The organism is Pseudomonas thivervalensis (genome assembly GCF_001269655.1).
GTDB lineage: Bacteria > Pseudomonadota > Gammaproteobacteria > Pseudomonadales > Pseudomonadaceae > Aquipseudomonas > Aquipseudomonas thivervalensis.
Genome location: NZ_LHVE01000016.1, coordinates 56,572 through 114,242, shown reverse-complemented (window position 1 = coordinate 114,242; position 57,671 = coordinate 56,572). Strand labels below are relative to the sequence as shown.

At 60.9% G+C, this 57,671-nt stretch carries 50 protein-coding genes (1 of these 50 running past the window's edge); 28 read left to right on the top strand and 22 right to left on the bottom strand.

What is annotated here, in order from left to right; all coding sequences use genetic code 11:
• Positions 1–233: 233 nt before the first annotated feature.
• On the top strand, positions 234–1,202 hold the full coding sequence (yjiA, locus tag AD659_RS23100) for a GTPase (RefSeq protein ID WP_053125412.1): 969 nt from the start codon (positions 234–236) through the stop codon (positions 1,200–1,202).
• 146 nt (positions 1,203–1,348) lie between these two features.
• On the opposite strand, the gene AD659_RS23095 is transcribed toward yjiA, so the two are convergent.
• The 6 genes from AD659_RS23095 to AD659_RS23070 all read right to left on the bottom strand — a co-directional run bounded on the left by AD659_RS23095 (position 1,349) and on the right by AD659_RS23070 (position 10,503).
• Entirely contained in the window at positions 1,349–2,041 is a 693-nt protein-coding gene (locus AD659_RS23095; RefSeq protein WP_053125410.1) for a GntR family transcriptional regulator, read from the bottom strand.
• A 22-nt stretch (positions 2,042–2,063) separates the two neighbouring features.
• Complete coding sequence (locus AD659_RS23090; RefSeq protein ID WP_053125409.1) at positions 2,064–2,768, bottom strand: FadR/GntR family transcriptional regulator; 705 nt, start codon at positions 2,766–2,768, stop codon at positions 2,064–2,066.
• A 59-nt stretch (positions 2,769–2,827) separates the two neighbouring features.
• Entirely contained in the window at positions 2,828–4,141 is a 1,314-nt protein-coding gene (locus AD659_RS23085) for a C4-dicarboxylate transporter DctA (RefSeq protein WP_053125406.1), read from the bottom strand.
• A 296-nt stretch (positions 4,142–4,437) separates the two neighbouring features.
• Positions 4,438–4,968, bottom strand: a complete 531-nt coding sequence (locus tag AD659_RS23080) for a hypothetical protein (protein WP_053125405.1) — start codon at positions 4,966–4,968, stop codon at positions 4,438–4,440.
• 207 nt (positions 4,969–5,175) lie between these two features.
• Positions 5,176–6,429, bottom strand: a complete 1,254-nt coding sequence (gene glyA, locus AD659_RS23075; RefSeq protein ID WP_053125404.1) for a serine hydroxymethyltransferase — start codon at positions 6,427–6,429, stop codon at positions 5,176–5,178.
• A gap of 225 nt (positions 6,430–6,654) precedes the next feature.
• Positions 6,655–10,503 (bottom strand): sensor domain-containing protein, encoded by a 3,849-nt coding sequence (locus tag AD659_RS23070; RefSeq protein ID WP_053125403.1) that lies wholly within the window; start codon positions 10,501–10,503, stop codon positions 6,655–6,657.
• Between the two features lie 271 nt (positions 10,504–10,774).
• On the opposite strand from AD659_RS23070, the gene ettA reads away from it, so the two are divergent.
• The gene (gene ettA, locus AD659_RS23065; RefSeq protein WP_018601028.1) at positions 10,775–12,439 is read left to right on the top strand and encodes an energy-dependent translational throttle protein EttA; all 1,665 of its coding nucleotides are present in this window, start codon (positions 10,775–10,777) and stop codon (positions 12,437–12,439) included.
• 198 nt (positions 12,440–12,637) lie between these two features.
• Here the strand turns inward: ettA and lanM are convergent, their stop codons facing one another.
• From lanM to AD659_RS23040, 7 genes are all read right to left on the bottom strand, one after another.
• The gene (gene lanM, locus AD659_RS23060) at positions 12,638–15,703 is read right to left on the bottom strand and encodes a type 2 lanthipeptide synthetase LanM (protein ID WP_053125402.1); all 3,066 of its coding nucleotides are present in this window, start codon (positions 15,701–15,703) and stop codon (positions 12,638–12,640) included.
• A gap of 84 nt (positions 15,704–15,787) precedes the next feature.
• The gene (locus AD659_RS30040) at positions 15,788–15,946 is read right to left on the bottom strand and encodes a hypothetical protein (protein WP_167352846.1); all 159 of its coding nucleotides are present in this window, start codon (positions 15,944–15,946) and stop codon (positions 15,788–15,790) included.
• Between the two features lie 161 nt (positions 15,947–16,107).
• Positions 16,108–16,251: a hypothetical protein gene (locus AD659_RS30035; RefSeq protein ID WP_167352845.1), complete on the bottom strand. Its 144-nt coding sequence runs from the start codon at positions 16,249–16,251 to the stop codon at positions 16,108–16,110.
• A gap of 187 nt (positions 16,252–16,438) precedes the next feature.
• Positions 16,439–16,930 (bottom strand): GreA/GreB family elongation factor, encoded by a 492-nt coding sequence (locus tag AD659_RS23055; RefSeq protein ID WP_053125401.1) that lies wholly within the window; start codon positions 16,928–16,930, stop codon positions 16,439–16,441.
• A gap of 72 nt (positions 16,931–17,002) precedes the next feature.
• On the bottom strand, positions 17,003–17,359 hold the full coding sequence (locus tag AD659_RS23050; protein WP_053125399.1) for a putative periplasmic lipoprotein: 357 nt from the start codon (positions 17,357–17,359) through the stop codon (positions 17,003–17,005).
• Between the two features lie 104 nt (positions 17,360–17,463).
• Complete coding sequence (locus AD659_RS23045; protein WP_053125397.1) at positions 17,464–19,317, bottom strand: Lnb N-terminal periplasmic domain-containing protein; 1,854 nt, start codon at positions 19,315–19,317, stop codon at positions 17,464–17,466.
• Positions 19,318–19,405: 88 nt separating this feature from the next.
• On the bottom strand, positions 19,406–19,894 hold the full coding sequence (locus tag AD659_RS23040; protein WP_030140293.1) for a DUF3015 domain-containing protein: 489 nt from the start codon (positions 19,892–19,894) through the stop codon (positions 19,406–19,408).
• 274 nt (positions 19,895–20,168) lie between these two features.
• Here AD659_RS23040 and AD659_RS23035 point away from each other — a divergent pair, with 274 nt between their 5' ends.
• From AD659_RS23035 to bamJ, 4 genes are all read left to right on the top strand, one after another.
• Positions 20,169–22,607, top strand: a complete 2,439-nt coding sequence (locus AD659_RS23035; RefSeq protein ID WP_053125395.1) for a Lon protease family protein — start codon at positions 20,169–20,171, stop codon at positions 22,605–22,607.
• A gap of 308 nt (positions 22,608–22,915) precedes the next feature.
• Positions 22,916–23,257, top strand: a complete 342-nt coding sequence (locus AD659_RS23030) for a PA4575 family protein (RefSeq protein WP_013694243.1) — start codon at positions 22,916–22,918, stop codon at positions 23,255–23,257.
• Between the two features lie 132 nt (positions 23,258–23,389).
• Positions 23,390–23,878 carry a TIGR00645 family protein gene (locus tag AD659_RS23025; protein WP_053125393.1) on the top strand — a complete coding sequence of 163 codons (489 nt, stop codon included), beginning with the start codon at positions 23,390–23,392 and terminating at the stop codon, positions 23,876–23,878.
• A 194-nt stretch (positions 23,879–24,072) separates the two neighbouring features.
• Positions 24,073–24,690, top strand: a complete 618-nt coding sequence (gene bamJ / locus AD659_RS23020; RefSeq protein ID WP_003205746.1) for a BamJ family beta-barrel-assembly machinery protein — start codon at positions 24,073–24,075, stop codon at positions 24,688–24,690.
• A 125-nt stretch (positions 24,691–24,815) separates the two neighbouring features.
• On the opposite strand, the gene AD659_RS23015 is transcribed toward bamJ, so the two are convergent.
• The 3 genes from AD659_RS23015 to AD659_RS23005 all read right to left on the bottom strand — a co-directional run bounded on the left by AD659_RS23015 (position 24,816) and on the right by AD659_RS23005 (position 26,724).
• Positions 24,816–25,073 carry a PA4570 family protein gene (locus tag AD659_RS23015; protein WP_053125388.1) on the bottom strand — a complete coding sequence of 86 codons (258 nt, stop codon included), beginning with the start codon at positions 25,071–25,073 and terminating at the stop codon, positions 24,816–24,818.
• Positions 25,074–25,280: 207 nt separating this feature from the next.
• Complete coding sequence (locus AD659_RS23010) at positions 25,281–25,622, bottom strand: zinc ribbon domain-containing protein YjdM (RefSeq protein ID WP_053125386.1); 342 nt, start codon at positions 25,620–25,622, stop codon at positions 25,281–25,283.
• A 133-nt stretch (positions 25,623–25,755) separates the two neighbouring features.
• Positions 25,756–26,724 (bottom strand): polyprenyl synthetase family protein, encoded by a 969-nt coding sequence (locus AD659_RS23005; RefSeq protein ID WP_053125384.1) that lies wholly within the window; start codon positions 26,722–26,724, stop codon positions 25,756–25,758.
• Positions 26,725–26,963: 239 nt separating this feature from the next.
• On the opposite strand from AD659_RS23005, the gene rplU reads away from it, so the two are divergent.
• From rplU to AD659_RS22975, 6 genes are all read left to right on the top strand, one after another.
• Positions 26,964–27,278: a 50S ribosomal protein L21 gene (gene rplU / locus AD659_RS23000; RefSeq protein ID WP_003176051.1), complete on the top strand. Its 315-nt coding sequence runs from the start codon at positions 26,964–26,966 to the stop codon at positions 27,276–27,278.
• A 35-nt stretch (positions 27,279–27,313) separates the two neighbouring features.
• Entirely contained in the window at positions 27,314–27,571 is a 258-nt protein-coding gene (gene rpmA, locus AD659_RS22995) for a 50S ribosomal protein L27 (RefSeq protein ID WP_003205738.1), read from the top strand.
• A gap of 190 nt (positions 27,572–27,761) precedes the next feature.
• Positions 27,762–28,985: an Obg family GTPase CgtA gene (gene cgtA / locus AD659_RS22990; protein WP_030140288.1), complete on the top strand. Its 1,224-nt coding sequence runs from the start codon at positions 27,762–27,764 to the stop codon at positions 28,983–28,985.
• Between the two features lie 308 nt (positions 28,986–29,293).
• Entirely contained in the window at positions 29,294–30,412 is a 1,119-nt protein-coding gene (gene proB / locus AD659_RS22985) for a glutamate 5-kinase (protein WP_030140287.1), read from the top strand.
• Positions 30,413–30,421: 9 nt separating this feature from the next.
• Complete coding sequence (locus AD659_RS22980) at positions 30,422–30,877, top strand: CreA family protein (RefSeq protein ID WP_053125382.1); 456 nt, start codon at positions 30,422–30,424, stop codon at positions 30,875–30,877.
• Positions 30,878–30,958: 81 nt separating this feature from the next.
• Positions 30,959–32,995: a toxin-antitoxin system YwqK family antitoxin gene (locus AD659_RS22975; RefSeq protein WP_053125380.1), complete on the top strand. Its 2,037-nt coding sequence runs from the start codon at positions 30,959–30,961 to the stop codon at positions 32,993–32,995.
• Between the two features lie 206 nt (positions 32,996–33,201).
• On the opposite strand, the gene rpsT is transcribed toward AD659_RS22975, so the two are convergent.
• Positions 33,202–33,480 carry a 30S ribosomal protein S20 gene (gene rpsT / locus AD659_RS22970; RefSeq protein ID WP_003185593.1) on the bottom strand — a complete coding sequence of 93 codons (279 nt, stop codon included), beginning with the start codon at positions 33,478–33,480 and terminating at the stop codon, positions 33,202–33,204.
• Positions 33,481–33,734: 254 nt separating this feature from the next.
• Between rpsT and murJ the strand changes: the two genes are divergently transcribed.
• The 6 genes from murJ (at position 33,735) to ispH (ending at position 41,251) form a co-directional block, all read left to right on the top strand.
• Positions 33,735–35,273, top strand: a complete 1,539-nt coding sequence (gene murJ, locus AD659_RS22965; RefSeq protein WP_053125378.1) for a murein biosynthesis integral membrane protein MurJ — start codon at positions 33,735–33,737, stop codon at positions 35,271–35,273.
• A 129-nt stretch (positions 35,274–35,402) separates the two neighbouring features.
• Positions 35,403–36,341, top strand: a complete 939-nt coding sequence (gene ribF, locus AD659_RS22960) for a bifunctional riboflavin kinase/FAD synthetase (protein WP_053125376.1) — start codon at positions 35,403–35,405, stop codon at positions 36,339–36,341.
• A 13-nt stretch (positions 36,342–36,354) separates the two neighbouring features.
• Complete coding sequence (gene ileS / locus AD659_RS22955; protein ID WP_053125374.1) at positions 36,355–39,186, top strand: isoleucine--tRNA ligase; 2,832 nt, start codon at positions 36,355–36,357, stop codon at positions 39,184–39,186.
• Positions 39,179–39,691: a signal peptidase II gene (gene lspA / locus AD659_RS22950; RefSeq protein ID WP_014340279.1), complete on the top strand. Its 513-nt coding sequence runs from the start codon at positions 39,179–39,181 to the stop codon at positions 39,689–39,691. Before ileS ends, lspA begins: the two co-directional genes overlap by 8 nt.
• Positions 39,684–40,121: an FKBP-type peptidyl-prolyl cis-trans isomerase gene (locus AD659_RS22945; RefSeq protein WP_053125371.1), complete on the top strand. Its 438-nt coding sequence runs from the start codon at positions 39,684–39,686 to the stop codon at positions 40,119–40,121. The genes lspA and AD659_RS22945 overlap by 8 nt, the downstream gene beginning before the upstream one ends.
• Before the next feature lie 182 nt (positions 40,122–40,303).
• A complete protein-coding gene (ispH, locus tag AD659_RS22940; RefSeq protein ID WP_053125369.1) occupies positions 40,304–41,251 on the top strand; it encodes a 4-hydroxy-3-methylbut-2-enyl diphosphate reductase in 948 nt (315 codons plus the stop codon).
• Here the strand turns inward: ispH and AD659_RS22935 are convergent.
• Positions 41,205–41,744 carry a GspH/FimT family pseudopilin gene (locus tag AD659_RS22935; protein WP_053125367.1) on the bottom strand — a complete coding sequence of 180 codons (540 nt, stop codon included), beginning with the start codon at positions 41,742–41,744 and terminating at the stop codon, positions 41,205–41,207. The genes ispH and AD659_RS22935 overlap by 47 nt on opposite strands.
• A gap of 235 nt (positions 41,745–41,979) precedes the next feature.
• Here AD659_RS22935 and AD659_RS22930 point away from each other — a divergent pair, with 235 nt between their 5' ends.
• From AD659_RS22930 to thiO, 7 genes are read left to right on the top strand one after another with little or no spacing between them, the layout of a single operon-like run.
• Positions 41,980–42,453, top strand: coding sequence for a GspH/FimT family pseudopilin (locus AD659_RS22930; RefSeq protein WP_053125365.1), 474 nt, complete (start codon positions 41,980–41,982; stop codon positions 42,451–42,453).
• Positions 42,450–42,911, top strand: a complete 462-nt coding sequence (gene pilV / locus AD659_RS22925) for a type IV pilus modification protein PilV (protein ID WP_053125364.1) — start codon at positions 42,450–42,452, stop codon at positions 42,909–42,911. Before AD659_RS22930 ends, pilV begins: the two co-directional genes overlap by 4 nt.
• Positions 42,908–43,624 (top strand): PilW family protein, encoded by a 717-nt coding sequence (locus AD659_RS22920; protein WP_053125363.1) that lies wholly within the window; start codon positions 42,908–42,910, stop codon positions 43,622–43,624. Before pilV ends, AD659_RS22920 begins: the two co-directional genes overlap by 4 nt.
• 5 nt (positions 43,625–43,629) lie before the next feature.
• Positions 43,630–44,109: a pilus assembly PilX family protein gene (locus AD659_RS22915; protein WP_408003328.1), complete on the top strand. Its 480-nt coding sequence runs from the start codon at positions 43,630–43,632 to the stop codon at positions 44,107–44,109.
• Positions 44,096–47,203, top strand: a complete 3,108-nt coding sequence (locus tag AD659_RS22910; RefSeq protein ID WP_053125362.1) for a pilus assembly protein — start codon at positions 44,096–44,098, stop codon at positions 47,201–47,203. Before AD659_RS22915 ends, AD659_RS22910 begins: the two co-directional genes overlap by 14 nt.
• 11 nt (positions 47,204–47,214) lie before the next feature.
• The gene (locus AD659_RS22905; RefSeq protein WP_053125360.1) at positions 47,215–47,616 is read left to right on the top strand and encodes a type IV pilin protein; all 402 of its coding nucleotides are present in this window, start codon (positions 47,215–47,217) and stop codon (positions 47,614–47,616) included.
• Between the two features lie 57 nt (positions 47,617–47,673).
• On the top strand, positions 47,674–48,774 hold the full coding sequence (gene thiO / locus AD659_RS22900) for a glycine oxidase ThiO (protein ID WP_053125359.1): 1,101 nt from the start codon (positions 47,674–47,676) through the stop codon (positions 48,772–48,774).
• Positions 48,775–50,152: 1,378 nt separating this feature from the next.
• Here the strand turns inward: thiO and AD659_RS22895 are convergent.
• The 4 genes from AD659_RS22895 to AD659_RS22880 form a co-directional block, all read right to left on the bottom strand.
• Positions 50,153–51,499 (bottom strand): sigma-54-dependent transcriptional regulator, encoded by a 1,347-nt coding sequence (locus AD659_RS22895; protein ID WP_053125358.1) that lies wholly within the window; start codon positions 51,497–51,499, stop codon positions 50,153–50,155.
• Positions 51,496–53,085, bottom strand: a complete 1,590-nt coding sequence (locus tag AD659_RS22890) for a two-component system sensor histidine kinase NtrB (protein ID WP_053125356.1) — start codon at positions 53,083–53,085, stop codon at positions 51,496–51,498. The genes AD659_RS22895 and AD659_RS22890 overlap by 4 nt, the downstream gene beginning before the upstream one ends.
• The gene (locus tag AD659_RS22885; RefSeq protein WP_053125354.1) at positions 53,075–53,308 is read right to left on the bottom strand and encodes a PP0621 family protein; all 234 of its coding nucleotides are present in this window, start codon (positions 53,306–53,308) and stop codon (positions 53,075–53,077) included. Before AD659_RS22885 ends, AD659_RS22890 begins: the two co-directional genes overlap by 11 nt.
• 124 nt (positions 53,309–53,432) lie before the next feature.
• The gene (locus tag AD659_RS22880; RefSeq protein WP_053125352.1) at positions 53,433–54,449 is read right to left on the bottom strand and encodes an outer membrane protein assembly factor BamD; all 1,017 of its coding nucleotides are present in this window, start codon (positions 54,447–54,449) and stop codon (positions 53,433–53,435) included.
• A gap of 150 nt (positions 54,450–54,599) precedes the next feature.
• On the opposite strand from AD659_RS22880, the gene rluD reads away from it, so the two are divergent.
• From rluD to clpB, 3 genes are all read left to right on the top strand, one after another.
• Positions 54,600–55,562 (top strand): 23S rRNA pseudouridine(1911/1915/1917) synthase RluD, encoded by a 963-nt coding sequence (gene rluD, locus AD659_RS22875; protein WP_003205696.1) that lies wholly within the window; start codon positions 54,600–54,602, stop codon positions 55,560–55,562.
• On the top strand, positions 55,559–56,284 hold the full coding sequence (pgeF, locus tag AD659_RS22870) for a peptidoglycan editing factor PgeF (protein ID WP_053125350.1): 726 nt from the start codon (positions 55,559–55,561) through the stop codon (positions 56,282–56,284). Before rluD ends, pgeF begins: the two co-directional genes overlap by 4 nt.
• Positions 56,285–56,414: 130 nt before the next feature.
• Positions 56,415–57,671, top strand: partial view of an ATP-dependent chaperone ClpB gene (clpB, locus tag AD659_RS22865; protein ID WP_053125348.1) — the beginning only. 1,308 nt of this gene lie beyond the right edge of the window; only the first 1,257 of its 2,565 coding nucleotides appear in the window; its start codon is at positions 56,415–56,417; the stop codon falls past the right edge of the window.

The following is a 57,671-nucleotide window of genomic DNA, read 5'->3' as shown; positions in this document are numbered from 1 at the left end:
GTCGGGTCAGTCACCATAGATGTGGCTGACACACCGCCTTCGCGAGCAAGCTCGCTCCCACAGTTGTTTTGGGGTCTTCTCAAGATGTGCATACGCCACAAATCCCTTGTGGGAGCGAGCTTGCTCGCGATATCGGAGTGTCAGTTAATGATAATGTCAACTGATCCACCGCCATCGCGAGCAAGCTCGCTCCCACGAAACCGCTTCCCTTTCAGGCATCAAGGAGATTCAGTTTGTCCTCTCCCATCCCGGTCACCATCCTCAGCGGCTTCCTCGGCGCCGGCAAGACCACGCTGTTGCGCCATCTGCTCAAGGCCGAACACGGCTTGAAAATCGCTGTGATCGAGAACGAATTCAGCGATGCCGGTATCGACACCCAACTGCTGGGCGACGAGCCGGTGCAAGTCATGACCCTGGCCAACGGTTGCGTGTGTTGCACCATTCACACCGACCTGACCAAGGCCCTGTACCTGTTGCTCGAGCGGCTGGACAGCGGCGAGATCGCCTTCGATCGCCTGGTGATCGAATGCACCGGCCTGGCTGATCCAGCCCCGGTGGCGCAGACTTTTTTCATCGACGAGGACCTGCGCGAGCGTTATATCCTCGACGGCATCCTGACGTTGGTGGATGCCGCTCACGCCGACATCCACCTGACCCAGGCCATCGCCCAGGCCCAAGTCGGGTTCGCCGATCGCCTGCTGCTGAGCAAGACCGACCTGGTGGACGTAGCCCAGGTCCAGGCCCTTGGCGAACGCCTGACGCGCATCAACCGGCGGGCGCCGATCAGGGTGGTCGAACACGGCCAGATCGACCTGGCCGAGTTGCTCGACATTCGCGGCTTCAATCTCAATGCGGACCTGGGTGCAGGGTTCAGCCTGCGACCGGTGGGCAAGGCCACCCCGGGCGATCGCATCAGCAGCCTGGTGCTGCGTACCGACAAGGCGCTGGATATCGACAAGCTCAGCGAGTTCATGAACCAGTTGCTGGAAGAGCACGGCAAGCAATTGCTGCGCTACAAAGGCGTGCTGAACATCGCGGGCGAACCCCGTCGACTGGTGTTCCAAGGCGTGCTCAAGCTGTACGGTTTCGATTGGGACACCGAATGGGCACCCGGCGAAGCCCGGGAAAGCGTGATCGTGTTCATCGCCGACGAACTGCCCGAAGAGAAGATCCGCGCCGGCTTCGACGCCGCGCTACGTTGACGACGCTTTGCCTGCGACCATCAAAAGTGTGCAGCTAAAAAGCTTCTCGTGGCGAGGGAGCTTGCTCCCGCTGGGGGGCGTAGCCGCCCTCGCTTTTTGGCGGTTGCTGCGTAACCGAGCGGGAGCAAGCTCCCTCGCCACAACAGCTATTTGATCAGCAGTTTTTGTTCCAGATGGTCCAGGTGCTCATCCATCAGCCGCACGGCTTCGTTGACGTTGCGACCTTCCACGGCGTCGACGATCGCCAGGTGTTCCTGCCAGGCGCAATGTCGGCGCGACTTGACCTCGTGTCGTGCCAAGGCCAACGAGGTCAACGGCACCAGGCTGCCGAGGAATTGCATCAACGGCGCGTTGCCGGCCATGGCGGCCAGTTGCAGATGAAACTCGCCGGACAGGCGTATCGCCGGGCCACGCTCGCCGCGGTCCAGGCAGTGCTGCTCCTGTTCCACCAGACTCCGAAGACGTCGTAGATCCTGCGGTTGCGGTGCCTTGCAAGCCAGGCGCACCAGGGTCTGCTCGGCCAGGCGGCGAGCATGGAGGATCTGCCGGGTCTGTTCCAGATCCGGTGCGGCGACTTGTGGTCGGTGGTTGGGCCGCAATATCACCACTTGCTGGTGCGACAGGCGCGCCAGGACGCGACGAATGATGCTGCGGCTGACACCGAACACGTCCCCCAGGCTTTCCTCGGTGAAGCGGCTGGCCGGGGCAATGCGTTGTTCGAGGATGGCGTCGAAGATCCGCGGGTAGATATCGTCCACCGACGGTTTGCCGATCCGGCCGGGCAGGGGCAGGGCGGCGAGCACATTGCGGTTATGTTGATGGGAAACGAGAGTGTTCATGGCGGTCTCCGCAGGCCTAGGCTCAAGTGCCGAGGTTGTCGTCCGGAATATTCAATTCGATGCCCATGCGCTGGCCTTCCCGGAGAATGTGCCGGCGCATTTCGGCGCTGGCCTGGGCACTGTTCTTGCCACGGATGGCACGGACCACGGCTTCGTTTTCTTCCAGGCGTTCGGCCAGGTGCTCAGGCGAGTTGCGCAACACATCGGCGCTTTGCTTGAGGGCGTTGCTGGTCTGCTGGACCACGTTCTGGAAGATCGGGTTGGACGTCAGGGCAAACAACTCTTCATGGAAGGCGATGTAGGCGTTGGCGCAGGCGTCGCTGTCGTTGGCTTCCAGGGCTTCGCGCATGTCCATGAGGGTCAGGCGCAACTGGCCGACTTCCTTGCTGCTGATGGACTGGGCCACGAGGCCGACGATGAAGGGTTCCAGGGTGTAGCGCAGTTGCAGCAGGTCTTCCAGGCTGGCGCCGGCCATGGCGCTGCCTTCACTGGCGGCATCGCCGGGATTGGCCTCCAGCACCACGACGCCTTTGCCGGGCATCGAGCGCACCAGGCCCAGGGTCTCCAGGACGATCACCGCTTCACGCAGGCTGGGCCGGCTGATGCCCAGTTGCTCGGCCAGTTCACGCTGGCCGGGCAGCATGTCGCCCGAGCGCCACTGGCCCCGGGCGAGGGCGGCACGGAGTTTCTCCACCACGGAATTGACGACGGTCGATGAGCTGATCACATGTGACTCCTTGGAAATCAATCAGGCGATGCCGGTTCGCGGGCCGGCATCGCCGTCTTTCAAAATTGCTGGTGATGGGCGCTGCCCACCGGTTTTCTGGGTTGGAAGGTATAGCCTTGTTGGCCGGACAGCACCTTGCGCGCCCGAGGGACATCAATGTCTTTCTCCCAGCGGGCAATCGCCACGGTGGCCACGCAGTTGCCAATCAGGTTGGTCAGGGCCCGGCCAATGCCCATGAACCAGTCCACGGCCAACACCAGCACCAGGCCCACCACTGGGATCGCCGGGATCGCGGTCAGCGTCGCCGCCAGGATCACCAGCGCTGAGCCGGGAATCCCGTGGGCGCCCTTGGAGGTGATCAGCGACACCAGCAGGATGGTCAACAGATCGCTCAGGGCCAGGGGCGTACCGGTGGCATTGGCGATGAAGACAATCGCCAGGGTCAGGTAGATCGAAAAACCATCCAGGTTGAACGAGTAGCCGGTTGGAATGACCAGGCCCACGGTGGAGCTGCCGATCCCCAGGTGTTCGAGCTTGCGCATGATCTGCGGCAGCACGGCATCGGACGAAGCGGTGCCGAGGACGATCAGCAACTCTTCGCGCAGGTATTTGAGAAATGGCAGCATCGGCAGGCCCGATGCACGCATCACCAGACCGAGGATCACGGTGACAAAAGCGATGCACGTCAGGTAGAACAGGCCGACGAGGCTACCCAGGTGCTGCAGCGAGTCCAGGCCGTATTTGCTGGTGGTGAAGGCTATGGCGCCGAACACACCGATGGGGGCCAGGCGCACGATCATGCCCATGATGCGGAAGATCACGTGGCTGAGTTCGTTGATCAGCCGGGAAATGCCGGAAGCGGCGTCACCGACGAGGTTCAACGCACTGCCAAACAGCACGGCGAACAACAGCACCTGCAGGATGTTGTTTTCCGCGAACGCCCCGATCACCGACGTCGGGATCAGGTTCATCAAAAACTGGGTGGTGGTGACCAGATGCTGGCCGCGCTGGGCGATATCGTTCACGTCCGTGCTGGAGAGCTGCTCCAGGTGGATGTTCGCGCCGCTGCCAATGCCGGTGCTGAAAGCTAGGACCAGGCCGATGACCAGGGCGATGGTGGTGAGCACTTCGAAGTAGATGACCGACTTGAGGCCGATGCGCCCGACCTTCTTGAGATCACCGGCGCCGGAGATGCCGCTGACCACCACGCAGAACACGATCAGGCCGATGAGCATCTTGATCAGCTTGATAAAGCCGTCGCCGAGGGGTTTGAGCTGTGCAGAGTATTCGGGAAGGGTAAGCCCACAGACGATGCCGAGCACCAATCCGAGGACAACTTGAAGGAAGATCGACCGCGAGCACCATTTGAGCATGGGAGGGATTCCTGGTTCGGTGTCCTTGTTCGCCAAGCGTGCTGGCGTCAGGACTTCATTATTGTGGTCTTACCGGTTTGTCCAGTGCAGGCGCAGTCTAGGCGCTGTTTTCGCGGGTATGCAAGCCCGATGGTGATGATTTGGCTTGACCGGTCTTACCAGTTGCGATGAAAGCCCTGTGCTTGAGCCATTTCCAGGTTGGAAAAATTTTGCCGCCAGATGCCTAAGCGAATAACGAGGCGATACACAAGACTGTGGCAAGGGAGCAAGCTCCCTCGCCACAGGGGGATAATGAGTCAGAGGATACTCAGAATGAACGTCGCTTTTGACTGTTCTTCCGTCTCGGCAAGATAGAGATAAGGCGAGCCGCGCAGTCTTAATCCTCCTACATGTTTTTTATTGGCGGTCATGAGCGAAATACGAGTGTGACCGGGCTTGATGTTTTTCGGCGTGATGACATTCTGTTTAAAGTCAAGAAGGGTAAAAAGTGTCGGTTTTTTAGTATTGACATCCTTTGCGCCAAGTATTTCAAACCAGCTTTTGCTGATTAACTTGTTGTAGTAATCGCCGGTGTTTTTTATGGTCAGTAGATAACCGCCCGCTGTATGCCGGAAGTGCAGCCGCAAGGGCTCACCGCGCGTCCTCGGCTCTTCGGCACGCATGCCAAGCAGGTGAGAGTGATCCTGAGTCTGGGGTTTGCCGGTGTAAAAACCACCGCTGAAAGCACTGACGGTCGCCAGCGCGGGTTTGCCGTGCAGCCTGTCCAGTAGATTGACGTGAGCGCTGAACATATCAAGGGTTGCATGAAAGGAATGTTCACTGTCCATGTGAATATTGACTCCTGAAGTGAGTGATAAAGTTAAAAGTGGAACGAGCCGGATCTTATTGATTTATTAATCGCTTGGGGGATTGCCTGTATTTCAGGACGTTAAAGGTAGCCTGGCGTTAGTTGTTTGATCGTGTCTTTTATACGCCAACAAAAAAGGCCCGCATCTTTCGATGCGGGCCTTTTTGGCTACGCGTTGTCGAGCTGATTAAGCGCCGTATACCGGCAGCTTCTTGCAGATAGCCTTGACCTTTTCACGCACGGCGTCGATGACCGCTTCGTTGTTCAGGTCCGCCAGGATGTCGCAGATCCAGCCGGCCAGTTCCTTGCACTCGGCTTCCTTGAAGCCACGGGTGGTCACGGCCGGGGTGCCGAAGCGCAGGCCCGAAGTGACGAACGGCGAGCGTGGGTCGTTGGGCACCGAGTTCTTGTTGACGGTGATGAACGCCTTGCCCAGCGCCGCGTCGGCGTCTTTGCCGGAGATCTCCTGCTTGATCAGCGAGAGCAGGAACAGGTGGTTTTCAGTGCCGCCGGACACTACGTCGAAACCGCGCTCGATGAACACGCCGGCCATGGCCTTGGCGTTCTTCACCACTTGTTGCTGGTAAGCCTTGAACTCAGGCTGCAGGGCTTCCTTGAAGCAGATCGCCTTGGCAGCGATCACATGCTCCAGCGGGCCACCCTGGGCGCCCGGGAAGACCGCGGAGTTCAGCTTCTTCTCGATGTCGGCATTGGCGCGTGCCAGGATCAGGCCGCCACGTGGACCGCGCAGGGTCTTGTGGGTGGTGGTGGTGACGACGTCGGCGAACGGCACCGGGTTCGGGTAGACGCCTGCGGCAACCAGGCCGGCAACGTGGGCCATGTCGACGAACAGGTAGGCACCGACCTTGTCGGCGATTGCGCGGAAACGCGGGAAATCGAGGACTTGGGAGTAGGCGGAGAAACCGGCCACGATCATTTTCGGCTTGTGCTCGAGGGCCAGGCGCTCGACTTCGTCGTAATCGATCAGGCCGTTGCCGTCGATGCCGTACTGGACGGCGTTGTACAGCTTGCCGGAGGAGGAAACGCTGGCGCCGTGGGTCAGGTGACCGCCGTGGGCCAGGCTCATGCCCAGGATGGTGTCACCGGCCGACAGCAGCGCCAGGTACACGGCGGCGTTGGCTTGGGAACCTGCGTGTGGCTGGACGTTGGCGTAATCGGCGCCGAACAGTTGCTTGGCGCGGTCGATGGCCAGTTGCTCGACCACGTCGACGTACTCGCAACCACCGTAGTAGCGCTTGCCCGGGTAACCTTCGGCGTACTTGTTGGTCAGTACCGAGCCTTGAGCTTCCATCACCGCGGGGCTGGTGTAGTTTTCCGAAGCGATCAGCTCAATGTGCTCTTCCTGGCGCTGAGCTTCTTGCTCCATGGCGGCAAAGAGATCGGCGTCGTACTTGGCAATAGTCAAATCACGGCTGAACATGGCGGTCCTCAAGGATCGGGGCAGAAAAGGGGGGCATTCTACCTCAACCGGTTTTGGAAGGCATATGAAAGGGCGTCATGTCTTGGACGAATGGGTTTCATGGACAATTCTGTGTCGACCTGACTGGCCCCATCGCAAGCAAGCTCGCTCCCACAGGTTTTGTGTACGCAGGTCAGTGTGGGAGCGAGCTTGCTCGCGATGGGGCCAGTCCAGGCAGCAGAGATTTCAGTCGAGCATGAACAACGCATCATTGCTGAACTGCGCTTCGAACCGATTGGCCGGCATCGGCCGGCCGAACAGGTAACCCTGGACTTCGTCGCAGCCGTGTTCGCGCAGGAAGTCCAGCTGCTCGTGGGTTTCAACACCTTCAGCGATCACCGCCAGGTTGAGGCTGTGAGCCATGGCGATGATCGCCCGGGCGATTTGCGCATCCTGCTCGCCGGACGGCAGGCCGTCGACGAAGGTGCGGTCGATCTTCAGCACGTCGATGGGGAATTGCTTGAGGTAATTGAGCGATGAATAACCGGTGCCGAAGTCATCGACGGCAATGCTCAGGCCCAGGTTCTTCAATCCGGCGAGGATCTGCATCGCCTCGCTGACTTCGCGCATCAGGATACTTTCCGTCAGTTCCAGCTCCAGGCAGGCCGGCGGCAGGCCGGTACTGCGCAGGATGTTGGCGATGCGTGTGCCCAACTGGCCGTCGGAGAACTGCCGGGCGGAAATGTTGACCGAGACCTTCGGCACCCGGACCTTGGCCTGGTGCCAGGTCCTGAGTTGCCGGCAGGCTTCGGTAATGACCCAGTCGCCGACGTCCACCACCAGCCCGAGTTCTTCAAGGACCGGAATGAAGTCCCCCGGCGGTACCAACCCGCGTCGCGGATGGCGCCATCGCAGCAGGGCCTCGGCGCCGGTCAGGCGTTTGCCGTCGCCGCTGAACTGCGGTTGGTAATACAGCACGAACTCGTTCTGCTCCAAGGCATGGCGCAGGTCGCTTTCCAGTTCCAGACGTTCCAGGGCGCTGGCGTTCATGTCGGCCTGATAGAACTGGAAGTTGTTCTTGCCACGCTCCTTGGCGTGATACATGGCCGTGTCGGCGTTCTTCATCAACTGGCTCAGTTCATTGCCGTCCTGGGGGCTCAGGGCGATACCGATACTGGCGGTGACGAAGAACTCGCGACCTTCGAGCACGAATGGCCGGACCAGGCTGGCGAGGATCTGCTCGGCCACGGCGATGGCCCGGTTCAGTGCCATTTCACGGCTGGCGCGCGGTTGCAGCAACAGGGTGAATTCGTCGCCGCCCATGCGCGCCACGGTGTCGTCATCAGCGACACAGCCGAGCAGGCGCGTGGCCATTTCCTTGAGCATCCGGTCGCCGGCGGCATGGCCGAGGGAGTCATTGATCGGCTTGAAGCGGTCGAGGTCGAGGAACATCAGCACGACCCAGGTCTTCTGCCGCTCGGCCGATTGCAGCGCGGTGTGCAGGCGATCCTGGAACAGCGTGCGGTTGGGCAGGTGGGTCAGGGCGTCGTAATAGGCCAGGCGATGGATGCGCTGCTCACTGGCCTTGCGCTCGCTGATGTCGCTGAAGAAGCACACATAGCTGGCCAGGTCGCCCTCGTCGTCCAGCACCGCGGTGATGCCGACCCAGGCCGGATAGTGTTCGCCATTGCGGCGCTTGAGCCAGACTTCGCCTTCCCAGGTGCTGTGCTGTTGCAACTGCTTGAGCACGTAGCGCAGGTGCGCCTCCTGCTGGTCGTCCACGGTCAGCATGTTGGGCAACTGGTCCAGTACCTGCGACACGGCATAACCGCTGACGCGACTGAACGCTTCGTTGGCCTGGACAATGTAGCCGGCTGGGTCGGTGATCAGGATCGCCGAGGTCGAATGCTCGAAGACCGTGGCGGCCATGCGCAGGTCTTTTTCGGCGCGACGTTGCTGGCTGATGTCGCGGCCCACACCCAGCACGCCTTCGAACGCGCCGTGTTCATCCCACACCAGCACCAGCCGCAGCTCGATGGGAATCTTGCGCCCGTCGGCACGCAGGCAGTCGAACAGGAACAGTTGGGTCTGCATCTGGTTGCGCAGCTCGGCCAGTTGTCCGGGCTTGTCGAGGGCTTTGCTGACGCGGTCCATCAGGCTGTAGATGCCGGTCAGTTGTTGCGGATTGGCGATGATCGATTGCCAGCCGTTCTGGAAAATCCAGTCGGCGGTGTAGCCCAGCACCGCTTGCACCGACGGGCTGACATAGTTGAGCGAAAGCTTGCTGTCGGTGGAGAAAATCACGTCGCTGATGCTTTCGGCGAGCATCCGGTAGCGTTGCTCGCTGTCGCGAAGGGATTCGCTGGCCTCGATCTGTTCGGTGACGTCCTTGGCCACGCCGATGATCCGGGTCACCTGGTTATGCCGATCCCGGGCCAGGGCCTGTTCGCGGATGTCGAAGCAGCGCCACTTGCCATTGCGGTGACGAAAGCGCAGTTGGCATTGCAACAGCTGCGTATAGCCGCCCCGTCGTTGTTCCTGGCGCAGGTTGTGGTAATGATCGGCGTCGTCGCTGTGCAGCAGGATTTCCCAGAAGTACTCGCCCATCTGGTGCAGTTCGGTACGGTCGTAGCCCAGGGTCTGGCCCAGGTGATGGTTGCTGAAGATCATCCGCTGGCTGATGACGTCCTGCACATAGAGATGGTCCGGCACGGTACGCACCACGTCGGACCAGAACCCTTCGCGTTCGAGCAGCGAGAGCTCGATCAGCTTGCGGCTGGTGATGTCGCTGATGCTCAGGATGACGGCGTTACAGTCGTGCTGTTTTTCCGGCAGGCGCAGCACCAGCCATAGATGCTGATCGCGGCCATGGGCGTCCTGGAGCTTGATCTCCAGTTCCAGTTGCTTGTGTTGGTCGAGCAGCGCTTCGAGCAGCTTCGAGCCGACGGGATTGTTGTCCTGCGCCCCCTTGCCGACCAGCAACTGCCAAGCCTGATCGCAGGAGTCGACGTTGAGCAGTTTCAACGCCATCTGGTTGACTTCGGTGACGTGGACTTCCTGGCGCAATTGTTCGAGTTGGTGAGTGGTTTGCAGCCAGGTGCGCAGTTGATCGCCAGTGTGCAGGCCGGCTCGCTCGAAAAAGGCCTTGAGCCCCGATAGGTCAAGCACGCACAGGGCCACGCCGGTGCCTTCGAAAATATCCTGGTAACGTCGCCGCCCCTCGTGCAACTGCCGCTGGCGCCGACGCATGTTCAACAGCGCGATCACGGGCAACAAGGAAAATGCCAAGCCCAGCAGGCATTTGCCGATGAAGGCCGGCAGCAGTTGCTCGATCACCTGGCGACGGTCGAACAACCCCCGCAGTTGCCAGTCGCTGCTGCTCAGGGGGACGGTCAGTACGGTGTTTTCCAGGTCATCCGGCGATAGATGGGCGGGGCTGATCGAGGGCAGGCTCTCGTCGCGGCTGATGATTTGCTGGTTGAGACGGTTCTCCACCAGCCACAGCGGGCGCAGCCCCACATCGGCCTGCTTGGTCAGGGTGGCGAAAAAGTTCGGAGTCAGGCGCAGGGCCCAATAGCCACGGCCGCTACCGCTGGCCTGGTGCAGCAATAGATGCACCACGGAGCCGTCTTCGGCATTGCTGAAATAGTGCGCCTGGGCCCGGCTGCGTCGAACCAGTTCGCCCAGGTAGTCGGCGTCGTGGCTGTTGGCATCACTGTCACTGAGCACCCGGCCGGAAGGGCTCAGCAGTGCCAGGCTGCGCAGTTCGGGGAGCGATTGCTGGAGTTTGCGAACCAGGGCCTGCTGCTCGTCGGCCGTTTGCGGTTGTTCGACGATCGGTAGCAGGTTGAGGGCGATTTGCGCGTTCAGGGCCATGTTCAGGCTGACCTGCGCGGCGAGATCGGCGGTGTAATCGATGGTGTATTGGCGCTGTTGCTGTTGGGTTTCGCGCAGTTGGTCGAGCAGTTGCCAGAACAGCAAGCCGAGCAATAGCAGCACCAGCGTGGCCAGCGCGCCCTTCAATGTCCCGCGCAGGGGCGAGCCGGGCACGACAGCGGGTGCACGATTGGACAGGGGCGAAGTGGCGTTGGACAAGCTGTAATCCTGCGTTTTGCTGGACTGGCGCGACGTGCACTATAAGCCGGACGCCCGAAGGGCGGCTAGCATGCCTTGACTTGTGGCAAAGTGCCAGCCCCTGGCGGCTGGACCTTGACCGACGGTTGAGGTAGCTTTGCCGGTCAAACAAGAGCGTTCCAGCTCCAGATTCCCAGGCTCTATCGGCCCGCAGGCATTGATAAACATCAACTGCCCGCGCCGCGCATGGCCTGGCTCGTTCTTTTCACCTGTCACTGACGCTAGGTTCACCATGGCTCAATACGTCTTCACCATGCATCGGCTGAGCAAAGTTGTTCCGCCGAAGCGGGAAATCCTGAAAAACATTTCGCTGTCCTTCTTCCCTGGCGCCAAGATCGGCGTACTGGGCCTCAACGGTTCGGGTAAGTCCACGCTGCTGAAAATCATGGCCGGCGTCGATAACGAATTCGACGGCGAAGCCCGTCCAATGCCGGACCTGAACATCGGCTACCTGCCGCAAGAGCCACAGCTGGACCCGAGCAAGACCGTCCGTGAAGTGGTCGAGGAAGCGGTCAGCGTGATCAAGGACGCCCAGGCGCGCCTGGACGAGGTCTACGCCGCCTACGCCGACCCGGATGCCGACTTCGACAAGCTGGCTGCCGAACAGGCCAAGCTCGAGGCGATCCTGCAGGCCAGCGACGGCCACAACCTCGACCGCCAGCTGGAAGTCGCCGCCGATGCGCTGCGCCTGCCGGCCTGGGACGCGAAGGTCGAACACCTCTCTGGTGGTGAGAAGCGCCGCGTGGCCTTGTGCCGCCTGCTGCTGTCGGCCCCGGACATGCTGCTGCTCGACGAACCGACCAACCACCTGGACGCCGATTCCGTTGCCTGGCTCGAGCATTTCCTGCACGACTTCCCTGGCACCGTGGTAGCGATCACGCACGACCGTTACTTCCTGGACAACGTCGCCGGCTGGATCCTGGAACTCGACCGCGGCGCGGGCATTCCGTACGAGGGCAACTATTCGGGATGGCTGGAAGCCAAGTCCGATCGTCTGGCCCAGGAATCCAAGCAGCAGTCGGCCCATGAAAAAGCCATGAAGGAAGAACTGGAGTGGGTGCGCAAAGGCGCCAAGGCCCGCCAGTCCAAATCCAAGGCACGTCTGCAACGCTTCGAGGAAATGCAATCCCAGGAATTCCAGAAGCGCAGCGAAACCAACGAGATCTACATCCCGGCCGGTCCGCGCCTGGGTGACAAGGTCATCGAGTTCAAGAACGTCACCAAGGGTTATGGCGACCGCGTGCTGATCGACAACCTGTCGTTCTCCATGCCAAAAGGCGCCATTGTTGGTGTGATCGGTGGTAACGGTGCCGGTAAGTCCACGCTGTTCCGCATGCTGATGGGCAAGGAAACCCCGGATTCGGGCAGCATCGAAATCGGTGAGACCGTGCAACTGGCTTGCGTCGACCAGAGCCGCGAAGACCTGGACGGCAGCAAGACCGTGTTCCAGCAGATTTCCGACGGTTCCGACCAGATCCGCATCGGCAACTATGAAATCCCGTCGCGCACTTATGTCGGTCGCTTCAACTTCAAGGGCGGCGACCAGCAAAAGTTCGTCAAGGACTTGTCCGGTGGTGAGCGCGGTCGCTTGCACCTGGCGTTGACCTTGAAGGAGGGCGGCAACGTCCTGCTGCTCGACGAACCGTCCAACGACCTCGACGTTGAAACCCTGCGTTCCCTGGAAGAAGCCTTGCTGGACTTCCCGGGCGCCGCCATTGTGATCTCCCACGATCGGTGGTTCCTTGACCGTGTGGCGACCCACATACTGGCGTACGAAGACGACTCGCAAGCGGTGTTCTTCGAAGGTAACTACACCGAGTACGAAGCCGATCGCAAGAAGCGCCTCGGCGAAGCCGCTGCCCAGCCGCATCGCGTACGGCACAAAAAGCTGGCCTGATTCGGTCGGTTGCACAAAAAAACGGAGCCTTCGAAGGCTCCGTTTTTTTATGGACACAATTCCCGTTGTGGGAGCGAGCTTGCTCGCGATGGCGGTGGATCAGCTAGCAGAGATGTTGAATGTGAAGCCGTCATCGCGAGCAAGCTCGCTCCCACCCCCACAGGGTATTGCCTTCATCACAGGTATTGTTAGCTTGCTTTAGGCGGGCACTGCGAAATCGAGCGTGAGTATGTTGGGGATCGTTGGATCGATCTCATACAGCAAGGCGTAGCCTGCGCCCGTAATACCCGTCAGCAGGCTGACGTCGGGAACCCGATCGCTGTCGAGAAAGGGCCCATCGAAAAACTTCCGGGCGACTTCGCCAAGCGCCTGTTTGACCCTGTCGATCCCCTCGGGATTATTCGAGTGTCGATACCAGTCATACAGACAGATCAGGTTGCCGAAATCGCCATGGCACAGGTTATAGCCATCGCCCAAGCCGTGCCGCCAGAGATTGTGCTCACAGCGCTGTATATCGTCGAGCACCGTCTGCCGGGTCGTTTCGTCCAAGGCATCGCCCATCGACTTCATGAGTTGTTGCCTGGCGATGAGGATGCCGCCGTCGCCGTGGCACCACTTGGTAGCATGGTCCACCGGGCCCAGGTCCCTAAGGTCGAGCCAGAAACCTTCCCGGCTCAAGCGGTTTTCACCTTTCAGGATCTGCGTGGCCAAGGGCACCAACGCCCCATCACGGGTCACGTCATAGGCTTTGCACAAGGCATGGATGACGCCGGAGAGACCATGGGACAGGCCCGTCAAAATGACGGAGCGGTCGTCGCGGCGCAGAAGCTGGCTGTCTTCAACCAGGACTTGGTCTTTTATGTAGTCGACCATGCGCCGAATGGCCGGCAGCACATCCGCTTGTCCAGTTAACGCATGGATATTGGCCAACAGCGTCACCGCCCCACAACAACCGCCCAGGAAGTCGAAGTCATAGTTTTCAGGCGGTACTTCAATCAGTTGGCTCAGCAGACTGGCAATTTTCTTATCGTGCTTCGGATCGCCTGTGATCTGGCGGCGGTTGATCAGCAGATAAAGATAAGCCCCCAGGCCATGATAGGCACTGACGGTCAGGTCGGCTCTGAAGAAACCGAAATGTTGCTCCAGTGAGTCCAGAACCTGGTCCACGAGCGACAGCACGTGCGGTTTGCCGCTTACCTTGAACAGGCTCAGATAAAACAACCCAATCCCGGCGATACCGGAGTAAAGCCCGTGGTCCATCGGCGAAGGGTATTTTCGGTGAGTCGTGGGGTGCGTATGAAAAGCCAGCCAACTGACGTCCGTTGCCGTTCCGGTGAGCGCAAGCGCTTCGAGGCGGGAACTGATGCTCAGAATTCCATCGAGTCGATTTGCTGGGGCGGCTGTTTCAGGCGTGGCACGTGATAATGGCTGTCCATTGGGTTCTGGATACAAGCACATTTCCAGCAGCGTCAGTTGTAATGCCCTGTCGGCTTTGGACAGGTTGGCTATTTTTTTTAGACAGCTTTTTATGGGAGGTTGGATCTGCGTCATTTCGATGGTTTCACCTTGGGCGCTCATCAACTGATTGGCGCTGAGCGACAGGGTGAAACACGGAATACTGGCTCTTTGCAGATCGGCTATTTCATAACGCGGGATGCCCTTTTCCCGATAGGGTGCCTGCAAGTCCTGCCACAACGTTGCCAGCAGTAGTTCCCGGTCCAGCATGTTTTTCATGAAGCGTGGGTGACGGCTCAACCCGATAAAGTCAGCATAACGCTGAGAGTTTTTGAACAGTAAGCGAGTTGACAGTTCGCCGGCGGATTGCTCAAGCATCTGCATCATCGTTTGCCGATGGGTCATCAACGTGTCATAGGCGTATTCAAAGCCGTGGAACAATTCTGCTTTATAAGCCTCAGGTCCCTTGTGTTCGCCGTGCAAGAGCGGCAAATGCTTCTGCTCCGGAGCGTGTTCGAATTTGGTTTTGCGTAAGTGGTAAAAGCCCTCTTCGACAACCAGGGCATGACGGGTGGAGATAAACAGCTCCTGCCGAGTCAATCCGCTCTGGTCGTTATTGGCTTGTTGTGAGAAGGGCACAAAGCCGCTGGAACACACCGACTGCTGGACCCACTTGAAGGCATTGGACAGCGCACAATCGACAGGTAAGTCGAGTAGCAAGTCACTGGTGGATGCGGTGAACAAGCATTCGAGGTCAATCATGACCGGGCTGCTGCCACACGCGATGATATTTTCGTAATGAAAGTCGATACCGTTGAGTGCATGAATGACGGCGATCTGCGCGCCCATTTTTTTATAGAACAGCGCTACATCCGCTGCGCTGTCACAGGGCGTGTTGTCGATCTTTTCTACCCAGCTATGCCGCTCGCGGCTGAGAATTCCTGGCGCCTGAATGGCAAAACAATCCGCGCCTGTCCACTCATGGAGTTGGCCCAGAAGGTGATTGAAAAACAGTGCTTCGCGGCTGGCTCTTGGCTTGTAGACCAACGAGGTTGTGCGGAACTTGACCTGGCAGACCGTTTCACCGCGACCGTGGGGGTCACCCAGGCCGAACTCAATGGCGTCGATTTTCCGGGACGGGATCGAAAATGCCGTCTCCAGCGCCTCTATATCCTCGGCGAAGTCGAGAATGATCGCGTAAAGATAGTTGACGGTGTCTTCCAGCAACTCAAACAACAATGTCGCCAGCACGGGATAGGCTTCGAAGAAATCAAACAGCGGCAAGGTGCGCAGTTGTTCGCTGAACTCACCCAGGTCGATGTCGTCGCCGTCGGCAATCCGTGTATTCAGGTAATGGACCAGGCTTTGTTCTGACGTGCGTCCGACTCGGGCCAGGACGTAGCGCTCAAGACCTGCAAACAGTCCGGGTTCATTGATGTGCATCGAGGCTTTGTCATAGCGCCCATCCGCTTTGAACGTGTCGATGAGATAAAGAAACAAACGGTAGCCAAACCAATAAAAATTGTCGTTGCCGGTCGATGCCAGTGGGTCGACGTGAAGGCTGTCAAGCCGAGCGAGTTTTTCTTGCAAGGCCATCAAGGCGGTTTGACCGTCGGCAGGCAGGTGCCGATCATTGACGGGCTCCCTGGCATAGGCGGCCAGTTGCGCCCTGTCCAGCCCAAAGTGATTCAGCAAGGCCTGATCATCGTTATGCAGGCGGGTCAGGTTGTTTTCAAAAAGCGCGATGTCGTCGTCGGAAGAGAATCGGTACTGACCTCGCTGATTCATCTTCAAAGCATTAACAAGCATGGCGTTGCTCCAGACATGGATAGAGCAGGCGATGCCTGCTCTATGTTTATAGGTGTCGCCTGTTCTGATATTCAGTTGGCGGACTTAGCACCCAAGTGTCGAACATTCCATGTTGGTGCACGTCCCAAAGGTGTTGCATTCCAACGTAGTTGTCAGGATCGACGCCATGTTGTTCGCCGGCGCTTGATAAGCGTCGAATTCGCTATAGAAGTCCCCGGACATGTTCAGGATTTGTTCGCTCATGTTTGTTCCTCATCAGTTACCCCAAAACACGTACAGTGACCAGCGGTCTGCGGGTGCGAGTAAGCGCACCCGCACTGTAGGGTGTTAAGGGTGCTGTTTTCTAGGTGGGATTAGGATGTAGCAAAAACCTGTTGGGCAGGTCTACTTCGATGACAAAGGACTTAGCATAGAGTCGCGGTGCAGTTTATGGTGCCGCATTCGACAATGGTCAGCGCTGCTGATTCGATGCCACGGTCGATTACCTGTTGGTAGGCGTTGAAGTCGGTGTCGAAGTCACCGGACATGGCCAGTATTTGTTCGCTCATTGTTGCATCTCCTTTATTGTTACTGCGCACGGGTTTAAGTGCGGGGAAAACAGTAGCATGGTCCGGGATCAACACAAACTTGGCGTTATGAGCGCATGTTGCAGTTACATATAGCTACAGCAAGTAACAGGTTGTTATCGTGTCTGGAAGTCGGCGGCTTTAGTCATGTTTAAAGACACTGGCAACATCAGGGGAGATCTATTGCAATAACCTCGATGGCGAGTTTGCCCAGCGGTCTTTCCCATATCACTTCATCCCCCACTTTCGTCCCCAACAACGCCCGACCCAGCGGCGAGCCCCAGTTGATCAAACCACTGGCCGCATCGGCTTGATCCTCACCCACCAATTGCACCCGCTGTGGGTGATCGTGTTCATCGGCAAAGGTCACCCAGTGGCCGATTCGCACTTGATCGGACGAAATCGGCGCAACGACCTGGGCGCTTTGCAGGCGCTGTTTGAAATAGCGCAGATCCCGTTCAAGGTCGGCGACCCGCTGCTTGTCCGCCAGATCCCCTCGGGTCGCCTGCTGGCCGTGCAAGGCCTGCAACTCGGCGACCCGGGCTTGGAGCTGGGCAAGCCCGGTGGGTGTCACGTAATTGGGTTGCGCACTGACCTGGCGTTCGACCGGCTGGTCGGCCTGGGCAGCGGCGTTGTCTTCATTGACGAAGGCGCGACTCATGGCATTTGCTCCTCTCTTGGAGTTTGGTCCATGGTCGCAGGGTTTTGGTTTCGACGGATGTCTGTGGACGACTCACGGCGAGCGATAAGCCCGGGCGGCGTCCTGGTCTTTCTGTTGCTGCCAGGCCCGCTCACGTTCGTCCCAATGGCGTTCGCGATAAGCGTTGCGCTCTTCGCTCTCGCGCATGGCCTGGCACTGACGGAAGCCATCGCTCCAGCCTTCGGCGTAGCGTGGGTCCTTGAGGTAGCGCGGCACGTCTTTCCTGAACTGCCCGGTGATTACCCCGGCCGCTTGCCGGCCACTGCTGCAACCATCGTCGTAGCCGTCGGCGAACGCTGGTGGATAACCCCGGGCGATCAAGTCTTCGTGGGTGGTTTCACAGCCACCGAGCAACATCAACATACCCAGAACCACTGCCGCGCGTTTCATTTGTGCTTTCCTGCCGAATCCCGCCTATACAAGAAGTCTAGAAGTGGATTCGTCAGTAAGGCGTGAAAGCGCGGTGATCAATCCGTTCGTTGTGCAGGCCAGTGTCAGTAGTGGTACCACTTCACCTCGAGCATCACCTCGTTCTCCGGCGAGGCCAATTGGCTGAATTCCCGCTGGGCACTCAGGCGCAGGCCGAGGTTGCGGGACAATTCCCACTGCTGATTGAGGCTCAGGCTGCGACGCACTTCGCCGTTGACGAAATAATCGCCCTTGGCTTCCAGGCTCAGGTTGCCCAAGGGGTTCTTCCACAGCACACCGCTGTTGAAACCGGCGGCCGGGGCGATGAACTGGGCAAAATCGTTGTTGTGCTCAACCCGCAGCGTGCCCAGGGCAAAGCCCAGTACATCTTCGCCCAGCGCCCAGGTGCCGCCCGCGCCGCCGTTGACGTGGCTGACCAAGGTTTCATCGTCGTGTTTGCCTGGCACCCGCTCCAGGCCGCCGGTGACCTGCCAGGACAACGGTTGCAACAGTTCGTTGCGTGGGGTCAGGGAGCGAATGGTCGCCAGGTCCAGTTGCTGCACCTGCCAGTCGTTGCCCTCGTACTGGCGCAGTTTCAACTGCAGGATTTCGATCTGCGCCCCCAGTGGGAAGCTCTCGGCGTTGTCGTTGAGGTCGTGATAGGCCATGCGCAAGCCATATTCGCCGAACGCCCGGTCGCCCCGTGTACCGAGGCCGGCCTGCCAGGTGCGCGACTGGTGACCGTCCTCGGGCAGGCCCGGCTGCGGGATGTCGAGTTCCGGCGCGGGGTTCTGGTTGATCGCCCGCAACAGCTCGAAGCTGCGCTGGGCCCGTTTCGAATCACGTTCCTGGCCGTTGGCGCGATAGCGCTCCAGGCGATAGGCCGCGTCGATGATCAGCGCCTGGCGTTCGCGCGGCAATGCCTTGAAGGCCGGCGCTTGCAGCTGCTGCTGATCGGCGCTGACGTTCAGTACCCATTGCTGTTCATCATCGCTGAGCGGTTCAGCGCGGCTGAGCAGTTCCCGTTCCCGGGACGGTCGATACTGGATGCTTTCCACCAGGCCGGCCTCTTTTACCGCCTTGACGGTGTCGGTGGGAATCGCCGTCAGCGGAAATTGTTCGGTCAGGCGCAGGCTGGGACGGGCCACTTGCAGCAATTCGAGCAAGCGATAGGAACAGTTTTCGTCGAAGAAGAAATAGTCGAACTGAATCTGCTTGAGTTCCCAGACGTGTTCGACCATGCGTTCGGTTTCCGCCTGGCTCAGGTTGAGGCGGTATTCCCACAGGTCGCGGTTCTCCAGGCTACGGTATTCGGAGAGTTTTTCCTGGTACGGCACCAGGGCGAACAAGCCGGGATAGCCGCCCATCAGGCCCTTCCAGGCATAGAGAATGCTGTTGTCGGAACCTTCGATGTAGGCGCCGAAATTGATCGCGTAGCTGAGCAGGGCGGTCTTGTCGCTTTGCACGTCGGCCTGGTCGATGCGCAACAGGGTGTGGCCAAACATCGACGACGGGCTGTTCAGGTAGGCGGCGGGGAAAATCATCACCGCGCTATGGGGCGATACGTCCTTGAACCACTGGGTGAAGTCGCTGCAATCGACTGCCGGCAGGTCTGTCAGGTTGAGCTGTGCCTTGAGCCAGCGGGTTCGCGCCGGGTACACGCACTGGGCATGCTGCTGGCCAGCGCTGGCCGGGGCATACAAGGCGTGCAGCGTGGCGGTCAGTTCGCGGTCAGGATGTTCGTTGCCATCGGGCGCGAGGAAGAATTTTTTGTCGCTGATATAGCTGCGCCAGCCGCCGAGCTTGGCGGTTTCGTAGTGGCCCAGGGAGATCCAGAAGCGGTCATTGGCCAGTTGCTGCAAACGTTGAGGGTCGACATGAGGCGCGGCGGACAGCGGGGCGCACACACAGAGCGCCAGCCAGGCAAGGCGTTTGAGCATAGTCGGCTACTTGGAAAGTCGAAAAATAAAGACCGAAGGGGCCCCAAAAAGAAAACCCGCTCCCCGAGAGGAGCGAGTGCTGTCGAGCTTAAGCTTGAGTGGCGTACTTGGCCAGGCGAGGGTCGTTTTTCAGCACGGCCAGGGTGTTGGTATGCACGTCTTCGGCCGTCACGTCAGCCTTGCTGAAGATCTGCTGGAAGTGCTCGTGGGTCACAGCGGAGAAGTGCGCGCGGTCTTCCGGCGCCACGCCCAGTACCACGGCGTAGGTGGTCAGTGCTTCGCCCTGACCCTTGGCCATGTCTTCGGACAGCTCGTTCATCATGCCATTCATGGCCAGCCAGGACTTGCCGCCGTAGGTCAGTGCCGCGTTGGTCGAGCAACCGTTGGTGCCGGAGGTCATGCCGAAGGTGGCGTTACCGGACGTGCCATTGGTGGTGGATGCCAGGAAGTGTGCGGGGGTGCCACGCTGACCTTCGAACAGCATGTTGCCCCAACCGCAATCCGGGCCGCCCGGCGCCTGAGCCATGGCGTTGATGGATACAGCGGTGAAGAGAGTACCGAGAAGAATCCGTTTCATAGCTATGTTCTCTTTATGTGCATACCGATGGACAGGGTCTGGCCCCTACAGCAGCCAGTGGGCCGGTTATTGTTCCAGCCGCGCAGTTTGGAGTTTAGGCACGATCCGAGGGTTCCGTGACATTTTGCAAAAACATTACAGGGGATCACCGGTTTGCGAGGCGCCGCCCGGGGTTTTCCCGTTGACTATGCTTTGGTCTGAGGCGCTCCTTGCCAGTCAGGTACAGGCAGCGCCAGAATGCCGCTATCTGCCCCGCCTGATGTAAGGAAGCCCGATGCCTGATCCTGTTGCTGCCAGCTTGCGTCTAGCGCCCGAAGCGCTGACCCGTCCGTTTTCCGCTGAACAGTTCAGCTTCTCTACCACCAATGATCTGGAGCCCTTCCGCGGTGTGCTTGGCCAGGAACGTGCGGTCGAAGCCTTGCAGTTCGGCGTGGCCATGCCACGCCCCGGTTACAACGTATTCGTCATGGGCGAGCCCGGCACTGGCCGGTTTTCGTTCGTCAAACGCTACCTCAAGGCCGAAGGCAAGCGCCTGCAGACCCCGGCGGATTGGGTCTACGTCAACAACTTCGACGAGCCCCGCGAACCCCGCGCGCTGGAACTGCCGTCGGGTACGGCGGGTGCGTTCATCGGTGACATCAACGGCCTGATCGACAACCTGCTGGCGACCTTCCCGGCAGTGTTCGAGCACCCGTCCTACCAGCAGAAGAAAAGCGCCATCGATCGCGCCTTCAACCAGCGCTACGACCGGGCCCTGGATGTGATCGAGCGCCTGGCGCTGGAAAAGGACGTTGCGCTGTACCGTGACAGCAGCAACATCGCCTTCACGCCGATGAGCGAAGGCAAGGCCCTGGACGAGGCGGAATTCGCCCAGTTGCCGGAAGCCGAGCGCGAGCGTTTCCATGAGGACATCTCCGGCCTGGAAGAACGCCTGAACGAAGAGCTCGCCAGCCTGCCGCAATGGAAACGCGAGTCCAGCAACCAGTTGCGCCAGCTCAACGAAGAAACCATCACCCTGGCCCTGCAACCGTTGCTGGCGCCGCTGTCGGAAAAGTACGCGGAGAACGCCGCGGTCTGCGGCTACCTGCAAGCCATGCAGGTCTATCTGCTCAAGACCGTGGTCGAGCAATTGGTAGACGACAGCAAGAGCGACGCCATTGCCCGCAAACTGCTGGAGGAACAATACGCGCCGAGCCTGGTGGTCGGGCATCCGTCCAGTGGCGGCGCGCCGGTGGTGTTCGAACCGCACCCGACCTACGACAACCTGTTCGGCCGGATTGAATACAGCACCGACCAGGGCGCGCTCTACACCACCTACCGGCAGCTGCGTCCGGGCGCCTTGCACCGGGCCAATGGCGGCTTCCTGATCCTGGAAGCGGAAAAAATGCTCGGCGAACCGTTCGTATGGGATGCGCTCAAGCGTGCCCTGCAATCGCGCAAGCTGAAGATGGAGTCGCCCCTGGGTGAAATGGGACGCCTGGCCACGGTGACACTGACGCCGCAACATATTCCGTTGCAGGTCAAGGTCGTGATCATCGGCGCCCGTCAGCTCTATTACGCCTTGCAGGACCTGGATTCGGACTTCCAGGAAATGTTTCGCGTGCTGGTGGATTTCGACGAGGACATTCCGATGGGCGACGAGAGCCTGGAGCAGTTCGCCCAGTTGCTCAAGACCCGCACTTCGGAGGAAGGCATGGCGCCGCTGACCGCCGACGCGGTGGCGCGCCTGGCGACCTACAGCGCCCGCCTGGCCGAACACCAGGGGCGCTTGTCGGCGCGCATTGGTGACTTGTTCCAGTTGGTCAGCGAGGCGGATTTCATTCGCCAACTGGCCGGTGACGAAATGACCGATGCCGGCCACATCGAACGTGCCCTCAAGGCCAAGGCCACCCGCACCGGGCGCGTCTCGGCGCGAATCCTCGACGACATGCTGGCCGGGATCATCCTGATCGACACCGATGGCGCGGCGGTGGGCAAATGCAACGGGCTGACGGTGCTGGAGGTCGGCGACTCGGCGTTTGGCGTGCCGGCGCGAATTTCCGCCACGGTGTACCCGGGCGGCAGCGGCATCGTCGACATCGAGCGGGAGGTCAACCTTGGCCAGCCGATCCACTCCAAGGGCGTGATGATCCTCACCGGTTACCTGGGGAGTCGGTATGCCCAGGAATTCCCGCTGGCGATCTCGGCCAGCATCGCCCTGGAGCAGTCCTACGGTTACGTGGACGGCGACAGTGCGTCCCTGGGCGAGGCGTGCACGCTGATCTCGGCCCTGTCGAAGACACCGTTGAAGCAGTGCTTCGCCATCACCGGCTCGATCAACCAGTTCGGTGAAGTGCAGGCGGTGGGCGGGGTCAACGAGAAGATCGAAGGCTTCTTCCGCCTCTGCGAAGCTCGGGGTTTGACCGGTGAGCAGGGGGCGATCATTCCCCAGGCCAACGTCGCGACCCTGATGCTCGACGAGAAGGTGCTGGCCGCCGTGCGCGCCGGGCAGTTCCACGTCTATGCGGTGCGCCAGGCCGATGAAGCCCTGAGCCTGCTGGTGGGCGAGCCTGCCGGCGAGCCGGATGAAAACGGTGAGTTCCCGGAGGGCAGCGTCAACGCCCGGGTGGTGGAGCGGCTGCGGGTGATCGCCGAGATGATCAGCGAAGACGACATCAAGGAAGCGGAAAAGGAACTGGCGCAGCAGGCCCTGGCGGAGGCCAAGCCGGCTTGAGGCAATATTCGCGGCAATAAGCTGTTGTGGCGAGGGAGCTTGCTCCCGCTGGAGGGCGCAGCACTCCCAATCCAAACTGGGGTCGCTGCGCAACCCAGCGGGAGCAAGCTCCCTCGCCACAACAGCCAGTAAATAGTCACAGATCTGGCGTCAATATTCACACTGTGACCGCTCGGCGCATTCTGGTCTCGAAAGCCCTTGCTGTCGGAACTTTTCTTCTATCCTCAGCTCAAGGATAACGAGAGTCATCATTGGATCGAAACAGCCTCCCCCGAGACTGAATACCGGATCTACCGAGGGGCGCCGCCATGTCGCGCAACCTTTGCCTCACTCGTCAATGCCTGGGCCTTGTCACCCGTATCGAATGCGCCATCCGCCCCCTGGCGGGAGATACCGGGATGTGGACCTTGCTCTTCGCCGCCGGAATGGCTGGCGAACAACCCTCCGCGATCAAGGCCCAAGGGCCATTTCCCGGTCCGACTGCCGCCGAATCCATCCTCGATACCATTGTGCAAAGCCTGACCCTGCACGGCTATGAACTGGCCGACGACCCGCAGATCTGGTCCTTGCACATGCAGGCCCAACTGCGTGAAATCAATGGAGGCCGTTGCCGCAACGTCGGCGGCTTCGAGTTTCGTCCGCTGCATTGAAGGCCGTCACCGCACGGTCACCAGCAGAAAAATTTTGACACAAGGGCAGGGACCAGGGATGGCCCCGGCATTTGTGGGGCAGGTCGTGGCTGATATACTCGCCGCGTTTTTTCAGCCCAGGTGTGAGATTCAATGGAACGCTTTATCGAAAACGCAATGTATGCCTCCCGTTGGCTGCTGGCGCCGATCTACTTCGGGCTGTCCCTCGGCCTGCTGGCCTTGGCGCTGAAATTCTTCCAGGAAGTCTTTCACATCATCCCCAACGTGTTTGCCATGGCCGAGTCCGAGCTGATCCTGGTGCTGCTGTCGCTGATCGACATGGCGCTGGTAGGCGGCCTGTTGGTGATGGTGATGATTTCCGGCTACGAGAACTTCGTTTCGCAATTGGACATCGATTCCGACAAGGAAAAGCTCAACTGGCTGGGCACCATGGACTCTTCGTCGCTGAAGATGAAAGTCGCCGCCTCGATCGTGGCCATTTCCTCGATCCACCTGCTGCGCATCTTCATGGATGCCAAGAATGTCGATCCCGACCACCTGATGTGGTACGTGATCATTCACATGACCTTCGTGGTCTCGGCGTTTGCGATGGGCTACCTGGACAAACTGACCAAGCACTGAGGTCCGTTCATCGTATTGGCGCAACGCCCGCTTCAGGCGGGCGTTGTCGTTTCCGGCGTGGCGCTTTGGCGCGAGGGCTCGTCACCCGCCGTGGCATCTGTGCTAGTCTGCTCGCCCTTTTGGTTCCGGGCGCTCCGGGAGGCGCTGTGGCACACACGGCGATTCTCGAGCCGTCCGCACAGCGGAGCAGCATCATGTCCGAAGTTAACCTGTCCACCGACGAAACCCGCGTCAGCTACGGCATTGGCCGTCAGTTGGGCGACCAACTGCGCGACAACCCGCCACCGGGCGTGAGCCTGGACGCGATCCTGGCTGGCCTGACCGACGCATTCGCCGGCAAGCCAAGCCGCGTGGGCCAGGACGAGATGTCCGCCAGCTTCAAGGTCATTCGTGAAATCATGCAAGCCGAAGCAGCCGCCAAGGCTGAAGCCGCTGCTGGCGAAGGCCGTGCGTTCCTGGCGGAAAACGCCAAGCGTGAAGGCATCACTACCCTGGCTTCCGGCCTGCAATTCGAAGTGCTGACCCAGGGTGAAGGCGCCAAGCCGACTCGTGAAGACCAGGTGCGCACCCATTACCACGGCACCCTGATCGACGGCACTGTGTTCGACAGCTCCTATGATCGCGGCCAGCCAGCCGAATTCCCGGTAGGCGGCGTGATCCCAGGCTGGACCGAAGCACTGCAACTGATGAACGCTGGCAGCAAATGGCGCCTGTACGTGCCGAGCGAACTGGCTTACGGCGCTCAAGGCGTTGGCAGCATTCCACCGCACAGCGTGCTGGTGTTCGACGTCGAGCTGTTGGACGTGCTGTAAGGTATCGGCGTTTAAACAGACTTTTGTGGGAGCGAGCCTGCTCGCGATGGCGGTCAGTCAGTCGATATCGATGTTGAATGACACACCGCTTCGCGAGCAGGCTCGCTCCCACAGGGTTTGCTGTTTCATCCATGGAACCTGCCGCTGAAATCACCCGCAGGGCGCAACGCCCGGGCATAGCAGAACAGGAACAGATTGCGCACCAGCTCCTTGAGCACCAACGGCTCACTGGAATTGAGGCTGTTGAGGTCCAGGTCCCCTTGGTCCTGCAGCTCGTTCAGGGCTTCCTCTTCAAGCACCGCACAAACTTCCCCGGTTTCCCGATGCAGGATCCTCAGGTAGGGATGTGGGCGGTCCAACCAGGCATCGATCAAATAAGTCATGGTTCTCATCTCCTTGATGGGTTCGATGAGAATAATTCTTATTCGCTAAATAGCAAGTCTCTATTGGCGTTGCGATTGTTTTTCTGACGATGGGTTGTGCTAGCTCAAGAGGGCTGGCACTTGGGTAACGCCCGGAAAATGGGGGCTGAAGCGGGGGAGGGCGAAGCTCCATCCCACGCACGGGGCATGGGATGGGATACAGCAGAATCAGACTTTTCTGACGAACTCGGATTTGAGTTTCATCGGGCCGATGCCGTCGATCTTGCAATCGATGTCGTGGTCGCCGTCGCACAGGCGGATGTTCTTGACCTTGGTGCCGACCTTGACCACCAGCGAGGTGCCCTTGACCTTGAGGTCCTTGATCACGGTGATGGTGTCGCCGTCCTGCAGGACGTTGCCGACCGAATCCTTCTTCACGGTGTCGTCGGACGCCGCTTCAACTTCGCCGTTGGCGGACCACTCATGGGCACACTCCGGGCAGACCAGTTGGGTACCGTCTTCGTAGGTGTATTCGGAATTGCATTTCGGGCAGGGAGGCAACGTGCTCACTAAGGTTCCTTGGGTATCAGGAGGACAAAAGGGCGCACATTGTATAGGGTTTTGTTGCGAGATGGGTGGTGCGGGGCTTTTGTGGCGAGGGAGCTTGCTCCCTCGCCACAAAAAGCTCGCCGTTTTCATGCGATCAGTGCGTACGCGCCACCGCAAACTCGCTCAGTTCCACCAGCGCATCGCGGTATTCGCTGGCCGGCAGGGCGTCGAGGCATTTGATGGCGCGGGCGACGTAGTCCCGGGCCAGTTTCGCGGTGTAATCCAGCGAGCCAGAGGCTTCGACCGCGACACGGATGCTTTCCAGGTCTTCGATCCCGCCTTTCTGGATTGCCTGGCGTACCAGTGCCGCCTGTTCCGGCGTGCCCTCGCGCATGGTGTAGATCAGCGGCAGGGTCGGCTTGCCTTCGGCCAAGTCGTCACCAACGTTCTTGCCCAGGGTTTCGGCGTCGCCCTTGTAGTCGAGCAGGTCGTCCACCAACTGGAAGGCCACGCCCAGGTGGTCGCCGAAGGTGCGCAGCGCTTCGCTCTGCTCGGTGGTGGCGCCGGCCAGGGCCGCGGCACTGTGGGTCGAGGCTTCGAAGAGCATCGCGGTCTTGCCGCGGATGACTTCCATGTAGGTTTCTTCCGTGGTGCTGGCATCGCGCACCTTGGACAGCTGCAACACTTCGCCTTCGGCGATGATGCGCGTGGCCTGGGACAGGATCTTCATCACCGGCATCGAGCCCAGCTCGACCATCATTTCGAATGAGCGCGAATACAGGAAGTCGCCCACCAGCACGCTCGGGGCATTGCCCCACATGGCGTTGGCGGTCGAACGGCCGCGGCGCATGCCGGACATGTCGACCACGTCGTCGTGCAGCAGGGTCGCGGTGTGCAGGAACTCGATGGTGGCAGCCAGCAGGCGCATGTCGTCGCCTTCGCGACCCAGGGCCTTGCCGCACAGCAGCACCAATAACGGACGCAGGCGCTTGCCACCCGCCGAGGTAATGTAGTCGCCGATTTTCGATACCAGCGGCACTCGGGAAGTCAGCTGCTTCTTGATGATACCGTCGACGGCACTAAAATCGTCCGCCACTGCGCGGTAGAAAGCTTGGGGTTGCATCAGCGACAGGCGCTCCAGAAGGGTTGCGCGGCATGCTAGGACCCACATCCAGGCCTGTCAAGGCGCGATGGACGGCTACTTGCAAGGCCTTCCTGCCTTGCGTACAATCGCGCACCCTGAACTTCCTGGGCAGCACCTGCCTTACGCAATTGCATCCGGGCCTTCCAGCCCATGCAGCCATGCCAGCCAATACCTCTTCTTATAAAGCGCTGGGTGAGCAGGATTATCGGAGAAATACCATGTCGTACGCAGTAATTGTTACTGGTGGCAAGCAATACAAGGTCGCCCCAGGTGAATACCTGAAGATCGAAAAACTGGAAATCGCTACCGGCGAATCCGTGACTTTTGATCGCGTTCTGTTGGTCGCCAATGGCGATGACGTGAATATCGGCGCTCCAGTCGTTGCTGGCGCTACCGTTGTGGCTGAAGTGATCTCCCAAGGTCGTCACGATAAAGTCCGCATCATCAAGTTCCGTCGCCGTAAGCACCACATGAAGCGTATGGGCCACCGCCAGTGGTACACCGAGATCAAAATCACCGGTATTCAGGCTTAATTTCAGCCTAATTCCTCACTAGGAGAATTGAACTCATGGCACACAAAAAAGCTGGTGGTAGTACCCGTAACGGTCGCGACTCAGAAGCCAAACGCCTTGGCGTGAAGATGTATGGCGGCCAGGCTATCAAAGCAGGCAACATCATCGTGCGTCAGCGCGGCACCCAATTCCACGCTGGCTACGGCGTGGGCATGGGTAAAGATCACACCCTCTTCGCTAAAGTCGAAGGCGTGATCAAGTTCGAAGTAAAAGGCGCCTTCGGTCGTCGTTACGTAAGCGTTATCGCAGCTTAATTGCGAGACCGCTGGAAAAGCCCTGTCTTGCGACGGGGCTTTTTCGTTTGTGGGGTGAGTCTCTTGCAAAACTGTTTGTATGGGCTGTCGGCGCTGCGGTTGGGGCGTGTTTTCAGGTCGCTGCGCTCATTTTTGCAAGAGTCTTATGTCTTGTTTTTTTGGCTCGTCCGTATGGCGAGAGGCGTGTGTCATGAAGTTTGTTGATGAAGTATCGATTCGAGTGAAGGCTGGCGACGGCGGCAATGGTTGCATGAGTTTCCGTCGGGAAAAGTTCATTGAAAACGGTGGCCCGAACGGCGGCGACGGTGGCGACGGTGGCTCGATCTACATGCTCGCCGACGAAAACCTCAATACCCTGGTGGATTACCGTTACACCCGGCACTTCGATGCCGAGCGTGGCTCCAACGGCGGCAGCACCGACTGCACCGGCAAGAAGGGCGAAGACCTGATCCTGCGCGTGCCGGTTGGCACCACGGTGATCGATTCGGCCACCCAGGAAGTGATTGGCGACCTGACCAAGGCGGGCCAGCGTCTGCTGGTCGCCCATGGCGGTTGGCACGGCCTGGGCAACACCCGTTTCAAATCCAGTACCAACCGCGCCCCGCGCCAGACCACGCCAGGCAAGCCGGGCGAGCAGCGTGACCTGAAGCTGGAAATGAAGGTGCTGGCCGACGTGGGTCTGCTGGGCCTGCCGAACGCCGGTAAAAGTACTTTCATTCGCTCGGTATCCGCGGCCAAGCCGAAAGTGGCTGATTACCCGTTTACCACCCTGGTGCCGAACCTGGGCGTGGTCAGTGTCGACCGCTGGAAAAGCTTCGTGATCGCCGACATCCCGGGGTTGATCGAAGGCGCTTCCGAAGGTGCCGGCCTGGGGATTCGCTTCCTCAAGCACTTGTCCCGTACTCGCCTGTTGCTGCATCTCGTCGACATGGCGCCGCTGGATGAAACCAGTGCCGCCGATGCCGCCGAAGTCATCGTCAACGAGCTGACCAAATTCAGCCCGGCCCTGGCTGAGCGCGACCGTTGGCTGGTGCTGAACAAGTGCGACCAGATCCTCGAAGAAGAGCATGAGGAGCGGGTCAAGGAAATCGTCGACCGCCTGGAGTGGGAAGGTCCGGTCTACGTGATCTCGGCCATTGCCAAGGAAAACACCGAGCGCCTGTGCCACGACATCATGCGCTACCTGGAAGATCGTGCCGATCGCCTGGCCAACGACCCGGTCTACAAGGAAGAGCTGGCCGAGCTCGACCAGCGCATCGAAGACGAGGCTCGCGCCCAGTTGCAGGCGCTGGACGACCAGCGTGCCCTGCGCCGCAGTGGCGTCAAGTCGGTCCATGACATCGGTGACGACGATTGGGACGAAGAAGATGTGGATGACGAGGACGGTCCGGAGATCATCTACGTCCGCGACTGATCGTGTGCTGATGCAAGCTGCTTGAGGTCAAAACCTGTGGGAGCGAGCCTGCTCGCGATGGCGGTGTATCAGTCAGTATCGATGCTGCTGACCCAATGCAATCGCGAGCAGGCTCGCTCCCACAAGGATTCTCGAGTGGCTGGCATGGGGACAGGTTCAAGTGTTTCAGTGCAGTGTTATCATCGCCGGCAAGCCGGTTTCCGAGGCGCCGCTCATTCGAGCGGCGTTTTGGTATCTGTAAAACGCAAATACGAATAATCCCATGGGCGGCGCTGGGTCGCGCCGTTCGCTGGCAAAGGTTGAAGATGATGCGGAGCAAGGTGACGGGTGCGCAGCGCTGGGTCGTGAAGATCGGCAGCGCACTGCTGACGGCGGATGGCAAGGGCCTGGATCGCCAGGCGATGGCGGTGTGGGTCGAGCAGATGGTGGCCTTGCATGAGGCTGGCGTCGAGCTGGTATTGGTCTCTTCCGGGGCTGTGGCCGCTGGTATGAGCCGCCTGGGCTGGACGTCGCGACCCAGTGCGATGCATGAGCTGCAGGCTGCCGCCGCCATCGGCCAGATGGGCCTGGTGCAGGCCTGGGAGTCGAGCTTTGCCGAGCACGGGCGTCATACGGCGCAGATCCTGCTGACCCACGACGACTTGTCCGACCGCAAGCGCTACCTCAATGCCCGCAGTACCCTGCGTGCGCTGGTGGAGCTGAAAGTCATCCCGGTGATCAACGAGAACGACACGGTGGTCACCGACGAGATCCGTTTCGGCGATAACGACACCCTGGCCGCGCTGGTGGCGAACCTGGTGGAGGCAGACCTGTTGGTGATCCTCACGGATCGCGACGGTATGTTCGATGCCGATCCGCGCAACAATCCCGATGCCAAGCTGATTTATGAAGCCCGTGCCGACGACCCGGCGCTGGATGCGGTGGCGGGCGGCACCGGCGGTGCGCTGGGGCGTGGCGGCATGCAGACCAAGCTGCGTGCGGCGCGTCTGGCGGCACGCTCCGGCGCCCACACCATCATTGTCGGCGGGCGGCTGGAGCGGGTGCTGGATCGTCTGAAGTCGGGCGAACGCATTGGCACCTTGCTCTCGCCGGAGCGCGGCATGCTGGCGGCGCGCAAGCAGTGGCTGGCTGGGCACCTGCAGACCCGCGGCACCCTGGTGCTGGACGCCGGTGCCGTATCCGCCCTGTCCCAGGGCAACAAGAGCCTGCTGCCGGTGGGCGTGAAGTTGGTCCAAGGCAGTTTCCGTCGAGGCGAAATGGTCGTGTGCGTGGCGCCGGACGGTCGCGAGATCGCCCGTGGCCTGGCCAACTACAGCGCGCTGGAAGCTCAGAAAATCATCGGTCAATCGTCTGATGCGATTGTCGGTCTGTTGGGTTACATGGCGGAGCCCGAACTGGTTCACCGTGACAACCTGATCCTCGTCTAAGGAAAAATCATGGGTGTGGCAAAAGGATTGATCGGCTTGCTGTTGGCGCTGCCGCTGCTGGCTTCTGCCGAGGAAATTGGTCAGGTGTCGACTGTGTTCAAGTTCGTCGGGCCGAATGACCGGATTGTGGTCGAGGCGTTCGACGATCCCAAGGTGGATGGCGTGACCTGTTACCTGTCGCGAGCCAAGACCGGCGGTGTAAAAGGCGGCCTGGGCCTGGCCGAGGATCGTGCCGAAGCGTCCATCGCCTGCCGCCAGGTCGGGCCGATCAGCTTCAAGGGTGAACTCAAGGACGGCGAAGAGGTGTTCCGCGAGCGCACTTCGCTGGTGTTCAAGACCATGCAGGTGGTGCGGTTCCTCGACAAAAAGCGCAATACCCTGGTGTACCTGGTCTACAGCGACCGCGTGATCGAGGGCAGCCCGCAGAATGCGGTGACGGCGATTCCGATCTTGCCTTGGCGTTAAGTATCGACTGACGGGCGAGCCAATCGGCTCGCTTTTTTGATTTCCATGGATGTGTTGTGCTTTTGGCGCGAAGGGATTCGTATGCGTGCGTTTTTGCTGCTGTTTGTATTGGGTTGTTCGGTGTCCGTCGGGGCTTTGGCCGAGCCGTTTTATAGCGAAAAACCCCTGGCCCACCCGCTGATAAAAACTTCCCAGGAGAGTGGGGCGACGCTGGCATTTATCCGCGAGGCCGAGGGTGTCGTAGGCTACTCATGCCTGTGTGAATCGCCGGATGGGGTCCCGCACGTGCTCGACCGGTATGGCGATGCCAGTGTCGAGTCGGTGTTCTACGCCAGCCTTGACAGTGATCTCCAGACGTTGGTCGTGCTGTCGCGGGCAAAGGGGCGGTACGCCCTTCATGGTTATCGCTTCGTACCGTCCACCGGTATGTATCGCCGACTTGAGACGCTTCAGCCGGTGTTGGATCGTATCGCCGCTGATCGCAAGGTCCTTACTGCTGCGCTGGTCCAGAAAGAGCTGGGCAAGTTGCCACCCTACGATTACAGCGCTGTGTTGCCCAAGACCGGTATCGCCGAGTTCGATACGCTGGAGCCCGCGAGTGGCACGCTGGTGGGGTACTTCGGCGTCGACGGTGTCCCGGCGTCGGTGGGGCAGCCGCCAGAGGATCCTCATCGCGACACCTACAAAAAGACTTTTCAGCAGCGTGAAGGGCGCTGGCTCACGCTGACGTACGAGCGCGTGCCGCCTCAGGATGAGGATGTGGGGGCTGCCTATCGTGTCAGTCGGATGGCTTGGGAAACCAATCCCAAGGTGTACCAGGGCTCCGAGGATGGGGCGTGGGCGGCCTTGGGTAATGGGCGGCTTTGGGTGTTGGGTTCGTATGCCCGGGGAAAACGGTCGGGCAAATGGACGGAGTTCGACGAGTCGGGCTATGAGTCCATCGGCGCCTATGTGGATGGATTGCGCCAAGGGCCGTGGGTCATCAGTGACAGGGGTTCGGTTTCCAGCGGCATGATGGTCGACGACTTCTACGAAGGGCGCTGGACGATCGAGGTGCGCGACGATGAGGAGTCGACGTCCGGCTTCGATACTTACAAGCATGGTGATTTTGACGGGCCTTCCGAGCGTGTGCGTCAGGGTGAGGTTGTCCAGCGTGGCGACTTCGTGGCGGGGCTGCAGCACGGTGACTGGAAAATGCCGTGGGGCGAGGGGCGTTACGTGCAAGGTGTCCGGGAAGGTCGTTGGACATTGAAGATGGAAGGCGGTGGGGTTCAGGCCGTGGATTTCGTCGCGGACAAGAAGCAAGGCGAATTGCGCGAAGTGGATGCTGCGGGTGTGTTGCGACTCGTCGAGCATTACCGCGCGGGTGTGCTGGATGGGTTGAAAGAGACCTACGCAGCGAATGGCAAGCTCACCTATTCGGCCAACTATGCCAACGGCCAGATCGAGGGGCGGGCGCTGACCTACACCGATGACGGTGCTGTGCTGCTTTCGGATATCTCGTGGCGCCATGGTTCGCGAGAGGGCGCCTTTCGTCTCTATCACCCCAATGGCCAGCCCGATACGGTGGCAACGTACGAAAAGGATGAGCCCATTGGCAACGTGCAATCATTCGATGCGAATGGGGTGTTGATCGCGGACCGCAACTATTGCCATGTGCCGGATGGGAAGTACACCCGCATCAAGCTGTGCGGCAAGCAGCGCGGGGCGTTCAATGACGGCCACTTCGACTCCGAGAGTGACTACCTGTTCGGTAATGAGCAAAGCGCGCGCCACACCCGGGATGGGCGCAAGGTCCGGGAGGTGCTGTTGGGGCCTGATGATCGCGTGACTCGTAACGAGTACTACCCCGATGGCCAGTTGAAGTTCTCTGAAGCCAAGCAGGGCTTTCGGTTGATAACGGTCGAGGGGCGCGAATACAAGGATTACTCGTACGCCAAGCGCGAAGGCGAGACGGTTTATTACTACCCGACGGGTGTGGTTGAGCGCCGCATGAACTTCAAGGATGACAAGATCGTGGGCTGCTATACCGGCTACGATCAGGCGGGTGTACAGAATTTCCCGCCACCGGGAGGCTGCCCTCCGCCGAAGCCGGTGGTGTTCAATTTTGGCGAGTAGGGATTCTGCTGATTGGAAGTCGCCGCAGGCCCAAGTGTGGGGCTTGCTCGCGAAGACGGTTGCACAGTCAGTATCTCTGCTAGCTGACCCACCGCTTTCGCGAGCAAGCTCGCTCCCACAGGGTGGGCAGTGGTGTTCTGGTTAGAGGTTAAATCGCAGGCAATAAAAAACCGACCCTGAGGTCGGTTTTTTAATGAGCGTGTCGCTTAGGCAGCAGCGGCAACGTTCAGGGCCTTTACGTGGCCATTCAGGCGGCTCTTATGGCGAGCAGCCTTGTTCTTGTGGATGATGCCTTTATCGGCCATACGGTCGATAACTGGCACAGCCAGAACGTAAGCAGCTTGAGCTTTTTCAGCGTCTTTTGCGTCGATGGCCTTGACTACGTTCTTGATGTAGGTACGGACCATGGAACGCAGGCTGGCGTTGTGGCTGCGACGCTTCTCAGCCTGTTTTGCACGTTTTTTGGCGGAAGGTGTGTTGGCCACCGTCGAGCTCCTCGAAAGACTTTTTGGGAAATAGCAAACAAAATAGGCCGCGAATCATGCCGATGAGTTGAAGTCTTGTCAAGGGCGGGTGACGCGTTCCGCTGAATGGCAGGTGCGGCGCACCGGAGGATTTCTTTCCGGCGTGCGACCTGTAAACTCGCGGGCTTTGGCTCTGCACTGTTTAGCGGCGCGGAGTATCGCACAAGTGGGCGCGTTGTTCGCCTGCTGTTTATCGACAGGCAAAAACTCTTTTCATGAATCTGCTCAAATCGTTGGCCGCCGTCAGCTCTATCACAATGCTATCCCGCGTCCTGGGGTTCGTTCGCGATACGTTGATCGCACGGATATTCGGCGCCGGGATGGCCACCGACGCCTTCTTCATCGCTTTCAAACTGCCCAACCTGTTGCGCCGGATCTTTGCCGAAGGGGCCTTTTCCCAGGCTTTCGTGCCGATCCTGGCGGAATATAAAAGCCAGAAGGGCGACGAGGCGACTCGCACATTCATTGCCTACGTGACCGGCTTGCTGACATTGGTGCTGGCGCTGGTCACGGCTGCCGGCATGCTCGCCGCGCCCTGGGTGATCTGGGCCACGGCGCCGGGCTTCACCGATACCCCGGAAAAATTCCAGCTCACCGCCGATCTGTTGCGGGTGACCTTTCCTTATATATTGCTGATTTCCCTGTCCTCCCTGGCCGGGGCGATCCTCAATACCTGGAACCGCTTTTCCGTGCCGGCCTTTGTGCCGACCCTGCTCAACGTCAGCATGATTGTGTTCGCGGTGTTCCTGACGCCTTACTTCGATCCGCCGGTAATGGCCCTGGGTTGGGCGGTACTGGTAGGCGGCCTGGCGCAACTGCTGTATCAACTGCCGCACCTGAAAAAGATCGGCATGCTGGTGCTGCCGCGGCTGAACTTGCGCGACAGCGGCGTGTGGCGGGTCATGAAGCAGATGCTGCCGGCGATCCTGGGGGTGTCGGTGAGCCAGATTTCCCTGATCATCAACACCATCTTTGCCTCGTTCCTGGTGGCCGGCTCGGTGTCGTGGATGTACTACGCCGACCGCTTGATGGAGTTGCCGTCCGGCGTGCTCGGCGTGGCCCTGGGCACGATCCTGCTGCCGACCCTGGCCAAGACCTACGCCAGCCAGGACCGCCACGAATACTCGCGGATTCTCGATTGGGGCCTGCGCTTGTGCTTTGTGCTGGTGCTGCCATGTGCCCTGGCGCTGGGAATCCTCGCCGAGCCGCTGACGGTCTCGTTGTTCCAGTACGGCCAGTTCAATGCTTTTGATGCCTCGATGACCCAGCGGGCATTGATCGCTTACTCGGTGGGCTTGCTCGGGATCATCGTGATCAAGGTGCTGGCGCCTGGGTTCTACGCCCAGCAGAACATTCGCACGCCGGTGAAGATCGCCATTTTCACCCTGGTGATGACGCAGCTCTTCAACCTGCTGCTCATCGGCCCGCTGGCCCACGCCGGCCTGGCCCTGGCGATCAGCGCCGGTGCCTGCCTCAATGCAGGGCTGCTGTTTTACCAGTTGCGCAAGCAGAAGATGTATCAACCGCAGCCGGGCTGGGGCAAGTTCGGCCTCAAGCTGCTGGTGGCCGTGGCCGTGATGTCGGCGGTATTGCTCGGGGCGATGCATTTCATGCCGGCCTGGGGCGAAGGCCAGATGCTCGAGCGTTTCCTGCGCCTGGGGCTGTTGGTGGTTGCCGGCGTGGTGGCGTATTTCGGCATGTTGCTGCTGATGGGGTTCCGTCTGCGCGACTTCAATCGCAAGGCCTTGAGCTGAGGGCGGACCCTCGATAATCCCGGGCCGGGCAGTGGTTTTGTCGGTTCGATCACTTTGGGTTACGGTGTTGCCTGTCGTCGGCCGCCGGGTGTGGTTATAATCGGCCACTTTATGAGCAAGAAGCGCGTTATGCAGCTGGTTCGAGGCCTCCACAACCTGCGCCCCCAGCATCGGGGCTGTGTCGCCACTATTGGCAACTTTGACGGTGTTCACCGTGGCCACCAGGCTATCCTGGCGCGGCTGCGCGAGCGGGCGCTGGAATTGGGCGTGCCCAGTTGCGTGGTGATCTTCGAGCCGCAGCCCCGGGAATTTTTCGCCCCGGACACCGCCCCGGCCCGTCTGGCCCGGTTGCGGGACAAGCTGCAACTGCTGGCTGCCGAAGGCGTCGACCGGGTCCTGTGCCTGGCCTTCAACCAGCGCCTGAGCAAGCTCAGCGCCGCCGAATTCGTCGATACCATCCTGGTGGACGGTCTTGATGTGAAACATCTGGAAGTCGGCGACGATTTCCGTTTCGGCTGCGATCGATCCGGGGATTTCGATTACCTGCAACAGGCCGGTATCGCCCAGGGTTTCACCGTCGAAGCGGCGCAGACCGTTGAAATGGATGGCTTGCGCGTCAGCAGCACCCAGGTCCGCAATGCCCTGGCCGCGGCCGACTTCGAATTGGCCGAGCGCTTGCTCGGTCGGCCGTACCGGATTGCCGGGCGGATCCTGCACGGGCAGAAACTGGCGCGCCAATTGGGCACGCCGACGGCCAACGTGCAGCTCAAGCGTCGTCGCGTGCCGCTGACCGGGGTGTTCCTGGTGAGTGTCGAGATCGACGGCAAGACCTGGCCCGGCGTCGCCAACATCGGCGTGCGACCCACGGTCCAGGGCGATGGCAAGGCCCACCTTGAAGTACATGTTCTGGATTTTGCCGGCGATCTGTATGACCGGCGTTTGACGGTGGTTTTCCACCATAAGCTGCGTGAAGAGCAGCGTTTTGCCTCTCTGGAGGCGCTCAAGACGGCGATCCATGCAGATATCGCCGCCGCCCGTGCCCTTGTCGCAACCAGCGCCAATCGCTAATGAAGAGCCTTAAATGACCGACTATAAAGCCACGCTAAACCTTCCGGACACCGCCTTCCCAATGAAGGCCGGCCTGCCTCAGCGCGAACCTCAGATTCTGCAGCGTTGGGACAGCATTGGCCTGTACGGAAAGTTGCGCGAAATTGGCAAGGATCGTCCGAAGTTCGTCCTGCACGACGGCCCTCCGTACGCCAACGGCACCATCCACATCGGTCACGCGCTGAACAAGATTCTCAAGGACATGATCATTCGCTCCAAGACCCTGTCGGGTTTTGATGCGCCGTATGTCCCGGGCTGGGACTGCCATGGCCTGCCGATCGAGCACAAGGTCGAAGTGACCCACGGCAAGAACCTGGGCGCGGACAAGACCCGCGAGCTGTGCCGTGCCTACGCCACCGAGCAGATCGAAGGGCAGAAGTCCGAATTCATCCGCCTCGGCGTGCTGGGCGACTTCGCCAACCCGTACAAGACCATGGACTTCAAGAACGAAGCCGGCGAAATCCGTGCCCTGGCGAAAATCGTCGAGGGTGGCTTCGTGTTCAAGGGCCTCAAGCCGGTGAACTGGTGCTTCGATTGCGGTTCGGCCCTGGCCGAGGCGGAAGTCGAGTACGAAAACAAGAAGTCCTCGACCATCGACGTCGCGTTCCCGATCGCCGATGAAGACAAACTCGCCGCCGCGTTCGGCCTGGGCAAGCTGGCCAAACCGGCCTCGATCGTGATCTGGACCACCACCCCGTGGACCATCCCGGCCAACCAGGCGCTGAACGTCCACCCGGAATTCAACTACGCCCTGGTCGACGTCGGCGACAAGCTGCTGGTGCTGGCCGAAGAACTGGTCGAATCCTGCCTGGCCCGCTACAGCCTCCAAGGTTCGGTAGTCGCCACGGCCCCAGGTTCGGCGCTGGAGCTGATCAATTTCCGTCATCCGTTCTATGACCGCCTGTCGCCGGTTTACCTGGCTGACTACGTGGAACTGGGCGCAGGCACCGGCGTGGTTCACTCCGCGCCGGCCTATGGCGTCGACGACTTCGTGACCTGCAAGAAGTACGGCATGGTCAACGATGACATTCTCAACCCGGTGCAGAGCAATGGTGTGTACGCGCCGTCGCTGGAGTTCTTTGGCGGCCAGTTCATCTGGAAAGCCAACCCGGCCATCGTCGACAAGCTGACCGAAGTCGGCGCGCTGCTGCACACCACCGTCATCGAACACAGCTACATGCACTGCTGGCGCCACAAGACCCCGCTGATCTACCGCGCCACCGCGCAGTGGTTCATCGGCATGGACAAGCAGCCCACCCGCGGCGACACCCTGCGCCAGCGCTCGCTCAAGGCTATCGAGGAAACCCAGTTCGTGCCGGCCTGGGGCCAGGCGCGCCTGCACTCGATGATCGCCAACCGTCCGGACTGGTGCATCTCCCGCCAGCGCAACTGGGGCGTGCCGATCCCGTTCTTCCTGAACAAAGAAAGCGGCGAGCTGCACCCGCGCACCGTCGAACTGATGGAAGTCGTGGCCAAGCGCGTCGAAGCCGAAGGCATCGAGGCCTGGTTCAAGCTGGATGCCGCTGAGCTGCTGGGCGACGAAGCGCCGCTGTACGACAAGATCAGCGACACCCTGGACGTCTGGTTCGACTCCGGCACCACCCATTGGCACGTGCTGCGCGGTTCGCACCCGATGGGCCACGAGAGCGGCCCGCGCGCCGACCTGTACCTGGAAGGTTCGGACCAGCACCGTGGCTGGTTCCACTCGTCCCTGTTGACCGGTTGCGCCATCGACAACCACGCGCCGTACCGCGAGCTGTTGACCCACGGCTTCACCGTCGACGAGTCTGGCCGCAAGATGTCCAAGTCCCTGGGCAACGTGATCGCGCCGCAGAAAGTCAACGACACCCTGGGCGCCGACATCATGCGCCTGTGGGTCGCGTCCACCGACTACTCCGGCGAGATGGCCGTTTCCGATCAGATCCTGCAGCGCAGCGCGGACGCCTACCGGCGGATCCGTAACACCGCGCGTTTCCTGCTTTCCAACCTGACCGGCTTCAACCCGGCCACCGACCTGCTGCCGGCCGAAGACATGCTCGCGCTGGACCGTTGGGCCGTGGACCGTACCCTGCTGCTGCAGCGCGAGTTGCAGGAGCACTACGGCGAATATCGCTTCTGGAACGTCTACTCCAAGATCCACAACTTCTGCGTGCAGGAGCTCGGTGGTTTCTACCTCGACATCATCAAGGACCGCCAGTACACCACGGGCGCCAACAGCAAGGCCCGTCGTTCGTGCCAGACTGCGCTGTTCCACATCAGCGAGGCGCTGGTGCGCTGGATCGCGCCGATCCTGGCGTTCACCGCCGACGAGCTGTGGCAGTACCTGCCAGGCGAGCGCAACGAGTCGGTGATGCTCAACACCTGGTACGAAGGCCTGACCGAACTGCCGCAAGGCTTCGAGCTGGACCGTGCGTATTGGGATCGCGTGATGGCGGTCAAGGCTGCGGTCAACAAGGAAATGGAGATCCAGCGGGCGGCCAAGGCCGTCGGCGGCAACCTCCAGGCCGAAGTGACCCTTTATGCCGAAGAAGCCCTGGGCGCCGACCTGGCCAAGCTGGGCAACGAGCTGCGCTTCGTGTTGATCACCTCCACTGCCAGTGTTGCACCTTTCGTGCAGGCGCCGGCCGATGCGGTGGCCACCGAAGTCAGCGGCCTGAAGCTGAAGATCGTCAAGTCGAACCACACCAAGTGCGCCCGCTGCTGGCACTGTCGCGAAGACGTTGGCGTGAACCCGGAGCATCCGGAAATCTGCGGTCGTTGCGTGGACAACATCAGCGGTGCTGGCGAGGTTCGCCACTATGCCTAACGCAGCGGGCCGCTTCGGGCGGTTGGGCTGGCTCTGGTTGAGCGTGCTGGTCCTGGTCATCGACCAGGCCAGCAAGTACTACTTCGAGAACTCGCTGACGATGTACCAGCAGATCGTGATCATTCCCGATTACTTCAGCTGGACCTTGGCCTACAACACCGGGGCGGCGTTCAGTTTCCTGGCCGACAGTTCCGGCTGGCAGCGCTGGCTGTTTGCCCTGATCGCCATTGTGGTCAGTGCCGTGCTGGTGGTCTGGCTCAAGCGCCTGGGGCGCAATGAGACCTGGCTGGCCGTGGCGCTGGCCTTGGTGCTCGGTGGTGCCTTGGGCAATCTCTATGACCGCATTGCCCTGGGCCACGTCATCGATTTCATCCTGGTGCATTGGCAGAACCGCTGGTATTTCCCGGCGTTCAACTTTGCCGACAGTGCCATCAGCGTGGGCGCCGTGATGCTCGCCCTGGACATGTTCAAGAGCAAGAAAACCGGAGAAGCCGTCCATGACTGAGCAGCGTATCGCTCAAAACACCGAAGTGAAGCTTCACTTCGCCCTGCACCTGGAAAACGGCGACACCGTCGACAGCACCTTCGACAAGGCGCCGGCGGTGTTCAAGGTCGGTGACGGCAACCTGCTGCCAGGCTTCGAAGCGGCGATCTTCGGTTTCAAGGCCGGCGACAAGCGCACCGTGGTCGTGCCACCGGAAAACGCCTTTGGTCAGCCCAATCCGCAAAACGTGCAGACCATGCCACGCTCCCAGTTCCAGGGCATGGAGCTGTCCGAGGGCCTGCTGGTGATTTTCAACGACGCGGCCAATACCGAACTGCCGGGTGTGGTGAAGGCGTTCGATGACGCCCAGGTGACCGTGGACTTCAACCATCCACTGGCGGGCAAGGCCTTGAACTTCGAAGTGGAAATCCTTGAAGTGAAGGCGTTGTAACTGACTGGATGCGGTTTAGTGTGGGAGCGGGCTTGCTCGCGAAGGCGGAGTGTCAGCCAACATTAATGTTGAATGTAAGGCCCTCTTCGCGAGCAAGCCCGCTCCCACATGGATCTTCATTGTTTTCCGAGCCTTTGGTTCGATCAACAGGCAATTCTTGCGCGCAAGACACGAGGCACAGCATGCAAATCAAACTCGCCAACCCCCGTGGCTTCTGCGCCGGCGTGGACCGGGCGATCGAAATCGTCAACCGCGCCCTGGAAGTCTTCGGGCCGCCGATCTACGTGCGCCACGAAGTGGTCCACAACAAGTTCGTCGTCGAAGACCTGCGCAGCCGTGGGGCGATTTTCGTCGAGGAACTGGACCAGGTGCCGGACGACGTGATCGTGATCTTCAGCGCCCACGGGGTTTCCCAGGCCGTGCGCAGCGAAGCCGCCGGCCGTGGCCTGAAGGTGTTCGACGCGACGTGCCCATTGGTGACCAAGGTGCACATCGAAGTGGCGCGCTACAGCCGTGACGGTCGCGAATGCATCCTGATCGGCCATGAAGGCCATCCGGAAGTCGAAGGCACCATGGGCCAATACGATGCCAGTAACGGTGGTGCGATCTACCTGGTCGAAGACGAGGAGGATGTTGCAGCCTTGCAGGTACGCAACCCCGAGAGCCTGGCCTTCGTGACCCAGACGACCCTGTCCATGGACGACACCAGCCGTGTGATCGATGCCCTGCGCGCGCGCTTTCCGGCCATCGGCGGTCCGCGCAAGGATGACATCTGCTACGCCACCCAGAACCGTCAGGATGCAGTCAAGCAACTGGCCGACGAATGCGATGTGGTGCTGGTGGTCGGTAGCCCGAACAGTTCCAACTCCAACCGCTTGCGCGAGTTGGCCGAGCGCATGTCCACTCCGGCCTACCTGATCGACGGTGCCGAGGACATGCAGCGCAGTTGGTTCGAGGGCGTCGAGCGTATCGGCATCACCGCCGGTGCTTCCGCGCCGGAAGTCCTGGTGCGTGGCGTGATCCAGCAGTTGCAGGCCTGGGGTGCCACCGGAGCCGATGAACTGGCCGGTCGCGAGGAGAACATCACGTTCTCGATGCCGAAAGAGCTGCGCGTCCGCTCCTTGCTTTAAGTCCTTTCTCGCACAAGGGCTCTTCGGCTTCGACGCTTTCCAGGCGGACGCGGCCGGAGGGCGCCAATATCACTTGATGATGGCTGACCGGCCCGCGTTTGGCGCAGACATGCAGCGTGCCGGCCTGGAAGGCGCCGCTGGGGCGCAGGGCTTCTCCCTGGCTGCCGAATCTCACCCGGCGTTTCACCGGCCAGTTGCCAAACACCCGAGCGCTTGCGCTGCGTTCCATCAGCACGGTCTTCTCCTTGTCGTCCAGGGTGATGCGCCAGCCTCGGCCCCAATCGTTGTCTATCCCTCTGAGCACGACCGTCCGGTTGCGCGCGATGGCTTCGCTACGGGCGCTACGCAACCCGCTGATCAACAATTGCGCGGTGTCCTCGCGTTCGATGGACTCGATCAGCTCTTTGTAGCCCGCGCCAGCCCACGACAGAACAATTGCGGCAATTGCCAGTCCCATGAGCAGTTCGATCAGGCTGAAGCCCTGTTGATACATGACATCTCCTCCCTGGAGAGTGTGAAGCGGCGCGATTTTGCAAGGAACTCAGTGTGGCAGGCAGCATGTTGTGGCGAGGGAGCTTGCTCCCGCTCGGCCGGGCTGGCGCTCCAGCGCGTAGCGGCCGCTATTTTGGGGCTGCTGCGCAGCCCAGCGGAGCAAGCTCCCTCGCCACAGGCAGCGGTTTGTTCTAGCGTGTACAAGCAGGTATAGCCGACGGCAACGGAGGGCACCGATGGATCTTCGTACAAAAGGTTTCACGCTGATCGAGGTGCTGGTGGCCCTCGGCGTGCTGCTGATCCTGATTACCATGGCGGTACCGTCATTTACCGGCTCGCTGCAAAGCACCAAGGCCGACACCGATATCGACGACTTGCGCCGGGCGCTGAACTTTGCGCGGATGGCGGCGATCGACCGCGGTGTCACCACGCGCATCCGCCCCACGGCCGAGGGCAGCGCCTGGAGCAGCGAATTGACGGTATATGACGGCACTGGCTCGCCGGCCAATGTATTGCGGGTTGTTCCAGCGATGAGCAGTGGCGCGACTCTGACGCTAACCTCAGAGGTGAACAACATCGATTTCAACAACCTCGGTGGGTTATCGGCGCCGGCCACGCCGGTGAGCTTCAATTACGTAAGAGGGGCGCAGAGCAGGACGCTGAGTGTTTGCCTCAATGGACGAATCGTATCGGGTGGAAGTTGCGGATGAAGGGTTGCAGTAAAAGGACACAGCGGGGCATGACGTTGATCGAGGTGCTGGTGGCAGTGCTGATTCTCGGCGTCGGCTTGCTGGGGGCGGCGATGATCCAGCTCAATGCGCTCAAGTACACCGACAGCTCGCGCATGACCAGCCAGGCCAGCTTCATTGCCTACGACCTGCTGGACCGCATTCGCGCCAACTCCGGCGCCGACTACACCATCACGCCGCCCAGCTCGCCGAACCTCAACGTGACCCGTGACCAGGACCTTTATGATTTCAAGACCAACATCATTGCCTTTGGCGGCGCCACGGCCACCGGCACCATTGCGTTGAACCAGCGGGTCTACACCATCACCATTTCCTGGGATGACGCCCGGGCCGCCAACACTACCGACGCGGCCGAGGCGCGGCGCAGCTTTGTCCTGACCAGCCGCGTCGCTGTCGATCCGCTGGGAACGCCGCCATGAACAGGCGTAGCCGCGGCTTCGGCCTGATCGAATTGATGATCGCACTGGTGCTCAGCCTGATCGTCGTGCTGGGTGTCGTGCAGATATTCATCGCCGCCAAGAACACCTACGTCAGCCAAAGTGCAGCGGCGGTGATGCAGGAGGACGCGCGGTTCGTCCTGAGCAAAATGGTCCAGGAGCTTCGCATGGTGGGCATGTTCGGCTGCCTGGGGACCATTACTGACGCTTCCACGGCCAATGATTTCAATGCCAGCCAGATCACCCCGATCCGTTGGGATAACGCCAACCGGAGGCTGACCCTGGTCACCGCCGACATAGGCAATGGCGGCAGCGCTCCAACCTGGACCATCGTCTCCGATTGCCGCACCTCGGCGACGGCCTATACCAACGCACGGCTACCGGCGGCGGGGCAGTTGGCCTTCCCGATCCGTCGACTGGTCTACAGCTTCAGCAACAACCAATTGCTCCTGGGCAGCGGCACCGGCAATCCGCCGACCCTGTCGGTGCTGGTGGACAACGTACGGGCGTTCGACGTGACGTTCGGCGTGGCCGGCAGCGCGACGGACATCGCGGCGTCGAGCTACACCAGCAACCCGGCTGACCCGGCCCTGATCCGCAGCGTGCGCCTCACCTTGACGCTCTTTGATCCAAGGAATGCGGTGCGCGAGCAGACCTTCAATGTGGTTGCCGCCTTGCGCAACCGGCTGCTATGAAGAAGATGACTTCGATGGGGCACGTGCATCGCCAGCGTGGCATGGCCTTGCTGGTCAGCCTGGTCTTCCTGTTGCTGCTGACGCTGATTGGCCTGTCGTCGATGCAGAGCGCCACCCTCCAGGAAAAAATGACCAGCAGCGTCATGCAGCGTAACCAGTCCTTCCAGGTTGCCGAGGCGGCGTTGAGGGTGGGGGAAAGCGCGGTGCAGGTCGAAACGTATTCATTGCCAGTGTGCACCACCGCGACCCAGTGCGCGCCGCCGGCCGAGTCGGCGACATTGACGGGCGCGGGGCGCAACTCGTCGTCGGGGGTGCTCTGGGTCGCCGCCGCCGGTGGGTTTTATGGCGTGCAGAACATCGGCACGACGCTCACGGCGGTCAACGTGCCGGTCAATACGTCGGCGACGCTGTACCGGATCACGGCGGTAGCGGTGGTGGGCAATAACCAGCGCAGCGTGGTGGAGAGCATCTATGCCAAATATTAGGGCCCTTCACCGATTGTGGCAGGCGTTGTGGGGGGCGTTGCTCGGCCTTTACCTGGCGGCCCCGGTCTATGGGTTCACGCCTTCGGACTCGCCCTTGCTGAGTGCGGCCGCCGTCACGCCGAACGTGATGCTGCTGATCGATGACTCGGGGAGCATGAACAACATCATCTGGGCGGCGGGGTTCGATCCGAATGTGTCGCAACCATCGATCGATGTATGCACTGACGAAAGAAGCTGCAGTAACAGCAACAGGGAGCCGCTTTTGGCAAATGACGGAAACGTATTGCTTGCAAGTTTGTTCCGTGGAGGCTGTTTAAATGGCTGGTATGGCTTCTACCGACCTGGCTTCGGTCAGGTTTGCCTGCGGTTACCAGACCCGGTTGGTGGCGAGAATACTCGCTACACAGCTAAGTACTTATCCTATCTAGTGACCCTGGCTAACGGTTCGAGCCGCGACTTCACCACCGGCTCAATTCCCACCGACTACCGAATCAACGTGGCACGAGATGTCTCAACCGATCTGGTCGCCAACAACCGCGCCCTGCGCATAGGCCTGGCTACGTTCAACCCCCCCAACAGCAGCAACTCCGGCCCCGGCGGGTACATCGCTCGCGCCATCAGCGACCTGTCGCCGGTCACTGGCAGCGTGACCCAAACCCAGGCCAACGCCAACTACAGCGCCCTGATCAATGCCATCAATGGACTGGGCGCGGTTGCGAATACCCCCTTGGCCGAGAGCTATTACGAAGTCACCCGCTACTTCAGGGGCATGGCGCCTTATTACAATGGAACGCCCACCACCTACACCAGCCCGATCCAGTACCGTTGCCAGAAAAATTTCGGCGTGGTGGTCACCGACGGCTTGCCCACCTATGACCGGACGTTTCCTACCAACGACCCGCTGGGCCTTTCCCGGCTGCCGAACTGGGATGGCATCAGCAGCAACGATGGCGCCGACCCCTTTGGCAACGCCGAGGGCGACACGCTTTACCTGGACGACATCGCCAAGTTCGCCTTCGACATTGACATGCGCTCCACCGGCACCGACGCCACCGGCAAGAGCTGGAACAGCGTGGATTTTCCTCGGCAGTATCTCAATACCTATACCGTAGGATTTGCCGTCACCAACCAGATGTTGTCCGACGCAGCCCGTTACGGGGCGGGCAAGTATTATCCGGCGAGCGACAGCGAAGGCCTGAATTCGGCGCTGTCGTCGGCCTTGAGCGACATCACGTCGAAGGCCGGTTCCGGGGGAGGTGGCACCACCAACGCCGCAACGTTGTCCAGCACCTCCAGCTACTACCAGACCACCTATGACCCCAAGGACTGGCGTGGGACCATCCGTGCGTTCGGCTTCACCACGGCGGGCACGGTCAACACGGCAGCGGTGCAATGGACCACCGACACCGCCATCGTGCCCGGCGCCACGGCACCGATCTATCAGTCCTGGAACACCGCGAGCAACGTGCCGGTGACCCTGGCCTACGGCAATTTTTCGCCGGCCCAGCAAACCAGCCTCAGCCAGAACCTGCCCACGGGGATCACCGGCAATGACCTGGTGGAGTGGAGCAAGGGCGTCAACAAGACTGGCCTGAAGGTGCGCAGCGCGCTGCTGGGGGACATCATCAACTCGCCGCTGGTGCTGGCATCGCCCAACGACCAGACCGCTGCGGACCTGCTCAACGACACCAGCTACAGCACGTACCTGGCGACCAAGGCGGCGAACATGAGCACCAGCCTGGTGGTGAATGGCAACGATGGTTTCTTCAGTGTCATAAACAGCGCAAACGGCACGCGGCTTTACGCCTACATGCCTTCGAACGTGCTGCCCTCGTTGCAGGACATTGCGGACATCAACTACATCAACGGTGTCAGCCACAAGTTCCTGGTGGACGGGCAGGTCGGCGTGTTCGACGTGCAATCGGGAAGCGCCTGGAAGACGGTGGCCCTGGGCGGCACGGGTGCCGGGGGCAAAACGTTCTTCGCGGTGCAGTTGTTCGATGCGGCGGCGGGCAATGCGTTTCGGGCGCTGTGGGAAATCAGCGCGCCAGCCGTCGCCAACACAGCCAACGCCTTCAATGACCTGGGCTATGCCTACGCACGTCCCGAAGTCGCGCGCCTGGCGGACGGTCGCTGGGCGGCGTTCATCGCCAATGGCTACGGCAGCAACAGTGGTGTGGCGGCGTTGTACGTGGTGGATATCCGCGACGGTTCGCTGATCCGCAAAATTGTCATCAGCGGCAGCGAAACCGATAACGGCCTGTCGTCGGTCAAGCTGCGGGTCAATTCCCAGAATGTGGTGCAGGCCGCGTACGGTGGCGACTTGAAGGGACGGATGTGGAAATTCGACCTCAGCGGCACCTCACCCACCACATGGGGCCTGGCGTTTGCCGGCCAACCGTTGTTCACCGCCCCCGGCGGCGCGACCCAGCCGATCACGGTGCAGCCGCTGCTGGCAGACAATCCCCAAGGCGGCACCCAGGTGTTTTTCGGTACCGGCAAGTTCAACGAAGCGGCCGACAAGCTCAACAAGGACCTGCAGGCATTCTATTCAATCTGGGACGCCACGGGCGGCGCGGGGCAGATCACCGTGTCGAGCTTGCAGGCCCAGTCGATCACCGGGGTGTTTTCCGGTAGCACAGGACAGTTCGTGACCACCAGCCAGAGTGATGTGACGTATCCTGCGGAAAAGGGTTGGTACCTGCCGCTGGTGTATAACAATGCGCTGACCGGGGAGCGGGTCATCAACCCGGCCAACCTGGTGCTCGGGCGCGTGGTCTTTACCACGGCCGCCGTGGACACTACCGACCCTTGCGCCAGCTTCGGTACCGGCAAACTGATCGAATTGGATGCGTTCAACGGTAAGATGCTCAACTACGCGATTCTCGATACCAACAATGACGGCTCGCTCACCAGCCTCGATACGATTTCCGCCGGTGTGGTGTTCACGGGCGGTATCCCGACCCTGAGCGCCGTGGTCAGCGCCAACGGCGCCACCAATATGATCGTGAACGACTCTGGCGGCGGTATCACTGACCTGCTGGGCAAAACCGTTGGCGGCAGCCGCCGTATCATGTGGCGGCAAATACAATGAGGGAGCAAGGCATGCGCAGATCCAACCGCGGTTTCACCTTGATCGAAATCATGATCGTGATCGCGATCATCGGTATCGTGATCACCGTCGGCTATCCGAGCCTGACCGAATACATGAAGAAGGGCCGACGGGCCGAAATTGCCGGGCTTTTGTCCGAGCAGGCGCAGATTCTCGAGCGCCACTACTCGAAGAACAACGTCTACACCAACGCGACCGGGCTGAGCAGCGGCAACGATTTCTACACGGTTACCCAGACGCTGGCGGACCAGAGCTTCACCCTGACCGCTGTGCGCAAGAGCGGCTCGTCCATGGCCACGGACAAATGCGGTGACTTCACCCTCAACAATACTGGCGCGCGCAGCATGCTCAACGCCACTGCGGGAGTGACCACCAAGGATTGTTGGGGGCGCTGAGTTTCTTTTATCCGGGCGCGCTTTTGCGCCCTTTGTTTGAGTGAGTCGAATCAGAACATGACCAGGCAACAGCAAGTGGTGATTGTCGGTGGCGGAGTCATCGGCCTGCTGACGGCGTTCAATCTGGCGTCCGAAGGGCAACGTGTGGTGCTGCTGGACCGTTCCAATGTCGGCCAGGAGTCGTCCTGGGCCGGCGGCGGCATCGTTTCACCGTTGTACCCCTGGCGCTACAGCCCGGCGGTCACGGCGCTGGCCCATTGGTCGCAGGATTTTTATCCACAGCTGGGCGAGCGTTTGTTCGCGGCCACCGGGATCGATCCGCAAGTGCATGTGACCGGGTTGTACTGGCTGGACCTGGACGATCAGGACGAAGCGCTGGCCTGGGCCAAGCGGGAAGGGCGCCCGCTGCGGGCTGTGGATATCTCGGCTGTCCACGATGCGGTCCCGGTGCTGGGTGCGGGTTTTTCCCGGGCCATCTACATGGCTGACGTGGCTAATGTGCGTAACCCACGGCTGGTGAAATCCCTCAAGGCGGCGTTGCAGGCGTTGCCCAATGTCACGCTTCATGAGCATTGCGAAGTCAGTGGGTTCATTCGCGACGGTGGGCGTGTAGTGGGCGTGCACAGTTCCGCCGGTGAAATTCTTGGCGATGAGGTGGTGCTGGCCGCCGGCGCCTGGAGTGGCGAGTTGCTCAAGACTTTGGGCTTGAAGTTGCCGGTCGAGCCGGTCAAGGGCCAGATGATTCTGTACAAGTGCGCGTCGGATTTCCTGTCGAGCATGGTTCTGGCCAAGGGGCGTTATGCGATCCCGCGTCGTGACGGGCACATTCTGGTTGGCAGTACGCTGGAGCGCGAAGGTTTCGACAAGACTCCGACTGAGGTTGCGCTGGAGAGCCTGAAGGCTTCGGCGCAGCAGCTGATTCCGGCGCTGGCGAGTGCAGAGGTGGTGGGGCATTGGGCCGGGTTGCGGCCTGGGTCGCCTGAAGGTATTCCCTATATCGGCGAGGTGCCGGGGGTTGCGGGGTTGTGGTTGAACTGTGGGCATTATCGTAATGGGCTGGTGTTGGCTCCGGCGTCGTGTCAGTTGTTTACGGATTTGATGTTGGGGCGTGAGCCGGTGATTGATCCTGTGCCTTATGCGCCGGCGGGGCGGTTGTAAGGTTTTATACTCTGATCCAAATTGTGGGAGCGAGCCTGCTCGCGATGGCGGTTTGATTGAGTACATATCCATTTCTGCGGTAACGGCTACTTAGGGTTCCGCCCTTACGGCGGCTCACTTTTTTTCAAACGCCAAAAAAAGTAAGCAAAAAAGGCTTGCCCCACCACTCGGTGCCTCGCTTAGGCTCGGCATGCCCTCAACTCCGGCATTGCTCCGTGGGCCCGCCGCGAAGGGCCATCCATGGCCCAGCGCGGCTAACCCGGCATCCATGCCGGGTTGCCCACTCCACAATGCCTGCGTTCGGCCATCGTGGTTAAAGGGGCCTCCAGATCAAAAGCCGGGCCGAGGCGGCCTTATAGCCGACCTGGCTCTCCCGCTCGTACACCCATCCGATCTGTGGGAGCAAAGCTTGCTCGCGAGGCGGCCTGACAGCCGGCCTGGTTCTCCCGGTCGTACTCCGATCCCATTGTGGGAGCGAGCCTGCTCGCGAAGACGGCGGTACATCCAAGGCTGATGCAACTGATCCACCGCCATCGCGAGCAAGCTCGCTCCCACAGGGATTTGCAGTGGCCGCAAATCTGTAGATCGTCCCCCGATCCAGTGTGGGAGCGAGCTTGCTCGCGAAGACGATGGCACAGGCGATGAATATGTTGAATGCTCCGGCCCCTTCGCGAGCAAGCTCGCTCCCACAGGAGAAACGCGATCACCCTAAATCAGGTCGGCTGTTAGGCCGCCTCGCGGTGGACGTTGATCTCGGCGCCCCGTTAACCACGCTGGCCGAACGCAGGCATTGTGGAGTGGGCAACCCGGCATGGATGCCGGGTTAGCCGCGCTGGGCCATGGATGGCCCTTCGCGGCGGGCCCACGGAGCAATGCCGGAGTGAGGGCACACCGAGCCTAGGCGAGGTGCCAAGTGGTGGGGCAAAAGCGTTTTGCTTACTTTTGCGCTTTTCAAAAGTGAGCCGCCGTCAGGGCGGAACCCTAAGCAGCCGTAACCGCAGAAACGGATATACACACCGCCCTAACAGCCAACCAGCCTTTGTGGGAATGGTCGGACAAAGATCTGATTCCAAAAGAACTTTCCGACGAGGTCCGGCGGTTGCCGAGTGGGAAGAACCCTGGCTAACCTTTCCCCGTCGCTGCCAATTCAGCGTCCGGGCGTCGCGGCCCGAAAACTTGGTAATCCATTCCCTCTTTGGAGTACCGCAATGTGTAACAAACCTCCATCACCCACAGAAACGAATAACGCTTCCCCTGACTCCAGCCTTAACCCAAAAAAACTCGATGAAGCCGCCAAACGCGCCCTCGAGGTGTCAGGTTGGGGGCCGCTTCGCAGCCCAGCGGGAGCAGGCTCCCTCGCCACATTCGAAACCGCGGCTCAATCCAGCCCCAACTTCTTCAACCGATACCGCATCGACCGAAACGACAACTTCAATCGCTGCGCCGCCGCCGTGCGGTTCCAGCGGGTTTCCTCCAACGCCTGGAGGATGAGCTTGCGCTCAACATCTTCCAGGTAATCCTCCAGGTTGTCGACCTGCATCAAATCAGGAGTCCCCGCCTCACCAGCACTATTGCCATCGGCAAGGCGCAGGTCATCGGCCTCGATCAGTTGCTGTTCGCACAAGGTGTAGGCTCGCTCAAGCATGTTCTCCAATTCCCGCACATTGCCCGGGAAACGGTAGTTCTGCAGGGCCTCCAAGGCTTGCGGATGGAGCTTTGCCGCAGGGCTTCCGGTGCTCGCGGCCAGCCGCTGAAGCATGTGGTTGGCCAGCGGCTCGATGTCTTCGCGGCGTTCGCGCAAGGGCGGGACGCGCAGTTCGATGACGTTCAGCCGGTAATACAAATCCTGGCGAAAGCGCCCGGCGGCGACTTCGGCGTCGAGGTCCTTGTGGGTGGCGCAGAGGATTCGCACATCGACCACTTCTTCCTGCTGGCCGCCCACGGCGCGCACGGCCTTTTCCTGGATGGCCCGTAACAGCTTGACCTGCATCGCCAGGGGCAGGTCGGCCACTTCGTCGAGGAACAAGGTCCCACCATGGGCGGCCTGGAACAGCCCGGGCTTGTCTTCGATGGCGCCGCTGAAGCTGCCTTTTCGATGGCCAAAGAACTCGCTTTCCATCAGTTCCGTAGGAATCGCCCCACAATTGACCGGCACAAACCCTTGGTTGGCGCGGGGGCCTTGTTCGTGGATCAACCGGGCGACCAGCTCCTTGCCGCAACCCGACTCCCCACTGATGTACACCGGAGCCTGGCTGCGGGCGAGTTTTTCGATCTGTTTGCGCACGTTGCGCATCGGCGGCGAATCACCCAACAGGCAGCGCTCGATAGTACTGGTCGGGGAGGCGACCGGTGGCAGGCGCAGGGCGCTCGTGACCAGTTCTCGCAGTCGACCCAGGTCGACCGGTTTGGTCAGGAAGTCGAAGGCGCCGGCCTTGAGGGCGTCGATGGCGGTTTCCAGGCTGCCGTAGGCGGTGATCATCGCCACGGGCAGTTGTGGATAACGTTGCTGGATGTGCTGCACCAGTTCCAGGCCGGTGCCATCGGGCAGGCGCATGTCGGTCAGGCACAGGTCGAAAGCATCCCCCGCCAGCAGGGCTTGGGCCTCGGCAAGGTTCTTGGCGCTGCGGGTGTCGAGTTTCATCCGGCCCAGGGTGATGTCCAGGAGTTCGCGGATGTCCGGTTCGTCATCGACGATCAGGATTCGTTGCCGTGAGCGATTGTTCAAATCTGTTTCCGTCCGTGAGCAAAAGTGATGCGAAAGCAGCCGCCGCCTTGGCGTGGTTTGAAGTCTAGGCGGGCCTGGTTGCTTTCGCACAGCTCACGGGACAGATAGAGGCCAAGGCCGGTGCCCTGGCTGCTGGTGGTAAAGAAGGGTTCGAACAGATGCGCCTGCTGCTCGGGCGTGACACCGGGGCCGTTGTCGATGATGTCCAGTGTCGACAGTTGGCTGTGTGGGTCGATGAACAGTTTCAGCCAGGCCTCGGCCTGTTCATGGGCCATTGCGCTGTGACGCCAGGCGTTGCGCAGCAGGTTGTCGAGTACCTGGGTCAACTGGTCGGGATCCATAAGCGTGGTGTGGTCCCCCGGGTCGATGCTCAGGTGCAAGTGCTGGTGTTCGGCCATGCTTTCGCGGGCCTGCCGGACGAATGGGTCGAGCCAGGTCCGCAGGTCGAGGCGCTGGGGTGTGGTTTGCTGGCGGCGAGACAGCTGCAAGACGTTTTCAATGACGCGATTCATTCGTTGGGAGTGATCTTGAATAATCTGCGTCAGACGCCGATCCGCATCGTTCAGTTCCTCTGATTCGCGCAGCAATTGCGCCGCGTGGCTGATGGCGCCCAAGGGGTTGCGGATTTCATGGGCGATACCGGCGGTCAGGCGCCCGAGGGAGGCGAGCTTGAGCTGTTGGGCGTGCTGGGCCACCTGGGCCAGGTCTTCGAGGAACACCAGGATCTGATGCTGGTCGTTGTGGCCCAAGGCGATGAAGCTCGGTTGCAGGGTCAGGCCGGTGCCGCTGATGATCAGGCTCTGCGCGCGCAGGCTGGGGTTGTTCAGCCACAGTTGCAGGCGCTCGACCAAGGCGGTGGAGCCGTCGTCGATCCGTTGGCCGACCAGATCGTGCATGCCCAGCAGGTTCAGCGCGCTTTCATTGGCCAGCTGGACCCGGCGTTGCCGGTCGAGCACCAGGATGCCGGTGCGCATGCGTTGCAGGATCAGCGCATTGAGTGCTTCGAGGCTGATCACTTCGCTGGCCCGTTGCTCGGCCAGGGTTTCGCTGGCTTCCAGCCGTCGGGTCAGGCCCTGCACCAGCAGCGCGGCGGCAAAACACAACGCCCCCAGGGTGCCGGCCTGCAAGTAGCTGCTGGGCCGGTTCGAGTCGCTCAGGCCAAGAAATAGACTCGAACCGACGATGCCGAGGGTGGCGACGGCCGCGATCAACAGACCGATCCGGCCACGCAACAGCGTGTTGCCAATGGCCACTGAGACGATGAGCAGGTTGCCAATGGCGCTGGGAGCCCCGCCGGCGGCGAAGAACAGCCACGAGAGCAACAGCACGTCGGTCAGGGCCAGGCCAAACAGCCGGGCAGGGCGGCGGGTGTTTTCAAGGAACACCACCAGCAGGATATTCAATACCAGATACAGCCAGCTGCCACTGCGCAGCAGGTCGTCGTTGGCGAACTCCAGCAGGCGGTTGTCCATGTTGCTGGAGATCAGCAGCACCAGGGTGATGCCGATACTCAGGCGGTACAGGTGGTAGAGGCGCAGCAGGCGCTGCGCCTGTTTGACGCGCGGGCTTGTAGCCTCAGCGCTCACGAGTGCCCGGGCCTTGCTCCAGATGAGCCTGGCTGCAATACCATTGCTGTTCGAGGGCCAGCGCCCGGTCACGGGGCAGGTGTACGCCGCAATGGGCGCAACGGACCATGGGCGGCGCGTCGTACTCCCGCGGAGCGTTCGGCGCGGAGGAGGCGCCCTTGAACTTACGCCAGAACCATACCGCAGCGGCAATCAGAGCGATCCAGAACAGTAAACGAAGCATGATGGGCAGCTTTTTGGCTAGAGATCAGGCAGTTTAGCCAAGGACAGGAACGGCGCACAGCGCAATAAAATCCGGGCACAAAAAAGGGAGACCGTCGGGTCTCCCTTTTTGCAGGTGCCTTGGCTCAGTCGAACAGGCCGAAGGTCATGTAGCTGAACCAGGAGCGGTCGCTGGACTCGCCCTCGGGCTCTTCTTCCTCGATCACGTCGCCATTTTCGTCCTTGGGCTTGAGTTCGTTCGGGATGGCTTCCTTGGCATCCTGGAACTGACGCTGTACGTCCTGGTTGGCGCGGGTTTCGCCCGGCGGCAGCGGTGGACGGGACTCGATCAGGCCCAGGGTCGCCTTGCTCAGCCACGAACGGTTGTCGGCTTCGTCGACCCGTGGGGTGAACTGGCCATCGACCAGCGAAGGGTGATCGGGGTAGTTCAGCTTCAGGGTTTCCAGGCTGGTGGCCGCCAGATCGTCCAGGTGCAGGCGCTGGTAGGCTTCGGTCATCACGGCCAGGCCATCACCCACCGAAGGGGTTTCCTGGAAGTTTTCCACCACGTAGCGGCCACGGTTGGCGGCGGCGACGTAGGCCTGACGGGTCAGGTAGTAGTCGGCCACGTGGATTTCGTAGGACGCCAGCAGGTTGCGCAGGTAGATCATGCGCTGCTTGGCATCAGGCGAATAACGGCTGTTGGGGAAGCGGCTGGTCAGCTGGGCGAACTCGTTGTAGGAGTCGCGCGCGGCGCCCGGGTCACGCTTGGTCATGTCCAGCGGCAGGAAGCGCGCCAGCAGGCCGACGTCCTGGTCGAAGGAGGTCAGGCCCTTGAGGTAATAGGCGTAATCGACGTTCGGGTGCTGCGGGTGCAGGCGAATGAAGCGCTCGGCGGCGGACTTGGCGGCCTCCGGCTCGGCGTTCTTGTAGTTGGTGTAGATCAGCTCCAATTGGGCCTGATCGGCGTAACGACCGAACGGATACCGCGACTCCAGCGCCTTCAGCTTGGCGGTGGCGCTGGTATAGCTGTTGTTATCCAGGTCGTTCTGCGCCTGTTGGTACAGTTCGACTTCGCTCAGGTTTTCGTCTACGACTTCCTTCGACGAGCAAGCAGCAGTCAATGCGAGGATGGCGATCAGCAGCAGGTGTTTCACTTGCATGGCGGCTTGCGTCCCTATGACGGCCGCTGTCTTGGGCGGGGCCGTCCTGTTATGATGAGCGCCCCGTTGAAAGCCTCGGGGCAAAAGACGCCGTATTTAACCACAAGCGCGCAGCCGAAACCAAAGGCTGTGCCGACGCCCAGTCCGAGCATGTCCGATAAAATAGAACTTCGCGCAGAGGTGCCGTCCGAATTGGGCGGCCAACGCCTCGATCAAGTCGCCGCACAACTCTTTGCCGAGCACTCTCGCTCGCGCCTTTCCGCCTGGATCAAGGACGGCCGCCTGACTGTGGATGGGGCGGTGATTCGTCCGCGCGACATCGTCCATGGCGGTGCCATCCTCGAACTGACTGCCGAGCAGGAGGCCCAGGGAGAATGGGTCGCCCAGGACATTGCCCTGGACATCGTCTATGAAGACGATGACATCCTGGTGATCAACAAGCCTGCGGGCCTGGTGGTGCACCCGGCGGCCGGTCATGCCGACGGCACGCTGCTCAACGCCTTGCTGCACCACGTACCGGACATCATCAATGTGCCCCGTGCCGGCATCGTGCATCGCCTGGACAAGGACACCACCGGCCTGATGGTGGTGGCCAAGACCATCCAGGCGCAGACACAGCTGGTCACACAGCTGCAAAGCCGCAGTGTCAGCCGCATCTATGAATGCATCGTGATCGGTGTGGTCACCGCCGGTGGCAAGATCAACGCCCCGATCGGTCGCCACGGCCAGCAGCGCCAGCGCATGGCGGTGATGGAAGGCGGCAAGCAGGCGGTCAGTCATTACCGCGTGCTGGAGCGTTTCCGTTCCCACACGCACGTGCGGGTCAAGCTGGAAACCGGCCGCACCCACCAGATCCGTGTGCACATGGCCCACATCAACTTCCCGTTGGTGGGGGACCCGGCCTACGGCGGTCGTTTCCGCATTCCGCCAGCCGCCAGCCAGACCATGGTCGAATCGCTGAAGAACTTCCCGCGCCAGGCGCTGCACGCGCGTTTCCTGGAACTGGATCACCCGACGACCGGCAAGCGCATGAGCTGGGAATCGCCGTTGCCGGATGATTTCGTCTGGCTGCTGACGTTGCTCAAGCAGGACCGCGAGGCGTTCATCGGATGAGTGACTGGCTGAAACCCGACTGGCCCGCGCCGGCCCGGGTCAAGGCCTGCGTCACCACCCGCGAGGGCGGCGTCAGCCTGGCGCCGTTCGACAGCCTCAACCTCGGCGACCATGTCGGCGACGACCCCATGGCTGTCGCCGAAAATCGCCGTCGCCTCACCGATCCATTCGCCATCACCCCGGCCTGGCTGCAGCAGGTCCACGGCATTGCCGTGGTCGAGGCTGACCCGGCCCGGGTGATGACCGCCGATGCCAGCTGGACCGCCACGCCGGGTATCGCCTGCACGGCGATGACCGCCGATTGCCTGCCCGTATTGTTCTGCAACCGTGCCGGCACCCGCGTCGCGGCGGCCCATGCCGGTTGGCGCGGGCTGGCGAACGGTGTGCTGGAAGCCACCCTCGACAGCCTTGCGGTGCCCGCGGATGAAGTCCTGGCCTGGCTCGGCCCGGCCATTGGCCCGCAAGCCTTCGAAGTCGGGCCGGAAGTGCGCGAAGCCTTCATCGCGCAACTACCAGAAGCGGCACAAGCCTTCGCCGCGAGCCCCAACGCCGGCAAATTCCTGGCCGATATCTACGCGTTGGCACGGCTGCGCCTGGCCGCGCGGGGTGTCACGGCTGTCTACGGCGGCGGTTTCTGTACCGTGACCGATTCACGTTTCTTTTCCTACCGGCGCAATCCACGCACCGGCCGCTTCGCTTCGCTGATCTGGATCGAACGCTAGACTTCTCTGATCTGCATCAAGGGCGCGCGGCTTGAATCTTCCAGAATCGACCACATCTATAACGGTATCTGGCAGGTTTCTTCATTCAGGATGTTTTCTAGGTCCGGCCTGCTCATTAGGAAGGTGACCCATGCGTATCGATCGTTTAACCAGCAAACTGCAATTGGCCCTGTCCGATGCCCAGTCCCTGGCCGTCGGCCTGGACCATCCCGGTATCGAACCGGCGCATTTGATGCAGGCCATGCTCGAGCAGCAGGGCGGCTCCATCAAGCCCCTGCTGATGCAGGTCGGCTTTGACGTCAACAGCCTGCGCAAAGAACTGGCGAAAGAACTCGACCAGTTACCCAAGATCCAGAATCCGACCGGTGACGTGAACATGTCCCAGGACCTGGCGCGCCTGCTCAACCAGGCCGACCGCCTGGCCCAGCAGAAGGGCGACCAGTTCATTTCCAGCGAGCTGGTGCTGCTCGCCGCCATGGACGAGAACAGCAAGCTCGGCAAGTTGCTGCTCGGTCAAGGCGTGAGCAAGAAAGCCCTGGAAAATGCCATCAACAACCTGCGTGGCGGCGAAGCAGTGAACGACGCCAACCACGAGGAGTCGCGCCAGGCGCTGGACAAATACACCGTCGACCTGACCAAGCGCGCCGAGGAAGGCAAGCTCGACCCGGTGATCGGTCGCGACGATGAGATCCGCCGCACGATCCAGGTGCTGCAACGCCGGACCAAGAACAACCCGGTGCTGATCGGTGAGCCTGGCGTGGGTAAAACCGCCATCGCCGAGGGCCTGGCCCAGCGCATCATCAACGGCGAAGTGCCGGACGGCCTCAAGGGCAAGCGCTTGTTGTCCCTGGACATGGGGGCCCTGATCGCCGGTGCCAAATACCGCGGCGAATTCGAAGAGCGGCTCAAGGCTTTGCTCAATGAACTGTCCAAGCAGGAAGGGCAGATCATCCTGTTCATCGACGAACTGCACACCATGGTCGGTGCGGGCAAGGGCGAAGGTTCGATGGACGCCGGCAACATGCTCAAGCCGGCGTTGGCCCGGGGCGAGTTGCACTGCGTTGGCGCGACCACGCTCAACGAGTACCGCCAATATATAGAGAAGGACGCGGCGCTGGAGCGGCGTTTCCAGAAAGTGCTGGTGGAGGAACCGAGCGAAGAAGACACCATCGCCATCCTGCGCGGCCTTAAAGAACGCTACGAAGTTCACCACAAGGTGGCGATCACCGACGGCGCGATCATCGCCGCGGCCAAGCTCAGCCACCGCTACATCACCGACCGTCAATTGCCGGACAAGGCCATCGACCTGATCGACGAAGCGGCCAGCCGCATCCGCATGGAAATCGACTCCAAGCCCGAAGTGCTGGATCGGTTGGAGCGGCGCCTG

Bases quoted from the DNA above. Each gene is read 5' to 3' on its own strand.
- AD659_RS23095 (WP_053125410.1), bottom strand. From the start codon at position 2,041: ATGAACACTCTCGTTTCCCATCAACATAACCGCAATGTGCTCGCCGCC.
- AD659_RS23085 (WP_053125406.1), bottom strand. From the start codon at position 4,141: ATGCTCAAATGGTGCTCGCGGTCGATCTTCCTTCAAGTTGTCCTCGGA.
- AD659_RS23080 (WP_053125405.1), bottom strand. From the start codon at position 4,968: ATGGACAGTGAACATTCCTTTCATGCAACCCTTGATATGTTCAGCGCT.
- glyA (WP_053125404.1), bottom strand. From the start codon at position 6,429: ATGTTCAGCCGTGATTTGACTATTGCCAAGTACGACGCCGATCTCTTT.
- ettA (WP_018601028.1), top strand. From the start codon at position 10,775: ATGGCTCAATACGTCTTCACCATGCATCGGCTGAGCAAAGTTGTTCCG.
- lanM (WP_053125402.1), bottom strand. From the start codon at position 15,703: ATGCTTGTTAATGCTTTGAAGATGAATCAGCGAGGTCAGTACCGATTC.
- AD659_RS30040 (WP_167352846.1), bottom strand. From the start codon at position 15,946: ATGAGCGAACAAATCCTGAACATGTCCGGGGACTTCTATAGCGAATTC.
- AD659_RS30035 (WP_167352845.1), bottom strand. From the start codon at position 16,251: ATGAGCGAACAAATACTGGCCATGTCCGGTGACTTCGACACCGACTTC.
- AD659_RS23055 (WP_053125401.1), bottom strand. From the start codon at position 16,930: ATGAGTCGCGCCTTCGTCAATGAAGACAACGCCGCTGCCCAGGCCGAC.
- AD659_RS23050 (WP_053125399.1), bottom strand. From the start codon at position 17,359: ATGAAACGCGCGGCAGTGGTTCTGGGTATGTTGATGTTGCTCGGTGGC.
- AD659_RS23045 (WP_053125397.1), bottom strand. From the start codon at position 19,317: ATGCTCAAACGCCTTGCCTGGCTGGCGCTCTGTGTGTGCGCCCCGCTG.
- AD659_RS23040 (WP_030140293.1), bottom strand. From the start codon at position 19,894: ATGAAACGGATTCTTCTCGGTACTCTCTTCACCGCTGTATCCATCAAC.
- AD659_RS23035 (WP_053125395.1), top strand. From the start codon at position 20,169: ATGCCTGATCCTGTTGCTGCCAGCTTGCGTCTAGCGCCCGAAGCGCTG.
- AD659_RS23030 (WP_013694243.1), top strand. From the start codon at position 22,916: ATGTCGCGCAACCTTTGCCTCACTCGTCAATGCCTGGGCCTTGTCACC.
- AD659_RS23025 (WP_053125393.1), top strand. From the start codon at position 23,390: ATGGAACGCTTTATCGAAAACGCAATGTATGCCTCCCGTTGGCTGCTG.
- bamJ (WP_003205746.1), top strand. From the start codon at position 24,073: ATGTCCGAAGTTAACCTGTCCACCGACGAAACCCGCGTCAGCTACGGC.
- AD659_RS23015 (WP_053125388.1), bottom strand. From the start codon at position 25,073: ATGACTTATTTGATCGATGCCTGGTTGGACCGCCCACATCCCTACCTG.
- AD659_RS23005 (WP_053125384.1), bottom strand. From the start codon at position 26,724: ATGCAACCCCAAGCTTTCTACCGCGCAGTGGCGGACGATTTTAGTGCC.
- rplU (WP_003176051.1), top strand. From the start codon at position 26,964: ATGTCGTACGCAGTAATTGTTACTGGTGGCAAGCAATACAAGGTCGCC.
- rpmA (WP_003205738.1), top strand. From the start codon at position 27,314: ATGGCACACAAAAAAGCTGGTGGTAGTACCCGTAACGGTCGCGACTCA.
- cgtA (WP_030140288.1), top strand. From the start codon at position 27,762: ATGAAGTTTGTTGATGAAGTATCGATTCGAGTGAAGGCTGGCGACGGC.
- proB (WP_030140287.1), top strand. From the start codon at position 29,294: ATGCGGAGCAAGGTGACGGGTGCGCAGCGCTGGGTCGTGAAGATCGGC.
- AD659_RS22980 (WP_053125382.1), top strand. From the start codon at position 30,422: ATGGGTGTGGCAAAAGGATTGATCGGCTTGCTGTTGGCGCTGCCGCTG.
- AD659_RS22975 (WP_053125380.1), top strand. From the start codon at position 30,959: ATGCGTGCGTTTTTGCTGCTGTTTGTATTGGGTTGTTCGGTGTCCGTC.
- murJ (WP_053125378.1), top strand. From the start codon at position 33,735: ATGAATCTGCTCAAATCGTTGGCCGCCGTCAGCTCTATCACAATGCTA.
- ribF (WP_053125376.1), top strand. From the start codon at position 35,403: ATGCAGCTGGTTCGAGGCCTCCACAACCTGCGCCCCCAGCATCGGGGC.
- ileS (WP_053125374.1), top strand. From the start codon at position 36,355: ATGACCGACTATAAAGCCACGCTAAACCTTCCGGACACCGCCTTCCCA.
- lspA (WP_014340279.1), top strand. From the start codon at position 39,179: ATGCCTAACGCAGCGGGCCGCTTCGGGCGGTTGGGCTGGCTCTGGTTG.
- AD659_RS22945 (WP_053125371.1), top strand. From the start codon at position 39,684: ATGACTGAGCAGCGTATCGCTCAAAACACCGAAGTGAAGCTTCACTTC.
- ispH (WP_053125369.1), top strand. From the start codon at position 40,304: ATGCAAATCAAACTCGCCAACCCCCGTGGCTTCTGCGCCGGCGTGGAC.
- AD659_RS22935 (WP_053125367.1), bottom strand. From the start codon at position 41,744: ATGTATCAACAGGGCTTCAGCCTGATCGAACTGCTCATGGGACTGGCA.
- AD659_RS22930 (WP_053125365.1), top strand. From the start codon at position 41,980: ATGGATCTTCGTACAAAAGGTTTCACGCTGATCGAGGTGCTGGTGGCC.
- pilV (WP_053125364.1), top strand. From the start codon at position 42,450: ATGAAGGGTTGCAGTAAAAGGACACAGCGGGGCATGACGTTGATCGAG.
- AD659_RS22920 (WP_053125363.1), top strand. From the start codon at position 42,908: ATGAACAGGCGTAGCCGCGGCTTCGGCCTGATCGAATTGATGATCGCA.
- AD659_RS22915 (WP_408003328.1), top strand. From the start codon at position 43,630: ATGACTTCGATGGGGCACGTGCATCGCCAGCGTGGCATGGCCTTGCTG.
- AD659_RS22910 (WP_053125362.1), top strand. From the start codon at position 44,096: ATGCCAAATATTAGGGCCCTTCACCGATTGTGGCAGGCGTTGTGGGGG.
- AD659_RS22905 (WP_053125360.1), top strand. From the start codon at position 47,215: ATGCGCAGATCCAACCGCGGTTTCACCTTGATCGAAATCATGATCGTG.
- thiO (WP_053125359.1), top strand. From the start codon at position 47,674: ATGACCAGGCAACAGCAAGTGGTGATTGTCGGTGGCGGAGTCATCGGC.
- AD659_RS22885 (WP_053125354.1), bottom strand. From the start codon at position 53,308: ATGCTTCGTTTACTGTTCTGGATCGCTCTGATTGCCGCTGCGGTATGG.
- AD659_RS22880 (WP_053125352.1), bottom strand. From the start codon at position 54,449: ATGCAAGTGAAACACCTGCTGCTGATCGCCATCCTCGCATTGACTGCT.
- rluD (WP_003205696.1), top strand. From the start codon at position 54,600: ATGTCCGATAAAATAGAACTTCGCGCAGAGGTGCCGTCCGAATTGGGC.
- pgeF (WP_053125350.1), top strand. From the start codon at position 55,559: ATGAGTGACTGGCTGAAACCCGACTGGCCCGCGCCGGCCCGGGTCAAG.